Source organism: Agrobacterium sp. 22-221-1 (genome assembly GCF_053522445.1).
The window spans coordinates 399576-456354 of record NZ_JBNWCL010000002.1 but is presented as its reverse complement, the minus strand read 5'-3'; the positions used below and the strand labels follow the sequence as shown (position 1 = coordinate 456354).

Sequence of the window (56779 nt, the reverse complement as noted above, 5' to 3'; positions counted from 1 at the left end):
TCGCGACCTATGCGACGGATGCAAAAACGGTGGTCGGTGCAGATCCCGATTATGCGCTTGCGGTGGCCGACAGCCTCGGCTTGGAACTGGAACTGGTGGCGGTTGCCTGGGCGGACTGGCCGCTGGGGCTCGCCTCCGGCAAATACGATGCGGTGATCTCGAATGTGGGCGTTACCGAGCAGCGCAAGGAGAAGTTCGATTTCTCCACCTATCGTCAGGGCCTGCACGGATTTTTCGTCAAGGCAGACAGCGGCATAACCGCCATCCGCGAGCCGAAGGACGCGGCCGGTCTGAGGATCATCGTCGGCGCCGGCACCAATCAGGAGCGTATTCTGCTGAAATGGAGTGACGAAAACGTCGCCGCCGGATTGAAGCCGATCGAGCTGCAATATTACGATGATGAAGCGACCCGGCTTGTGGCGCTTTCAGCGGGGCGGGCGGATGTGATCGTCCAGCCGCATGCGCAGCTGGTCTTCATCGCCGCGCGCGACAAGACCATCAAGCGTGTCGGGACCCTTTCCGCCGGCTGGCCGGAGCGTTCCGATGTCGCCATCACCACCCGCAAAGGGTCGGGACTGGCCGATGCGCTGACGCTTGCCACCAACGACCTGATCAAGAGCGGCGCTTACGCGAAGATTCTGGATCGCTGGCAGCTATCGGAAGAAGCCCTGCCGGAATCGCGGACCAACCCGCCCGGCCTGCCGAAAAGCTGACCGTTCGAACACATGCGGCGGACTGCAATACCCGCAGGCTCAGGCCTTGCGGGTATTGTTTTGTCCGTCAATTCTGTGCGGGAAGGGCGCGAAAGAGCTTTCGCAATTCACCGACGAAGGGTTTGAAGAAACGCGAGAGCGGCCGGGCCGTGTTGGTGGAAACGGCGACATTCATCGTGACTTCAGGCATGAACGGGCGCACTGTCACCCCCTCGAAACTGTTCCAGCGCACCAGGCCATCGACAAGGGCGATGCCGATGCCGCCGCGTACCAGCGGTACCGCGCCGACCGATGAGGTGACCTGCACCGAGACATCCCGCATAAGCCCGTCGCGTTCGAAGACCTCGTTCAGCTGCGGGCCGATCTCGTCCGCATGGTTGCCATAGGAAATCAGCGGCCTGCCAGCGAGGTCGCGGGGCGTTACCGTCATCATTTCGGCAAGAGCATCATCGTGCCGCATCACCGCCACGACCGGTACTGAGGCGAGAATTTCGCTGCGCACCGTCGGCGCCTGAATAGTGGAGAGCGTTACCGCAAAATCGATGTCGCCCAGCAGCAATTGTTCGGCGATCTCTTTTTTGGGCAAGGCGTTGAGGTGGATTTTGACGGTCGGATGCGCCTGCCGGAATGCCAGCAGCGCCTCGGGCAGCACGGAATAGGTAACCGGCAGGCTGGCCCCGATGCGCAGAAGGCCAAGCTTGCGCTCGCCGATGGTGCGCGTCAGTTTTTTCAGAACCTCAAGTTCGCGAAAAACCCGGTCGGCATCCTCATAGATCAGATGCGCTTCCATCGTCGGCACCAGCCGCCCGCCGATGCGCTCGAACAGCTTGTAACCCAGTTGGCTTTCCAGATGGTGCAGCACCTTGCTGACGCCGGGCTGGGAAACGGCAAGCGAATTGGCGGCCGCCGTCACGGAGCCATCGCGCATGATGGCGCGGAAAATTTCAAGCTGTCGGGCGTTCATGGAAACCTCCGGCGTCATCTCTTCCATAACCCAAGGTTCTGTTCAAGCGACCATTTGCGATTGGCGGCAAACCTTCTGCCGTGGAAATCTGTGAGGGTGCAGGAGAGGTGCCTGCGAAGGTTTCGGGAAAGGAAACGCGGATGCCGGCCAGATTCAGGCGCATTGCCGAAGAGCGACGCGCGGCTTGCGCTGTCCTGATCGACGGCATGCCGGTCGAGGCGCTGGAGGGAGACACAGTGCTGACGGCGCTGATGCTCTCGCGCGGCTTTGCCCGTTTGTCCGAGTTCGCCGATGGCGAGCGGGCGGGGTTCTGTCTGATGGGCGCCTGTCAGGATTGCTGGGTCTGGACCGGTGAAGGCGAGCGGCTGCGCGCCTGTTCCACCGCCGTACTCCCGGGCATGGATATCAGAACCGAGGTTCCGGAGGGGTTATGGCAGATTTGCGCGTCGTGATCGTGGGTGCCGGCCCCGCCGGTACGCGTGCCGCCGAGACGCTGGTGCGGGCGGGGCTCCGCCCCGTCGTCATCGATGAGGGAGATCGCAGCGGCGGCCAGATCTATCGCCGCCAGCCGCAAAATTTCCGGCGTTCCTATGCGGCCCTTTATGGCACGGAAGCGGATAAGGCGAAGGCTCTGCACGAAGCATTCGACGGGCTTTCAGACCATATCGATTACCGCCCGCAGACCCTGGCATGGGCAATCCGCGACAATCGCATTCATATTCAGCGCGCCGAGACATCCGAAGCTCTCAATTTCGACGCCCTTATCATCGCATCGGGTGCGACCGACCGCATCATGCCTTTGCCGGGCTGGACGAGGCCGGGATGTTTTTCGCTTGGCGCTGCGCAGATATCCCTGAAAGCGCAAGCCTGTGCGATAGGTCGGCGGGTGGTTTTTATGGGTACCGGGCCGCTGCTTTATCTCGTGGCCTATCAATATATGAGGGCAAGTGCGGCACCCGTGGCGGTGCTGGATACAACGCCGTTTTCCACGCAGATCAAGGGGCTGCCTGGGATGATGGCGCGACCGTCGCAGCTCCTCAAGGGCATGCGGCTCGTTGGGGCGCTGTTGGCCGGCGGGGTAAGGATCGAGCGAGGCATTGTGCCGTTAGAGATTCTCGGTGACGCTGAGAACGGCGTGACCGGTATCCGCTACCGGGATGAGTCCGGTGAGGAAAAACGCCTCGCCTGCGATGCGGTCGGTATGGGCTATCATCTACGGGCGGAAAGCCAGCTTGCCGATCTTGCCGGTTGTCGCTTCTCCTTTCATCCGCCGATCCGGCAATGGTTGCCGGATGTGGACGATATGGGGCGCAGTTCGGTGCCGAATGTCTATCTGGCGGGCGATGGCGTGCGTATTCTCGGTGCAGATGGTGCGGAAGCCTCCGGTCGGCTCGCCGCCTTCGCGCTCCTTGAGGATCAAGGCTTGAAGCCATCCCGCGCGGAGATCGGCCGCTGCCGGAAACAATTGAGAGCTGCGAGGCGTTTTGCGCAGGGAATGGCCCGGGCCTTCCCCTGGCCGCACCAGTTGGCGCAGGCGCTTGCCGACGACACGATCATCTGCCGCTGTGAGGTGGTAACGGCGGGCGAGTTACGCGCAAGCGTGACCGGCAAGGGTGCAACGGAAGTCAATCGCTCGAAAGCTTTCTCGCGGGTCGGCATGGGCCGGTGCCAGGGGCGGTTCTGCGGGCAGGCAGGGCAGGAGATTGTCGCCGCCGCCTCTGGTCTGCCGGTGGAATCGGCGGGACGGTTGCGCGGGCAGGCGCCGGTAAAACCGTTGCCGCTGGCGATTGCGAGGGGAGACGATGATGCGTAACGCGCTTGCGGAGGCGGATGTCATTATTGTCGGCGGCGGCATTGTCGGAACCGCCACGGCGTTTTTCCTGCGGCAACGGGGCGTCAGCGTCATTCTGCTGGAGCGTTTCCTCGTCGGTCAGCAGGCGAGCGGCACCAATTTCGGCAATGTCCGCCGTCAGGGCCGTTACCTCGGGCAGCTTCCGCTCGCCAACAGATCGCGGGATATCTGGAGCCGTATCCCGCAACTGACCGGTGCGGATGTGGAATTCATGCCCGTCGGCCATATCCGGTTTCTCTGGGCGGAAGAACAGATCGCCACGGTCGAGAAATACCGCGACGATGCCACGCAATATGGTCTGGAATTGCATATCCTCCCGTGCGAGGTCATCCGGCAGAAATTTCCCTTCATCGGACCGGAAGCGGTTGCCGGATCATGGTCGCCGCATGACGGTCACGCCAATCCGCGCCTCGTCGCGCCCGCCTTCGCCCGTGCGGCGCAGCGGGACGGTGCAACGATCGTGGAAAATTGCGAGGTTCTGGCCATCGAAAAGGCCGGTGAGGATTTCCGGGTGACGACGGAGGAAGGGGATTATCGCGCGCCCGCGGTGCTGGTCGCCAGCGGCGCATGGGGCGGCGGGTTTGCCGGCGCTTTGGGGGAGGCGGTGCCGCTGGAGGTTGCCGGCCCGCAAATGGGCGTGACGGAACCCTTGCCATGGTTCATTCACCCGGTCGTTGGCGTCTCCACCAAAATTCCCGGCGAAGTGATCTATATGCGGCAAATCCCGCGCGGAAACGTCATTTTCGGCGGCGTGAAACGATGCGCCGCCGCGCTGGACGAACACCGGGCGAAATACGATCCCGCCGGGCTCGATGCCCAGCTGCGTCAGCTTCTGCGGTTGGCACCCGCCTTGCGCCATGCCCGGCTGATCCGCACCTGGTCCGGCGTGGAGGGCTATATGGCCGACGATCTGCCGGTCATGGGAGACAGTGCCGCAACCTCCGGCCTTTATTACGCTTTCGGCTTCAGCGGCCACGGTTTCCAGATCGGCCCGGGTGTCGGCGACGTGATGGCGGAGCTGATAGCGACCGGAAAGACCACGACGCCGATTGCGGATTTTCACATCGGCCGTTTCCGTCGCGGTGGGCCTGCCGCATCCCATTAAGGGAGGGTCAGAAATCCGCGACCTTGCCCCAGGACGAATTCAGGAAACGACTGGGGTGATAGGGGGCGGCATCGACGATCGGGTTCGAGCCCGTCACGATATCGGCGATCAGATGGCCGGCGCCCGGCCCTATGCCGAAACCGTGGCCGCTGAAACCGGCGGCGAGGATGAAGCCGGGCAATTCGCTGGTTTCGCCAATGGCGGGAACGCCATCGGGCGTGCTGTCGATGAAACCGGCCCAGGCGGCGGAAATCTGCGTTTTGCCGAGGGCGGGCAGAAGCTCCAGCGCCCTTCTATGGGTCTCGCGAATGGCGGCGGCATTGGGTTTCGGGTCGAGGATACGAACCCGTTCCATCGGTGTCGGCGCATCGAGCCGCCAGCGTTTCAGCGTCTCGTGGCCGCCGCGAATGCCTTCCAGCCCGCCCGGCCGCAGGCTTCGCCAGCGCTTGAGGAACATCGGGATGAATTCACGGGCAAACCGCATCTGCTGTGCCGTCGGGTCGATGCGTCCCAACCCGCTGATGGCGAGCGTGTAACCGCCGTCTTTTCTCTTCGTTGCCGAAACGGCGGCGGTGTGCAGCGCATCCGGCAGCCCCTCCGCACCCGGTGTGACGGAGAGGATGGAAGAGCGGACGGAGGCCTGCGGGAAACGAATGCCGAGCTGCCGGCAAAAAGACGACGCCCAGGCCCCACCGGACATGATGGCGGTTTTGGTGCGGATCGTGCCTTTTTCGGTGACGACGGCACTGACCCGGCCGCCTTCCGTCTCAAGCCCGCGTGCGGCGCAATTCTGATGCACCGTGCCGCCCAGCTTGATGATGGCGCGCGCCACTGCGGGCGCCGCCATAGAGGGGTCGGCCGTGCCGTCGGTCGGCGAAAATACGCCGCCCTTCCAGCGCTTTCCCGTGGATCGGCCGCGTTCGCTCGCCTCATCGGCGCTCAGCATATGGGTCGTCACCCCTGCGGTAATGGCAAAGTCGCGCCAGCGCGCCCAGCCGGCAAGTTCGGCCTCATTGTCGCTCAGGTAAAACAGCCCGCAGCGGCGAAAACCCGTGTCCTCGCCGCTCTCTGCGCCAAACTCTTCCCAGAGAGCCAGGCTCTTGGTGGAAATCGGCAATTCGCGGGCGTCGCGGTTCTGCTGGCGGCACCAGCCCCAGTTGCGGCTGGATTGCTCCGCCCCGATCAGGCCTTTCTCGACCAGCGCCACTTTCAGGCCGCGCCGGGCGAGATAATAGGCGGCGAAGACACCGACGATGCCGCCGCCGATAATGACGGCGTCTGCGGATGTGGGCAGTTCCGGCGATGTCGTGATCTGTTGCAGCGGGGCGGGCATGGTCGGACTCCTTGTATTCGTCCTAATTTACCTCAGCCGGCGTGTAAACGCTGCCAGACTGGGCCTGTTGCCGGAATCTCCTGCTGTTGGGCGACGCCTCTGCAACTCTTTATGCTGCATCAAAAAAATATCCCCACGTCGACAGGGCTCGCCCATGTGGTAAGATTTCCTTTGCCGCGCCAGAATTTTATGCCGCGTGTTCAAAAAACAAAAAAGGGGTTCCGCACGTGATGAAACTTGACCGGATCGATATCAAGATCCTCTACGAATTGCAGAAAAACGGTCGCATCACCAATGTCGAGCTGGCGGAGCTTGTCAATCTGTCGCCAAGCCCCTGCCTGATGCGGGTGAAGAAGCTGCAGGCGGAAGGTTATATCGAGGGTTATTCGGCGCAGATCAACATCAACAAGCTCGGTCAGACGCTGACGGTGTTTACGGAAATCACGCTCAAGAACCATCGCCAGATCGATTTCGCCCGCTTCCTCGGCGTTGTCGAAAAGATCGACCAGGTGGTGGAATGCCACCTCGTTTCGGGCGGTTACGATTACCTGCTGAAATTCGTCACCTCTGGCATCGTCGAATACCAGTCGATCATGGAGCGGCTGACCGATATGGACGTGGGCATCGACAAATATTTCAGCTTCGTGGTGCTGAAATCGCCGATCATCAAATCGCATATGCCGCTGACCAGCCTGTTTCCGCTGTGAGGTGGAGGGGTGCCTCAAGCGTCCGCAGAACCGATGGATTTGGGAGGGCGTTGCATTCACCTTCCGTCACCCCGGACTTGATCCGGGGTCCAGCGCGATCAAGTCTTTGATCGCATGAGACTCATTTCACGACGCAGATGCGTCGTGGCTGGATGCCGGATCTAGTCCGGCATGACGGAGGAGAGGTTCTCATACCTGTTTGGCATTCGTCCAGCTCACCTTTTCGAAAACGCCCGCACCAGTTCCGCATCCTGCTGGAGATTGTCGAGCCATGTCGGGTCGAGTTTCGGCACGGAGGAGAACAGCAGTTTCGAATAGGGGTGGGAGGGCGATTTGATCGCTTCGGTTTCCAGATGCTCCACCTTCTGCCCGCCATACATCACGACAATCTCGTCGCAGATGGTTTCCACCACCGAAAGATCGTGGCTGATGAAGATGTAGGAGAGGTTCAACTCCCGCTGCAGTTCTCCGAGAAGATCGATGATCGCGGCCGCGACCACGGTATCGAGCGCCGAGGTGATTTCATCGCAGATGATGAGCGACGGTTCGGCGGCAAGTGCGCGGGCGAAATTGACGCGTTGTTTCTGCCCGCCGGAAAGGCCGGAAGGGTGGCGGTGACGCACCGAGCGCGGCAGCTTCACCATATCGAGAAGCTCATCGATCCGGGCGTCGCGCGCCTTGCCTTTCATGCCGTGATAGAAGGTCAGCGGCCGGCCGAGAATATCCTCGATGGGTTTCGACGGGTTGAGTGCGGTATCGGCATATTGGAACACGATCTGCATCCGGCGTAGCTGGTCGCCGGTTCGACGCCGTGCATCCGCATCCAGTTCCCGGCCTTCGAAGATGACATGGCCGCCGGCCGCCGGCAGAATGCCGGCGATGGCGCGCGCTAGCGTCGATTTTCCGCAACCGGATTCGCCGATGATGCCGAGATTACGACCGGGATAGACCGAAAGGCTGACACTATCCACCGCGCGCACCAGCGGCATTTTGTCTTCGCCCTTCGTTCCGTAACCGGCGATCAGCTTTTCGATATCCAGAAGCGGCGTTGCCTGCTCCTGTTTGGCGGGTGTGATGACACGCGCCTTGTCATGAAAGGCCGTCAGCAGTTCCTTCGTGTAGGGATGCTGGGCATTTTCGAGGATATCCGTGGTCGTGCCGGCTTCCTGAACCTCGCCGCCTTTCAGCACAACGATCCGGTCGGCGATCTGGGCGACGACGGCGAGATCATGCGAAACATAAACGCCGCCTATGCCGTTCTTGCGCATTGCCGATTTGAAGGCGCGCAGCACCTCGATCTGGGTCGTGACGTCGAGCGCGGTGGTCGGCTCGTCGAAGATCACCAGCTTCGGGTTGCCGATCAGCGCCATTGCGGCGGAGAGGCGCTGAAGCTGGCCGCCGGACACCTGATGCGGGTAACGCTCGCCGATGGTCTCGGGATTGGGCAGCGACAGCGCCTTGAAAAGTTCCACCGCCCGTGTGCGTGCTTCCTGCGGCGGCATCAGATGGTGGATGCGGGTGACTTCGATGACCTGATCGATGATCTTTTGCGCCGGGTTGAAGGCGGCGGCGGCGCTTTGCGGCACATAGGCCACTTTCGTACCGCGAACTTTGGCGCGTTCGGCCTCGGAAAGCTGCACCATGTCCTGGCCCGCCACCTTGACGCTGCCGCCGGAAATGCGGCAGCCCGGCCGGGCATAGCCCATCAGGGTCAGCGCGATGGTGGTCTTGCCGGAACCGCTTTCGCCGATCAGCGCGACGATCTCGCCATCGGCGATGTCGATGTCTACGCCTTTGATGATGTCGATACGGCGGCCGGAATCGGTGGTAGCCTCGACTTTCAGTCCACGGATTTCAACGAGATTGCTCATTATTCGCTCCTGTCGCGGATTTTCTGCGGCAGATTGTCGATCAGCAGGTTGACGCTGATCGTCAGGCTGGCAATGGCCAGCGACGGGAAGATGACGGCGGGGGCTGCAAACGGCAGGCCGCCGATGTTTTCACGCACCAGCGCGCCCCAGTCCGCATTCGGCGGCTGCAGGCCGAGGCCGAGGAAGGAGAGGCCCGACAGAAGCAGCACGATGAACACGAAGCGCACGCCAAGATCGGCCAGTACGGGCCGAACGATGTTCGGCAGGATTTCAGAGCCGATGAGGTAGAACAGGCTTTCGCCGCGCACCCGGGCGACGGTGACGAAATCCATGGTGTTGACATTGACGGCGAGCGCTCGGGCGAAACGATAGGCGCCCGGCGTATAGATGACCGAGAGCGTGATGATCAGCACCGGAATGGAAGAGCCGACGGCGGCGACGACCACGAGGCCGAAAAGCTTGCTCGGAATGGAATTCACCGCATCGAGAAACCGGCTGAGCGCCGCATCGAACCAGCCGCCGATGACGGCGGCGCACATGCCGAGCACGACGCCGGAGGTGCAGGCAATGGTGACGGCGGCGAGCGATATGCCGACCGTGAAACGCGCGCCCATGAGAATGCGGGAAAACACGTCGCGACCGAGATAATCGGAACCGAGCCAGAGATCGGAGGTCATCGGCCCGAAATAATCGAGATCGACGATTTCACCGACCGGATGCGGAATGAGATAGGGCGCGAAGATTGCGACCATGGCCCAGAAAAAAATGACGAGAAAGCCGAAAACGCCGACTGCGTTGATCTTGTAACCCAAACGCGAGGTCCCCGAAGTTGTTTTGATATTGTCGGCCATCAGCGCAGCCTCGGATTGGACATGATGGCGATGATATCCGCCGTCGTGATGAGGAGGAGATAACCGACGCAGAAGATCATCGCGCAGCTCTGGATCAGCGGCAGGTCGCGGGTTGCGACGCCATCGACCATCAGCTTGGCGATGCCGGGATAATTGAAGATCGTCTCGACGATGATGACGCCGCCGACGAGATAGGAAAGCGAAAGGGCCACCGCATTGACGATGGGGCCGAGCGCATTGGGAAGCGCATGGCGAAGCACGATGCGCATGCGCGGCGCGCCCTTCAATAGCGCCATTTCCACATAGGGCGTATCGAGCGTCTCGATGACGGCGGCGCGGCTCATGCGGATCATCTGTGCGGAAACGACGAAGGTCAGCGTGATGACCGGCATGGCATAGACCCGCAGCACATCGAAAAGCGTGTGAACTTCGCTGACCAGCGACAGCGCCGGAAGCCATTTCAGATAGACGGCGAAAAGCAGCACGGCGAGTGTGGCGATCATGAATTCCGGCACCGAGATGACGCCGATGGTCAGCACGGTGACGGCCCGGTCATAAAGCGTTCCGCGCAACATGGCGGAGCTGATGCCGAGGGTGAGCGCCAGCGGCACGGCGATGATGGTGGTAATGCCGGCAAGCTTCATGGAGTTGACGAAGCGCGGACCGATAAGATCGGCAATCGCCATGTTGTTGGCGTAGGACGTGCCGAGTTCGCCCTGCAGCAGGCCGAGAAGCCAGCGGACGAAACGCAGGAGGGCGGGGTCGTCGAGATGCATGGCTGTGCGCAGGCCGGCCACGGCCTCCGGCGTCGCCGCCTGGCCAAGAAGAATCGTCGCCGTGTCGCCGGGCAGCAGGCTGGTAGCGGAAAAGACGATAAACGACACGATAAGCAGCGTCGTCAGCATGACGACCAGCCGCCTGGCGATAAGGGATAATATCCGGCTGTTCATTCACATGCTCCTGCGACGTGCCTGATTGTGGAGGCTTTCCGCAACGACGGAAAGGCTGCCGGGCGCATTTTCGCGCCCGGCTCCATGGTCTATCAGGCTTCGAGCCAGACGTATTCCGCAAAGGCATAACCCATCATGCCGCCGAGCGGATTGGCTTCCAGCCCCTTCAGCTTGGAGGTGATGGCGTCGACGTTCGAAATATAGGCGGGAATGATAGTGCCGGCTTCGTCGGCGATCATCGTTTCCAGTTCGAAGTAGATCTGCTTGCGCTTGTCCATATCGAGCATGCCGCGTGCTTCGAGCATCAGCTTGTCGAATTTCGGCGACTTGTACTGGCTTTCGTTCCACGGTGCGTCGGAAGCGTAGAGCAGGGAGAAAAGGATGTCCGGTGTCGGGCGCGGGTTGATGTTGCCGAAATGGACCGGCGCCTTCAGCCAGTAATTGCTCCAGTAGCCGTCCGAAGGCACGCGCTGCACATCCAGCTTGACGCCGATTTCGGCGGCGGAAGCCTGGATAATCATCGCCATGTCGACGGAAGAGCTTGCCGCATCCGATGCGATGACCGGAATGGACTGGCCGATGAGGCCGGCTTTTTCAAAGTGGAATTTCGCCTTGTCCGGATCGAAGGCTTTCGGCTTCAGCTCCGGATTGTGGTAGGGGTTCATCGGCGGAACCGGCTGGTCGTTGCCGACTTCACCCAGACCGCGCAGCGCCGCCTTGACGATCTGCTCGCGATTGACGATCGACTTCATGCCGGCGATGAAATCGGCATTGTTGCCCGGCGCCTGGTCGAGACGCATGTTGAGGTTGGTGTAGTTTCCGGATGTCGTCTTGGAAAGAACGACACCGTCCTGCTTGTCGAGCAGGCGCAGCGCACGCGGGTTGATGGAGGCCGCGAGCTGGATGTCGCCGGAAAGAAGCGCGTTCACGCGGGCATTGTCGTCCGAGATCGCGAAGAACTCGAAGCTGTCCACATGCGGCCCGCCCGATTTCCAGTAATTGGTGTTCTTGGCCATGATCGAGCGCACACCCGGCTCGAATTTTTCGATCTTGAAGGCGCCCGTGCCGTTGCCCTTGGAAAAATCGGTCGTGCCGTCGGCGACGATCATGAAATGGTGCATGGCAAGGATCGTCGGCAGGTCGGCATTGGCGCTGGCCAGCGTGATTTCGACGGTGCTCTTGTCGACAGCCTTGAAGCCGGTCATCTGGGCGGCGATCTTGGCGACCTTGGAGCCGACGGCCGGATCGAGATGGCGCTTCAGCGAATAGACCACGTCATCGGCGGTCAGCGACTTGCCGTCATGGAAGGTGACGCCGGAACGCAGCTTCACCGTCCAGGTCTTGGCGTCCTTGGATTCGATCGACTCGGCCAGCTCCATCTGTGGCGTGCCCGAAGCATCGAGGAAGCTCAGGCGGTTATAGAGCGCGCAGCAACGGACGTAGTCCGTCGACAGCGAAGCCTTCGCCGGATCGAGCGTATCGGCGGTGGAGGAGGACCAGCCGGCAGCTTTCAGCGTGCCGCCGGATACTGGCGTTGCGGCCACGGCGCCAGAGGCGCGGCCGAGGATGGCCGAACCGGCGGAAAGGGCGACGCCACCCGCCAGCAGCATGTGAAGCAGCTCACGCCGCGTTGCGCCGCGCCGGATCGCCTGTTCAACGGCGGCATCGTCGGAGCGGGTCCAGTTTGTAATCCTGTCACTCATGGTCTTCCCCTTTTGTATGATTTGTTGAAATGCGTCTGAAGAAATTTCCGGCATGCCGCATCCCAGTTCGCGGCACGCCATTGGCGGGGCGGCTCAGCCGCCCGTCTGTTTCACTGCTTCGGCAAGGCCGGCCATGGAGGTGAAGTGGTAGTCCGGCTCGGTAAAGTTTTCCGGCTCGATCGTACCGCCATATCCTTTCTGGGCGTGGCGACGCTCGATCCAGCAATTGGTCATGCCCAGTTTCCGGGAAATGCCGATATCGTGGTACTGGCTTTGCGCGACGTGCAGAATGTCGTCCTTCGATGCGCCTTCGCTTTCCACAAAGGCAAAGACCTTTTCGAAGAAGGCGGGATCGGGTTTTTCGGTGCCGGTGTCATCCGCCGTGAAAGCGGCATGAAAGGGATTGCCGAGTTCCTTCGAGAAATATTCGAAGGCCCAGCGCTGGGCGTTGGTCATGGCGATGAGGCGATGCGTCTTGGCAAGCTCGGCCATGGCGGCGCGGCTGTCTTCAAAGCCTTTCCAGCTTTTTGCCGCATCGCGCAGGCGTTCACCGAATGCGCGTTCCGCCGGCAGGCCGAGTTCGGGAGCGATGATCAGGTATACGCGGACGAGGTCATCCGGAAACAGGTCGGTCGCGTCGGAATAACGGGCCGCGCGGTAAAGCGCGAGCGCCTTTTCACCATCGACCTCCACGCCGTTTTCCGCGCCGATTGCGGCCAGCGTCGATTTCAGGCCGCCTTCGAAATCGATGAGGGTCCCCACCACGTCGAAGCTCATATATTTGAAGTCGCTCAGTTTTTTGGGCAATGTCGGTCTCCGCTTTGCCGCCTTAAGCCTCTTGGGGAGCCTGCGGCAGATTATTCTGTTCCCGGACGGGATCCTTGCCCCGTTCCCATTTGCGATTACGCCCTTTTTTATGGCGTTTAGTGCCGTTTGCATTAATAGTTTGGCACTTTCGGCACGCCGGATTCGCCGAAATGGATCGGCTCTTCGGCAGAATATTGCGAATATGCGGTGCATTGCGACATTTCGAGAGGGTGCCGCAACGCCACCCGGCTATCGCCTCAGGCCATGGCGGCCCGTACAGCGGGGTCTTCGAGCGTCTGGTCGAGGGTCTTCAGCGTCCGCTCGATGATGGCGTCGATCTCGCTGTCGGTGCAGCAGAGCGGCGGCGCGTAACCCAGAATACCGTTCGCAAAGGCGCGCACGATCAGGCCGTTTTCCCAGGCGCGGTCGAAAACCTTGCGTGCGGGGGCCGCAGCGGCCGGCAGCGGGGTCTTTTTGTCCTTGTCGGTCACGAGTTCGACGGCGGCGAGCATGCCGCGTCCGCGGACATCACCGACCAGCGGATGGCTTCTCAGGCTCTCAAGCCCCGCCATCAGCCTTTGACCGGCGCGGCGGCCGTTTTCCAGCAGCCCGCCCTCGTAAAGTTTCAGCACTTCGAGGCCGACGGCGGCGCTGACGGGATGGGCGGAATAGGTGTAGCCATGCCCGATTGCGGCCTCGCCTGCGAAGTCGGCTATTGTATCATAGACGTGGTCCGCCATGAAGACGGCGCCCATCGGCACGTAGCCCGAGGTGAGGCCCTTGGCGGTGGTGATGAAGTCCGGCACGATATCTTCGTCGGCACAGGCAAACAGCGGCCCCGTGCGGCCAAAGCCGGTGATGACCTCGTCGGCGACGAAAAGGATGCCATAGGACCGGCAGAGGTCGCGCATGGCCTTGATCCAGCCGGGAGGCGGCACGAGAACCCCGCCGGAACCCTGGATCGGCTCCGCATAGAAGGCGGCGACGCGGTCTGGACCGATCGTCTCGATCTTGTCCTTCAGGATTTGCAGGGAGGATGCGATGATAGCGGCCGGGTCGCTTCCCACCGGGTTACGGTAGGCGTAGTGCGACGGGATTTTGTGCTGCCAGTCGTAGGGCACGCCGAAACCGGCATGGAAAGCGGGCAGGGCGGTGAGGCCCGAACCGGCGGTGGTGGAGCCGTGATAACCCTGTTCGATGGAGATGAACTGGTCGCGCTGCGGCTGGCCCTTGGCATGCCAGTAATAGCGGATGAACCGAATGGTGCTGTCCACCGCATCGGAACCGCCAAGCGTGAAATAGACGTGGTTGAGATCGCCCGGCGCGCGGTCGGCAAGTTCCGAGGCCAGCCGGATGGCCGGTTCGCTGCCAATGTCGAAATAGGCCGTCGCATAGGGCAATTCCCGCATCTGCTTTGCCGCCGCCTCGACGATGCTGTCATGGCCGTAACCGGCATTGACGCACCACAGGCCGGCAAAACCGTCGATGAGCTGATGGCCGGTAATATCGGTGACGGTGGCGCCGCGTGCCGATTGCAGCACCCGCACGCCCAGCTTCTCATGGCCGCGGAAGGAGGAGACAGGGTGCACCAGATGGGCGCGATCCAGTTCGATCAGTGAATTGCTTAACATGGGGTCTCTCCGGATTCAGCCCAGCGCCTGGCTGGTCAATGCGAATGTTTTCAGTTTTTTGTCAGCGGGGATTTCGGTTTTCGACCGGCGCATGGCGATGCCGCCGCCGACATGGCCAAGACCGCGTTCGGCAAGCCAGGGGGCAAGGCCCGTATCGGTTGTGGTGTCCACACGAAGGAATGCGCCGGGACGTTCAGAAAACACGAATGCGATCAGATTTTTCGCGATTTCAGCATTTTCCGCGACGACCGGGCCGATGACTTCGCCACGCCCGAAGGCGCGAAGTGCTGCAAAGCCCTTGATGACCCCTTGGTCCTGCACGAGTGCGAAACGCGCCCTGTCGGCAAGTACTGCAAAGAGGGCAGTACGATCCGCACCGAAAGCCTGCGCATCGAGCGCGGCGAGTTCGGCCGGATCAATGGTTTCCGCCCAGGTGACACCTTCCGGCCTGTCGGTCGTGGCCGGAATGCCCTGATGCTGGAGCACTTCGCCGCAGGCGGCGAAGCCCAGTTTTTCATAAAGGGGCAGACCGTCGGCCGTGGCTACAAGACGGCACTCGCGATTTTCTGCTGCGTCCATTGCCGCGCCCATCAGCTGGCGTCCTAGGCCGCGGCCGCGCATGCTCTCGTCCACGATCACCATATTGACGGTGGCGCAGGTGTCTCCGAGAATCGTCGCCATGGCGGTTCCGACGACACGCCCGTTTTCCAGGGCGACGAAACCCTTGCTCAGGGAAAGGACCAGCGCCCAGTCTTCTTTCCGGTGCGGCCAGCCGGCCTGGCGGGAAAGTTCAACAGCCGCGTCGAGGTGGTCCGGTTGAAACGTTTGGATATCGATCAGGCTCGCCTGCATGCCGGAACTCCGTTTTTCTGCTTATTCATTGATAGACCGATGCCGAAAGAAGATTGTCCCGACAAATGGGAAGGTTCGATATGTTTCGCTGTTGCTTTTATCCGCCGCCGCATCTTATGCCGCATCTTGTCCGCACCCGGCCGTAAACCGGGGACCGGCGGCGGCTTCCGGTTTGCCTCGACGCAACTCTCTGCCAAACTGGCGGCTGCATACGCAACAATCTGCTTCCGCGAATGGCAATTGCGGTGCGTCGACCGGGCAAAGGCTTTCTATGATCAATTCATTCCGGCACGGCCGATCCCCAAGCAAGGATGACGACGACATGACCATCTTCCGCCCGAAATACATCTCCTTCGATTGCTACGGCACGCTGATCAATTTCCAGATGGCAGAGGCCGCCCGCGATCTTTATGGCGATCGTCTCGATGAAGCGCAGATGCAGCAGTTCATCAAGAATTTTGCGGCCTATCGTCTGGATGAGATCATGGGCGACTGGAAGCCCTATGCCCAGGTGGTTCACAATTCGCTTTCGCGCAGCTGCAAGCGCAATGGCGTGGCCTTCAAGGATGAAGATGCCACCTTCGTTTACGAGCGCGTTCCGACCTGGGGCCCGCATGCCGATGTTCCGGCCGGCCTTGCCAAGGTTGCGAAGGAAATTCCCCTCGTCATCCTGTCCAACGCCATGAATTCGCAGATCATGTCGAATGTCGAAAAGCTCGGTGCGCCCTTCCACGCTGTCTATACGGCTGAGCAGGCGCAGGCCTACAAGCCGCGCTTCAAGGCTTTCGAATATATGTTCGACATGCTGGGCTGCGGTCCGGAAGACATGCTGCATGTTTCCTCCTCGTTCCGTTACGACCTGATGTCGGCCCATGATCTCGGCATCAAGAACAAGGTCTGGGTCAATCGTGGTCACGAGCCCGCAAATCCCTATTACGGTTATGTCGAAATCGCCGATATTTCCGGCCTGGCAGGCGTGGTTGGGTTGTAAGGAAAGGTCGGGACCATGAAGTTCGTCTCCTATTGGCACGATACCGCGCCGCAATTTTCAGGTGCCGCGCAAGGTCCCGTCGAAGGTCATTACGATGTCGCCGTCATCGGTGGAGGTTTCACCGGTCTCGGTGCCGCGCGCCAGCTGGCCAAGGCCGGCGCGCGGGTGGTCGTTCTTGAAGGGGAGCGGGTCGGCTGGGGCGCCTCCGGCCGCAATGGCGGACATCTCAACAATGGTCTTGCCCATTCCTATCTCTCCGCCAAGGCCGAGCTTGGCAAGGAGCGCGCGATCGCCCTCTACAGGGCGCTCGATTCCTCCATCGATACGCTGGAGGGCCTGATCGCTGAGGAAGGCATCGATTGCAACTTCCGCCGCTCGGGCAAGCTGAAGCTCGCCTCCAAACCGCAGCATTTCGAAGGTCTGGCGAAGAATTTCGAGGCGCTGCATGCCGAGGTCGATCCCGACACGGCGCTTCTTTCCGCGGCCGATCTCAAGGCGGAGATCGGCTCGCCCTTTTATGGCGCCATGCTCTCGAAGAAGAGCGCGATGATGCATATGGGCCGCTATGTGGCCGGCCTTGCCGAAGCCGCCAGCCGTCATGGCGCGGTGATTTTCGAAAATGCGGCGGTGACGAAGCACATCCAGAACGGCAGGACCCATGAACTGGAAACCTCGCGCGGCAAGGTGACGGCCGACAATGTTCTGGTGGCGACCGGCGCTTACACGCCGTCCGGCTTCGGTTATTTCCGTCGCCGCATCATCGCCGTCGGCAGTTTCATCATCGCCACGCGGCCGCTGACGGATGCGGAGGTTCAGGCTTCGGTTCCGGGCAACCGCACCTATGTCAACTCCATGAATATCGGCAATTATTTCCGGCTCGCGCCGGATAACCGGCTGATCTTCGGCGGCCGTGCACGCTTTTCCGCCACGTCGGACCAGCGTTCGGACGCCAAAAGCGGTGCGATCCTGACGGAAAGCCTGCATCGCATCTTCCCGCAGCTTTCGCATGTGCCGATCGATTATTGCTGGGGCGGTCTGGTGGATATGACCAAGGATCGTTATCCGCGCGCTGGTTTCCATGACGGCGTCTGGTACGCCATGGGCTATTCCGGCCACGGTGCGCAGCTTTCCACCCATCTCGGCATGATCATGGCCGACGCCATTCTCGGACGGCCGGACAACAACCCGCTGAAGGGACTGGAATGGCCGGCGGTGCCGGGTCATTTCGGCAAGCCGTGGTTCCTGCCGCTGGTGGGCTTCTATTACAAGATGCTGGACAAGATTCAGTAGAAGTCGGGGGCGACGCTGAGAGGCCGCTTCCACACTCGACGTCATCCTCGGGCTTGACCCGAGGATCCACGGCCGCGCGAAGAATGGATCCTCGGGTCAAGCCCGAGGATGACGGAGGAGAGGGGCATCTCCATATCCCAGCGGCCTCCAGGCCGCTTTTTTATTGCCTCCACACAAAAAGAAGGGCCGCAGAGCGGCCCTTTAGGCGGGGAGAAGGAAGCGGGCTCAGGAAAGCCCGCCAATATGAAACGTCTTGATCTCCAGATATTCCTCGATGCCGACCTGTGCGCCCTCACGGCCGAGGCCGGATTGTTTGACGCCGCCGAAGGGGGCGACTTCGGTGGAGATCGCACCGGTGTTGAGGCCGACCATGCCGAATTCCAGCGCCTCGCCCACGCGCCATGCGCGTTTCAGGCTTTCGGTATAGAAATAGGCGGCGAGGCCGAAGGGCGTGCCGTTGGCGATGGCGATGGCTTCTTCTTCCGTCTCGAAACGGAAGAGCGGTGCCACCGGTCCGAAGGTTTCTTCGCTTGCCAGCCGCATCCCGGTCGTGGCGCCGGTCAGCACCACGGGGGCGGTATATTGCGGACCTTCCGGCAGATCATGCGGCCTGGTGATGATCTTCGCGCCCTTGGAGACTGCGTCATCGATATGGGCGCGGATCTTGGCGATGGCCGGCTCGTTGATCATCGGGCCGATGGAAACGCCTGCCTCGGTTCCGGGTCCGACCCGCATGGCGTCGACGCGATCCGCCAGTTTTTTCGCAAAGGCGTCATAAACGCTCGACTGCACGAGAATGCGGTTGGCGCAAACGCAGGTCTGGCCGCCATTGCGGAATTTCGAAACCAGAGCGCCTTCGATGGCGAGATCGAGATCGGCATCGTCGAACACGATGAAGGGCGCATTGCCGCCCAGTTCCAGCGACAGGCGCTTGACGCTGTCGGCAGCGCCGCGCATCAAAAGCGAACCGACACGGGTGGAGCCGGTGAAAGAAATTTTCCGAACCGTCTCGTTGGCCATGATTTCATTGCCGATTTCCGTCGGCATGCCGGTGACGATGTTGATGACGCCGGCGGGAATGCCGGCCCGTTCGGCGAGCACGCCGAGCGCCAGCGCCGAATAGGGCGTGAATTCCGAAGGCTTGATGACCACAGTGCAGCCGGCGGCAAGTGCTGGCGCGACCTTGCGGGTGATCATGGCGTTCGGAAAGTTCCAGGGCGTGATGATGCCGCAGACGCCGACTGCTTCTTTCAGCACCACGATACGCCGATCCGGCGTCGGTGAAGGAATGGTGCTGCCGCCGATACGACGAGCCTCTTCCGCGAACCATTTGACGAAGGACGCGCCGTAGCGAATTTCGCCCTTCGCTTCATCGAGAGGCTTGCCCTGTTCGGTGGTCAGGATCAGGCCGAGATCGTCGACATTGTCGATCATCAGCGCGAACCATTTTTCCAGAAGCGCTGCGCGCTCCGCGTGGGTTTTCTTTTTCCACGGCCCGAAGGCGGCGTTGGCGGCTTCGATGGCCGCGCGGGTTTCCGCGCCGCCCATATCCGGCACGGTGCCGATGACCGCCTGCGTCGCCGGGTCGATCACGTCGACCGCCTTGCCCGATGCCGCCGCCTTCCACGCCCCGCCGATCAAGCCCGTCTGGCGAAAGAGTTCCTTGTCCTTCAAGCCCTGCATCATAATTCTCCGAAATCAGTCGAGCGCCGCAAGAACTGCGGCGGTGATGGCGTCTGTCTTGTCCTTGCCCGGCACCGTGCCGATACCCCGGCCGGTCGCCGTTTCCAGCGCCGTCATGATACGCACGGCCGCGTCTTTTTCACCGAGATGCTCGAGCATCATCGCGCCGGACCAGATGGCGGCGATGGGGTTGGCGATGCCGAGATGGGCGATATCCGGGGCCGAACCGTGCACCGGCTCGAACATCGAAGGCGCGCTGCGGTCAGGATTGATATTGGCGGAGGCGGCAAAACCGAGGCCGCCCTGAATGGCTGCGCCGAGATCGGTCAGAATATCGCCGAAGAGGTTGGAGGCGACGACGACATCGAGGCTTTCCGGGGCCATAACCATGCGGGCCGCCATGGCGTCGATGTGATAGCTGGAAACCTCGACGTCGGGATATTCGGCTGCGAGCTTGTGGGTCACCTCGTCCCAGAACACCATCGAATATTTCTGGGCATTGGACTTGGTGATGGAGGCGAGCTTGCCGCGACGCTTCTGCGCCTGTTCGAAGCCGAAGCGCAGGATGCGCTCCACACCCTTGCGGGTGAAGATCGAGGTTTCGACGGCAACTTCGTCATCGGTGCCCTGATGCACGCGGCCACCGGCGCCGGAATATTCACCCTCCGTGTTTTCACGGATGCAGAGAATGTCGAAGCCATCGGCCTTCAAAGGTCCCTGCACGCCGGGCAGAAGCCGGTGCGGGCGGATATTGGCATATTGCACGAAGGCCTTGCGGATCGGCAGCAGCAGGCCGTGCAGCGAGACGGAGTCCGGCACTTCCGCCGGCCAGCCGACTGCACCGAGCAGAATGGCGTCGAAGCCGCGCAGTGTTTCGATACCGTCCTTGGGCATCATCGCGCCGGTTTCCTTGTAGAAGGCGCAGGACCAGGGGAATTCCGTTCCTTCAAGCGCAAAACCGGAGCTTTCAGCGGCGGCGTTGAGCACCTGCCATGCGGCGTCCGTCACGCTTTTGCCGATGCCGTCTCCGGGAATGAGTGCGATGCGATGCGTTTTCAAGACATTTCCCCTGTTACAGTCCGATAAGGACGCTTTTGCTCTTGCGGTTGGCGAGATAGGCCTCGCGTCCAAGATCCTTGCCGATGCCGGAGCGTTTGTAACCGCCGGTCGGCAATATGTGGTCGCGTGAGCGGCCATAACGGTTGACCCAGATCGTGCCCGCCTGGATGGCGCGCGACAGGCGCATGACGCGCGAGACGTCACGGCTGAAAAGACCCGCCGCCAGACCGTAGGTCGGATGGTCGGAAAGCGCCAGAGCCTCTTCTTCCGTGCGGAAGGTCTGCAGCGTCAGCACCGGCCCGAAGATTTCCTCGGTGACGGCAGGGGAGGTCTGGTCGACATTGGCGATCAGCGTCGGCTGATAGAAATAGCCGGGACCGTCCATGATCGCGCCGCCCGTCAGGCATTCGCCGCCATGGGCGACCGCCGCCTGCACGATGCCGTCGATGCGCTTGCGCTGCACCTCGGAGATGATCGGCGAATATTGCGTCGTCTCGTCCCAGGTCGGGCCGGGCTTCACTGCCTTCATGCGGGCGATGATGGCAGTGGAAAGGGCATCCGCCGCACTTTCCTCGACGATGATGCGCGAGCCCGCCACACAGGCCTGCCCGGCATTGGAGAGGATATTGCTGGCGATGGCCGCTGCCGCCTTCTCGATATCGGCATCGGCGAAGACGATTTGCGGACTCTTGCCGCCGAGTTCCAGCGTCATGGGCTTGATGCCGGTGCGGGCAATGTTGGCCATGATGGCGGCGCCCGCGGCGGTGGAGCCGGTGAAGCTGACCTTCGAAATTTCGGGATGGCCGGTGATGGCATTGCCGGTCACGGGCCCGTCGCCCAGCACGATGTTGATGAGACCTGCCGGCAATCCGGCCTTGATCGCCAGCTGCGCCATGAAGATGCTGGAGAAGGGCGTCATTTCCGATGGTTTCAACACCACGGCGTTGCCTGCCGCGAGCGCCGGGCCGAGCTTCCAGCCGGCCATGGAGACGGGGAAATTCCACGGCGTGATGGCGCCGACGACGCCATAGGGTTCGGTCATGATCATGCCGAGGCTTGCATCGTCGGTCGGCACCAGATCGCCGCCTTCCTTGTCGGCAAACTCGGCGAAGAAGCGGATCTGTTCGGCGGTGACGGCGATATCGCCGGCGATCAGCTGGCCTACCGGCCGCGTCGAAGAGAGAGCCTCGATTTTCGCCAGCGTCTCGGCTTCCTGTTCGATCAGGTCGGCCCAGCGCTGCAAGACCTTTGTGCGCTCGCGCGGGCGTACGCCGCCCCAGTTGCTGCTCTTCAACGCGGCCTTGGCAGTCTGCACAGCCTCATCGACCAGCGCCGCATCCGCCTTGGGGCAGCCGGCATATTCGATGCCGTCCGAAGGGCGGTGCATGTCGATGCCGTTTGCCGCCGGAACCAGCCGGTCGCCGATGAAGTGGCCGATCGGCAGGGATAAGCTGTCTGGATCGAAGCTGAGCGTCATGTGGAATCCTCTTTGGATATGCCCCAACGCTAATCCCTGATGGCAAGCAGCATCGACCGACTGCGGCGCGGGCGGTGAATGAAAATCCTGTTTTGCCACCGGCAGACAGCGCAATCTTCGGCGGCCGGTATATGCCGCAGGTCAAACGCCGTAGCGGGCGCTTATCCGGTCGAAAATCCCCGCCATCCGCTCGCTAAGGGGGCGGGGATCATCGCCCTCGTTTTCGACCGCTTCAAACACCCGGTGTTTCAGGAAGAAGCGCCATCCCACGGGCGATTTTTGCAGGAATTGTGTCAGAAGATCATAACGTTCCGGGGTCCAGACCGCCTCGAAGGCGAGCCGCTCCGGTCCGTAGCTGATGATATCGTCCGTCTTCCGGCGCGGCGCGGCGCGCAGGGCAGCCGTCGCCTCCTCATCGATCTCGTCACCGATGAGCGCCACCCCATAGTGTCTTGCAGCATTTTCTGCCGAGACCGCACCACGCCGCACATCGCGCAGCACGGCCTGCGGCGGGCGCGTGAAGGGGTCGCCGTAACCGCCGGCTCCCGGCCCTATGACACGAATGACATCGCCCGGACCGCAATGAACGATATCGGTATTGCCGAGCGAGATTTCGCCCTCGGTATCGGGATTGCGGAGGAAGCGGGAAATCAGCCCCGGACCTGCGCCATTGACACCCCAGCTCGCCATCACCGAACGGTTGCGGTTGCGGGCTGTGACCACCGTTTCCGGTGACGATATTTCAAACTCCATGACAGCCGAAAGCCCGCCGCGAAAACGGCCCGCCCCGCCGGTGTCGCGTTGCAGCCCATAACGGCGGAAAAGGATTGGTACTTCCGCTTCGCTGATTTCAATCGGCGTGTTGCGCAGAAAACCGGTGGCGCCGCCCGCGCCGTCGCTGCCGTCGCAGAAGGGCGTGCCGCCGCCGCCGCCGCCAACCGGGCCTATGGAGGCCATGACCGGGCGGCCGTTCCTGTCGCTGGTCTTGATGTTCATGATCGCGTTTCCGCCGGGTGAGGCGGCGGGAATAAGCTCCGGCAGCGCCTTTGCAAAAGCGCCGATGGTGACGATCTGGGTCATGGCGCAGGTCAGCGAACGCATGCCGACGGCGGCCGGGCGCTGGCAATTGACGATCGTGCCTTCCGGCAGCACGGCCCGCGCCGGGCGTAGCGTGCCGGCATTCAGGAGCAGGCTGTTATCGAGCGTATAAAGCACATAGGTCAGGCCGACCATGACGAGTGAATGCCGCTCGCGGCCGCCGGTCGGCATGTTCAGCGACGAGCCGAGCTGCGGGTCGCTGCCGGTGTAATCGAGGATGGCTTCGCCGCCGCGGATTTTCAGCGTCAGCGCCACGCGGCATGGCCGGCCGCCGACGGAATCCTCATCGGCATAATCGGCAAAGAAATAGTCGCCATCGGGCACCCGGGTGAGGATTTGCCGGGTCTGCTCTTCCGCATAGTCGAAAATCTGGCGCACACCGTCCAGAAAATCGTCAAAGCCGAAGCGGGCGATGATCTCCTGCATCTTGCGTTCGCCGATATTGACGGAGGCGATCTGGGCGTGGAGGTCGCCGATATTCTGTTCCGGCATGCGGACATTGGCCTTCATCATGTCGATGATGAAGGGATCGAGCCTGCCTTTGCGAACGAGCTTGACCGGCGGAATGCGCAGGCCTTCCTGCTCGATTTCGGAAAGCGAGCGGGACAATGAGGCGGGAACCGCGCCGCCGACATCGGTATTGTGGATGTGCCCGACCACGAAACAGGCAATTTTGCCCTCATGGAAGACCGGTTTCCAGATGTGGATATCTGGAGAGTGAGTGGCGACGAAACCGCTATAGGGATCGTTGGTGATGCAGATATCGCCCTCTTCATACTCATCGAACATGGAAAGCAGCGGCGCGTAATCGATGCCGCTATACCAGGGCGCGCCGAATTGCCGGGGATTGGCGAAGGCCAGCCCCTCACGCGTCACCACCTGACAGGAAAAATCCTCGGTTTCCTTGACGAAGGCGGAATGGGCGGTGCGCATCAGCGTAAAGGCCATGGCATCGGCGGCGGCCGAGCAGAAATTGGCGAGCACCTTGAGATTGCGGCGATCGATGGTCATGGGTCAAAACTCCCGCTTGGTAATGACGAGATTGCCGAAACGGTCCACATGGACCGTAAAGCCGGGCGGCACCACGGTGGTGGTATCGTCCTGAATGACGATGGCGGGGCCGTCGAAATCGTGACCGCTCGCCAGATCGTCGCGGTGATAGATCGCCATGTCGTGTTCCATGCCGCCAAACCAGCCTTTCGTGTGAAAGCGCGGCGTTGCGGGGCTAGTGGCCGCGCCTGTCTCGCGAAGCGGCGGCTTCGGTGTTTTCCCGGAGACGACAAGCCTGAGATTGACCATCTGCACCGCCGCCCGTTCATCGGAATGACCGTAGAGGCGGGCATGTTCCTCATGGAAAGCCCTGTTGATCGCGCCGGCGTCGCCGCTGCCCAGCCATTCCGGCTGGAGCGTGGTCTCGATTTCGTAGGATTGGCCGCGATAGCGCATGTCGGCGGAAAGCCGCATCTCGCAATCGCCGTTAAAACCCTGTTCCTTCAGCCAGTTGCGGCCGGTTTCCTGCATTTCGGCGAGAAGGGGGGCGAGATCGGAGACCTCCCCGTCGTTCACATCGCAATAGGTGGTGCGGATGAAATCGTTCTTCAGATCGGCAATCAGGCCGCCGAGCGCGGAAACGACGCCCGGGGTGGGCGGCACCACCACACCTTTCATGTCCAGTTCGCGGGCGAGGAAGCAGGCGAGCATCGCGCCGGCGCCGCCGAAAGCGAAGAGGTGAAATTCGCGCGGGTCGATGGCGAAACGGGAGGTGAGGGCGTTCACCTCCGCATACATGCCGGAGACGGCGATATCGACGATGTTGCCGGCGAGCGCCTCGACGGAAAGGCCGAGCTTTTCGGCGAGCGGCGAGAGCGCGGCGCGCGACGCGGCGTGATCGACGGTCACCGCGCCATAACCGAGCGGCATATGGCCGATGAGATTGGCGGCCGCCATGGCGTCCGTGATCGTCGGGCGGTCGCCGCCACGTCCGTAACAGGCGGGTCCCGGCGTCGAGCCGGCACTTTCAGGCCCGACCTGCAACAGGCCGAGGCTGTCGACCCATGCGACCGAGCCGCCGCCCTGGCCGACGGAGCTGACCGAAACGGAGGGGACATGAATCTGGAAATCGCCGATCAGCTCGCCGACCCCATATTGGGCCTCGCCATCAAGGATAACGGCCACATCGGCACTGGTGCCGCCGATGTCGAGGCTCATCACCCGCTCAAAGCCGCTGGCCTTTGCCAGATAGCCCGCGCCGATGACGCCGGAAGCGGTGCCCGAGAGGATCATCTGCACACATTCCCGCCGCGCCTGATCGATGCCCATGACACCGCCATTGGTCTTGGTGATGAGCAGCGGGCAGGCAATGCCTTGCCCGCGCAGCACCGTTTCGAAACGGTCGAGGTAATGTGCGACGCGCGGCTGGACATAACCGCTGATGACGGCGGTGACGGTGCGCTCATACTCGCGGATGATCGGCCATGTCTCGGCAGAAGAGACCACCGGCAATTGCGGCGCGATGCGTTCGATCATTGCCTTCACGGCAAGTTCGTTTTCGGGGTTGCGGTAGGAATGCAGGAAGGCGAGCACGATACCGTCGCAACCGGTGGCAAGTGCGCCGGCGACAGCCTGTGCCACATTCTCTTCGTTCGGGGCGAGCTTTACCTCGCCGGTCGCCAGCATGCGCTCGGCTATGCCGAAAACCCGTTCACGCGGGATGAGCGGTTCCGGCCGCACGGAATAGAGATTGTGGATCTGCGGAATTTTAAGGCGTGCAACGCCCAGCACGTCCTCGAAATTTTCGGTGGTGAACAGCGCGACGTTCTGGCCGTTGCGCTGGATCACGGTGTTGACGCCGACGGTGGTTCCATGGGTGAAGTAGGAGACGTCCTTAGCTTCGATGCCGTCGCGCTTTTTCAGCGTATCGAGCGCGAGAAGGATTTCTTCTCCGGGCGCGTCGGGGCGGGAAAACACCTTCAGGGTGGAAAGCGAGCCGGTCCCATCGTCGAACACGGCAAAATCCGTAAACGACCCGCCAACATCGACGCCAATGCGATATCCCATCTCTTCCGTCTCCTTTTCCAGTGCGGACGATGCTGTCATCGGGACCGGAAAAGGGCCAAGCATTTATGGGGTAAGGGTCATAGCCCCAGGTTATGAGAATGGCCGGGGTGGCCCATAGGGAGGATTGTTCAACCCTCGCCGGGTTTCGGCACCGTCATGTAATATTCGGGATGCGGCGCTGCGCGATAGCCGGCCTTTTCGTAAACGGCATGGGCGTCGCGGGTCGCCAGCATCCAGCTCGATACCGTCGAAAGCTCCGGGTGTTTGCGTATCTCGGTGGCGATCCAGGACGCAAGGCCGCGACCGCGATGATCCTCCACCGTGAAGACATCGCGCAAATAGCCGAAGACGGCGTAGTCCGTCACCAGACGGGCGAAGGCGGCCATGGAGCCGTCAGGGGCGTAAACGCCGACGGGCAGCGAATGCGAAAGCGCCCGCTTCAGCCGGTCGGCGGTCATTCCCTGCGCCCAGTAGGAATCGCGGGCGAGAAAACCATGGACCAGATCGAAATCCACCCGTGCCGGATCGGTGCTCAGCACATAGCCGTCGCGGGTGATTTCGAAAATGGCCGGTTCCCAGTTCATCCGTTCACCGTAACATAGATCTTGCGGACGGTTTCAATGGTTTTCCATACCCCGACGAAGCCAGGCTTCATGACGAAGCTGTCGCCAGCCGTATAACGCAGCGGTTCGCCGCCTTCCGGCGTGATTTCGATGACGCCTTCGAGAATATGGCAGAATTCGAAGGTCTCGCCCTTGATCGAACGGCTTTCGCCCGGCGTCGCTTCCCAGATGCCGGTGTGGACGGTGCCGTTGCGGGCTTCGTCCAGCGGCCAGGTCTTGAAGGACGGATCGCCGGAAATGAGACGTTCCGGCAGGGCCTTGGAGGCTTTCGGTTCGAAGGCGGGGTGCGTGTCGATGGTCTTGAGAAGCGGCATGGGTGTCCTTTCCTGGAACGGGATGATCAATATCCGCGATTGCGGTCGACGAGGCCGAGCGGCTCGAGGCCGGACTGGTATCGTTTGATGTTCTCGACAACGGTGCGTGCTGCCGAATGCGGCTGGGTGACGCTGGCGATGTGCGGCGTCAGGAGAATTTTAGGATGCGTCCAGAAGGCATGGTCTTCCGGAAGCGGTTCCGGATCGGTGACGTCGATCACAGCGCCCGAAAGCCTGCCGCTGTCCAGCGCATCGATGAGGGCGTCGTGGTCGAGCTGTTTGCCACGCCCGGCGTGAACCAACCCCGCACCCTCGGGAAGCATCCCCAGGCGTTCGCCATTCAGAAGTCCCGTCGTTTCGTCGGTCAGCGGCAGAAGGCAAACGAGAATATCGCTGGTCGAAAGGATCGTGGACAATCCGGCTTCGCCATGATGGCAGGTCACGCCATCGATCTCGCGCGGTGAACGGCTCCAGCCGGAAAGCGGAAAACCGAAGGGTTTCAGCCGTTCCAGCGCCGCAACGCCCAGCATGCCGAGGCCGAGAACGCCCACCCGGCACTCTTCCGCCTGACGCTGCGGCAGGGCCTTCCAGAGTTGCTGGCGCTGCTGTTTCAAATAGACCGGCAGGTTGCGGTGAAGCGCCAGCACGCCGAGGCTCACATATTCCTGCATCATGCGGATGATGCCTTCATCCACCATGCGCACGACTTTTACATGCGCAGGGACGGTGTCGATGTGAAATTGATCGACGCCCGCACCGATGGAAAACAGGATTTCGAGATTGCGGTAGCGGCCGATATCATCAGGCACGGTCCAGGTGATGAGGTATCGAACCGCATTCGGATCGACGCTTTCGGCATTCATCGAAAAGGGCAGTTCCGGCAGCTCGCGGGCCAGAGCCTGCCGGAAAATCTCGCCGCGCTTCGCGTCGGAATTGAAGAAGAAAGTCATCTGAAATCCGTGGTTCCGAAGGTTTAAACCGTGCAGCGGTTCGCCAGTGTTTCCAGCATTGACTGGCAGGCCGACAGTTCGCCGGCCGTTATGAATTCGTCCGGTTTGTGGGCGCGGCCGATATCGCCCGGGCCGCAGATGATGGCGTCGATGCCGGCCGCCTGAAAAAGCCCGGCCTCCGTGCCATAGCTGACGGCGGCGATGCAGGGCGCGTCGGTCAATTCTTCCAGAAGCTTCACGAGCGGCGCATCGGCGGCAAGGGACAGCGCCGGATAATCGCTCATCGGCGTCCATTCTATGTCGATGCCCCTGGCGGCGAGCGCTTCGACGCCGTCGCGCACCGGCTGGAGCAGGGCGACCGGCGACACGCCAGCAATCGCCCGCGCCTCCAGTTCGATGGCGCAGAGATCGGGGATGATATTGATCGCCTGTCCGCCTTTCGCCGTGCCGATCTGCAGGGAGGAATAGGGCGGTTCGAACGTCGCTTCGAAAGGCCCCTCGGTGAGAGCCTGTGCGGTCTCGACCGCCTTTGCCATGATGCCGGTCATCAGATGAATGGCGTTCACGCCCTGATCCGGCCGCGAGGAATGGCCGGAGCGACCGCGAATGGTGATGCGTGCGGCGGCCTTGCCCTTGTGGGCGCGCACGGCGCGCAGATTGCTCGGTTCGCCGATGATCGCACCCGCCGGTTTTGCGCATAGCTCCGGCAATCGGGCGATGAGATGGGGAACGCCGCGGCAGCCCGCCTCCTCGTCATAGGAAAAGGCGATGTGAACGGGCCGCTTCAGCGCCATGCGTGAAAATGCCGGTACTGCGGCGAGAACCGTGGCCAGAAACCCTTTCATGTCGGTGGTTCCGCGTCCGTAGAGGCGCTCGCCTTCGGTTCTCAGCGTGAAGGGATCGGAGGACCATTCCGGCTCACCGGCAGGCACCACATCCATATGGCCGGACAGGATGTATCCGCTGGCATCGGTCGGGCCGAAGCTGGCAAAGAGATTGGCGCGGTCGCCCTCCGGGCCGGCAAGCAGCGATACTTTCGCGCCGTGGCTTTCCAGATAATCGGCGATCCATCCGGCGATGTCGCCATTGGCGGTTCCGACCACCGACGGGAAGCCGACAAGACGCTCCAGAATGTCGATTGCGTTCATGGCTGTCTCCGTCGCTTCAACGCCGAAAAGCTTAGAGCGGCCTGCGGCGTTTATCTGCTGAAATACGGGTGATTTCAGTAGATTGTTGTGTCCTTCCAGCGCTTTCGGAAAATTCCTGCTGACGAGGCTGGTTATCTTCGGATGTCGTGAGCTGGGCTACCGGGATCAAGGTTCCGCGCCGGAGGGAATGAGAGCCGTTTGTCATGGAGCTGCTCAAAGTCGATAGTTTCGAGTTGCGGACAGTGGATATCGCCGATGTGGAGGCCGATCATCTACATGCTTTGTCCATGGCTGTAGGATGGCGATATCACGCGAACGAATGGTGTTTCCTACGGCAGTGCGGCGTTGGCCTTGCCGCGCTTGACGAAATCGATCGCGTTGTCGCAACGGCAATGCTGTTTCCCTATGATGAGGGTTTCGCGACGGTCGGCATGGTCATCGTTTCTCCCCGTTTGCAGGGGCAGGGCGTCGCACCATGGCTGGTGGGCCAGCTCACTGCGGGTTACCCTGACGCCGCCCTGCGGTTGAACGCCACGGAAGTCTCGCGACGGCTTTTCGCACGGCTGGGTTTTGCCGGAGATACGGAAAAAGTACATCTCCTGCGCGGCAAGGCGCGCTGCCCTGCCGAGATGCCGACGCTTGGAAGAAAACAGAGAATCGAGCCGCTGTCCGAGGATCATTTGTCCGCCGTGGCGGATCTGGATCGGGCGGCTTTCGGCGTTTCGCGCCGGGGCGTCCTGCACCGCCTTCTCCGGGAAAATACGGGTTACGGCCTGTTCGAGGCCGATCGTCTTGCCGCCTTTGCATTGCGGCGTGCGGCGGGACGGGGCCATATTGTCGGTCCGGTCGTTGCCGGTGACGAGGCGGATGCGATTGCGCTGGTGAGGCGACATTTTTCCGATCTCGACGATCAGCTTGTCCGTCTCGATGCCGTGCGGGATAGCGGTCTTCTGACCGAGTTCCTGGCGCAATCCGGGCTGGTGGTGATCGAAACGCTCACCGCCATGTCGAAAGGCGCGCCGCAACCGGCAGGCTCCGGCTCCGCAAAGATTTTCGCCCTGGCGGGCCCGTCTTTGTGCTGAGGTGCGGCACTATCGCAATTGACGCCCCGCCTCTTGCCCCTTATGTGAGAAAGCGACGGTTCCTGCAGCCGAAAGGCGAAGGGATTAATAGGGAACATGGTGCGGGCGGTCTTTTTCGCCCAATGCCGTGGCTGCCCCCGCAACTGTAAGCGGATTGTCGTTCATCCCCGTGACGCTTCAAGGCGTCATGCCACTGTATTCTCCGGAATGCGGGAAGGCAGATGAGTGACGCAAATCCGTGAGCCAGGAGACCTGCCGTCGAAATATAAACCATCGTTACGGGCGGGGAAGCCCGGAGGAGGAGATTGTAATGTTATTTCATAACATTTCGTTTGCGTCCTATTGCCGTTCTCCGTACAAGACGTCCCGCTGTTGCTGCGCGTTCTGACGCCTGCTGCTCTGGAATAAGATTTACTTTCGACTGGAGAACACATGTTTCATTCTAGACGCCTGCCGGTCCATGCCGGCTTTCTGGCCGCTGCGCTTGCGGTTTTGCCTGTCGCCGCCGCCAATGCTGCCGAAACCACCTATCCCCTGACGATCAACAGCTGCGGTCAGGAGATCACCTTCAAGCAGGCACCCGCCCGCACCGTGTCCGTCGGCCAGAGCACAACCGAGGTTCTTTACCTCCTCGGCCTCGCCGACAAGGTGGTCGGCACGGCGCTGTGGATCGGTCCGGTTCTGAAGGGCTACGAAGAGGCCAATGCCAGGGTCGAGCGTCTGGCTGACAATGATCCGAGCTTCGAGGCGGTCATCGGCAAGAAGCCGGACCTCGTGACGACGCAGTTCCAGTGGCAGATCGGCCCGGAAGGCGTTGTCGGAACACCGGCGCAATTCGCCGAGCTCGGGGTTCCCGTTTATACCTCGCCCGCCGATTGCATGGGCAAGGACAATTCCGGCGGCGGCGACGGCGTGCGCAACACCGTCTTCACCATGGATCTGATCTACCAGGAAATCCGCGATCTCGCCAAAATCTTCAACGTGCAGGATCGCGGTGAAGAGGTCGTTGCCGACCTGAAGAAGCGTGAAGAAGCCGCCCGCGCCAAGATCGCCTCGGCAAATGGCAAGCTTTCTGCCGTCTTCTGGTTCTCCAGCGCCGAGCTGGATATCGATCCCTATGTGGCTGGCCGCAATGGCGCTCCCGGCTACATCATGTCCGCGCTGGGGTTGAAGAACGTCATCGAAAGCGATGAAGAATGGCCGACCGTCGGCTGGGAAACCATCGCCAAGGCAAATCCCTCCATCATCGTTGCCGGCAAGATGGATCGCCGCCGTTTCCCCGCCGATGATGTCGCCGTCAAGCTGAAGTTCCTCGCCACCGATCCCGTGGCCAGCATCATGCCCGCCGTCAAGGAAGGTCATGTGTTCGAGATGGATGCGCAGGCGATGAACCCGACCATTCGCACCATTGAAGGCATCGAAACGCTGGCCGAGGCGATTTCGGCTGCCGGCCTCGCCAAGTGAACGGTCTTTCCATCCATCTCGGCAGGGTAGGGCTGGCTTTTGCCGCGCTCGCCCTGCTGCTCGTCGCGCTGATGGCCGGGGCGGCCATCGGCGAGACCGCCATTCCTTTCGACGTCGTGGCGAAAACAATCGCCAACCGCGTCTTCCATGCGGACTATCCGCTGGAACCGCTGGATGAGGGCATTGTCTGGAGTTACCGCCTCAGCCGCGCCGTCGTCGCCGCCTGTTGCGGCGCTTCTTTGGCGCTGGCCGGGGCGGTGCTGCAATCGCTTTTGCGCAATCCGCTTGCCGATCCTTATATTCTCGGCATTTCCGCCGGCGCCTCCACCGGTGCCGTCGCTGTCGCGCTGCTTGGCTTCGGAGCGGGGTTCCTGACGATGCCGGCCGGGGCGCTCATCGGTGCCTTCGTTGCGTTTTCGCTGGTCAGTCTTCTGGCGGTGCGGGCGGGACACGGCAACAGCGCCATCATTCTGGCGGGGGTGGCCGGGTCGCAGTTGTTTAATGCCATGACCTCTTTCATCGTCACCAAATCCGCTAATGCCGAACAGGCGCGCGGCATCATGTTCTGGCTGCTGGGCAACCTCTCGGGCGTGCGCTGGCCGGATGTCTGGCTGGCGCTGCCGGTCAGCCTTGCGGGACTTGCGGTGTGTCTCTGGTATGCCCGGGCGCTCGATGCCTTCGCCTTCGGCGGTCAGGCGGCTGCCTCGCTTGGTATTCCGGTGCGTTGGGTCTATGCGGTGCTGATCTCCGTTTCGGCGATCATGACGGCTGCGATGGTGTCGCTGGTCGGCTCCATTGGCTTCGTGGGCCTCGTCATTCCGCATGCCGCGCGCATCTTCGTCGGCGTTCGCCACGGTATATTGCTGCCGGTGACGGCACTGACCGGCGCGGTTTTCATGATCGTCGCGGATATTCTCTCGCGCATCGTCATTCCGGGGCAGGTGCTGCCCATCGGCGTCATCACCGCGCTCGTCGGCGCTCCCGCCTTTGCCTTCATCCTCGGGCAGAAGAGGGGGCGTTCATGAAGTTATCTGCCCACGACCTGCATTTCCACGCCGGCAATATCGACATTGTGCGCGGCGTTTCACTCGATGTCGGTTCCGGTGAGTTTCTTGGCATCATTGGACCGAACGGTTCCGGCAAAAGCACGCTGCTCTCCATGCTGGCAGGCATTCGCAAGCCGCGCCGGGGGCACGTTACGCTCGGGGGTGAGCCGCTTGCCTCATTGGGACGGCGAGACCTTGCCCGCCGGCTCGCCTTCGTGGAGCAGCAGGCCGAAACCACCGAACGCATCACCGCACGACAGGCGGTGGAGCTTGGACGCACGCCCTATCTCGGGCCGCTTTCCGCCTGGTCGCAGCAGGATGACGTCATTGTTGATGCAGCACTTGCCAATGTCGACATGGCCGACAAGGCGGAGCGCAACTGGCACCATCTTTCGGGCGGCGAACGCCAGCGCTTGCATATCGCCCGCGCATTGACGCAGGAGCCGCATATCCTGCTTCTGGACGAGCCGACCAATCACCTCGACATAGGCCACCAGATCGGCCTGCTCGATCTGGTGCGCCGGCAGGGCCTGACCGTTGTGGCGGCGCTGCACGATCTCAATCACGCCGCCATGTTCTGTGATCGCGTCGCCATCCTGCACCGCGGCGAGATGATCGCGGTCGGTCCGCCGCGAGAGGTTCTGACACCGGCGAGAATAGCCGCCGTCTTCGGGGTGGAATGCGTCGTCACCACGGATGAGGGCGGCTTTTCCCATATTCGTTTTCTGCCGGCCCATGGGCGGGCCGAGCCTGCAAGGAAAGTACTGGCACGATGATGACATTGACGACGCTTGCAAACGCCGCTGCAAGGACCAGCCTGTTTTGGGCCGCTGCCGTCATTGCCGTGGCGGTCACGGGCTTTCCGCTTCAGGCTTCAGCCGAGACCTTCGAGGTGAAAATGCTGAACCGGGGCGAAAAAGGCCCGATGGTATTCGAACCCGATTTTCTCGAAATAGCGCCCGGCGACCGCGTGCGCTTTGTGCCCACCCACAAGAGCCACAATGCCGCGACCATCGATGGCATGATCCCGGAAGGTGTCGAAGGTTTCAAAAGCCGGATCAATGACGAATTCGAGACCGGCTTTGAAAAGCCGGGCTTTTACGGCATCAAATGCTCGCCGCATTACGGCATGGGCATGGTCATGCTGATCAAGGTCGGCGAGGCGACCCTGCCGCAGAGCTACCGGACGGTGGACGTGCCGGGTCGCGCCAAACCGCGATTGGACGATCTTTTCGAGCAGGCGGAAAAATGAGGCTGCACTGAGCTCTCATCCGTCATGCCGGACTTGATCCGGCATCCAGCCGCGGCGCGTCTGCGCCGTGGGGAGAGTCTTTTGCGATCAATGACTTGATCGCACTGGACTCCGGATCTAGTCCGGGGTGACGGAGTAGTCTCCCGGCTTCACCGCGCACACGGCATAACGATGCTGCAGCCCGCGCAGAATGCCTTTCAGCAGGCTGAAATTTTTCGCCTGGGCGCGGTGAATGGCCTGAAGCTCCTGATCGATTGCGACAGGTTCGAAGCCGGTCGCACGCAACAGCGCCGCGACATCGCCGGCCCTTGCGCCCTTCGAAAAATAAACGCGGGAAAGAATGCTGTTGAATGTGTTTTCCGGGTCCACCGGCTTGTGCGGCTGGTCCGCTTTGACGAGGCCGAGACTTTCGAGACCGGCCGCCAGTTTCTTCACCAGTTTTTCGCGCCAGCCGGTATTCACGAAATCGCCGTCGACGATCAGAAGCCGTCCGCCCGGTTTCAGAACGCGGAACCATTCGGCAAAGCTTGCCTGCGGGTCCACCAGCGTCCAGACCAGATGACGGGTGATGATGACATCGGCGCTTTCATCCGGTTCCATCGTGTTTTCGGCATCGCCAACGAAAAAGCGGATGCTGCGGCCACGGCTTTTCGCTTTTTCACGGGCAAGCGCCAGCATGGTTTCCGACCAGTCCATGCCGGTGACCTGAAAACCGAGATCGTCCATCAGGTGCGAGATGACGCCGGTGCCGCTGGCAAGATCGAGCGCCCTGCGGCCCTCTCCGCGGCCGAGATGTTTCAGGATAAGCGCGTGCCAGGCCTCGCGCTCGTCTTCGGAGAAAATTTCATGTCCGGGGGAAAGGTCGAAAGTCGCGGCGCGGCCGGACCAATAGGATTTGATTTCGTCTCTCAGACTGTCGTTTTTGCCATATTGGATTGTGTCGATCATCGGTCTTCAACTCATGTACCGGTCAGTTAAGAATGGCTCTAAAACATAAATGTTGACTAGTATAGTCAGAAAATAATACAGCCGCGCCAGTCAACACTGGAGAGCAATATCCGATGCGCATCTCAGCCAAATCTGCGGCACTTGCCCTTGGCCTTCTCGTATCCGCCGCATGGCCGGCATTCGCCGAAAAGGTCACCGTCAAGGATGTGACGGGCCGCGATGTCGAGGTGAATGTGCCGGTATCGCACGTCATCCTCGGTGAAGGTCGCCAGATTTATTTCCTGGCTGCGCTCGACAAGGAAAACCCTTTCCAGCACGTGGTTGGCTGGCGCGACGATCTGACGAAAGCCGACCCGGAAACCTATGCGGCCTATCTCGCAAAGTATCCGGAAATCGCCAAGCTGCCGACTTTCGGCGGCATGAAGGACGGCACTTTCGACATAGAGCAGGCTGTCGCCCTGAAGCCTGACGTGATCCTGATGAATATCGACGCCAAGACGGCGACCGAAGAAGCGGGCTATATCGAAAAGCTCGCCAAGGTCGGCATTCCGCTGGTTTACGTCGATTTCCGTGAAAAGCCGATGGAAAATACCGAGCCGAGCATGCGCCTCATGGGGCAGCTGACGGGCAAGGAAAAGATCGCCGAGGACTTCATCAAGTTCCGCGCCGACTCCATCGCCAAGGTTACCGATACGCTCGAAAAGGCCAATCCGAAGAAGCCCGTCGTGTTCATGGAGCGCGCCGGCGGTTACTCCGACGATTGCTGCATGTCCTTCGGCAACGAGAACTTCGGCAAGATGGTGGAGCTTGCCGGCGGCGTCAACATGGCCAAGGACATCATTCCCGGCACTTTCGGCACCGTCAATCCGGAACAGATCATTGCCTCCAACCCGGAGCAGATCATCATCACCGGCGGCAACTGGAACGGTTATGTTCCGGGCGGCAACTGGGTCGGCGTCGGTTATGGCGCGGATCTGAAAGAAGCCCATCGCAAGCTTGAAAACCTGACCAAGCGCCCGGCTTTCACAGGCGTGCAGGCGGTGAAGGACGGTAATGTCCACGCCATCTGGCATCAGTTCTACAACAACCCCTATCAGTTCGTGGCCGTTCAGGAAATCGCCAAGTGGCTGCATCCGGACCTCTTCAAGGACCTCGACCCGGAGGCGACCTTCAAGGAACTGCATGCCCGCTTCCTGCCGCTCGACTACAAGCCCGGCTACTTCGTTTCGCTGAAGGACGCCAGGTAATAAAGGGACGGTGAAGGGGAGCGCCGTCCAACCGATGGATAACGCCGCAGCCATGCGGCTTTATCGCTTTGTTTTGGAACTCAATGAGGACTTCTCATGCGGCTCAACGCTCTCAGGCATCTTGCGGTGCTGGCTTTCTCCCTTCTCGCCGTGCCGGTTCTGGCTGCCGAGATTACCGATGTCACCGGTCGCAAAGTCGAACTGGACCTGCCGGCCAGACGCGTCATCGTCGGTGAGGCGCGCCAGGTGCATGTCATTGCCGCGCTCAAGGGCGACAAGACCTTCGACACCATTGTCGGCTGGCGTGACGATCTTCTCAAGAAGGACCCCGACAGCTACGCCGCCTATGTCGAGCGTTTTCCGCAGATCGAGAAACTGCCGCGCTTCGGTTATGTGCCGCAGGGCGATTTCAGCCTGGAAACGGCCATCACCCTTTCGCCCGATGTGATCACCCTCAATCTGGAAGCGGAGAAATCCGCCAAGGAGAGCGGTTTCGAAGAAAAGGCCGCTGCCGCAGGCATCAAGATCATCTATCTCGATTTCCGCATCGATCCTGAAAAGAACAGCGAAGCCTCGGTCGAAATTCTCGGCAAACTCTTCGGCGCCGAAGAGCGGGCGAAGGAATTCATCGCCTATCGCCGCGCCGAAATCGCCCGCGTGACCGACCGGCTCGCCAGCGTCAAGGGCCTGAAGCGCCCGAACGTCTTCATTGAACGCGCGCCCGGCATTTCCGGCGAAAACAATTGCTGCCGCACTTTCGGACCCGTCAATTTCGGCGCGATGGTCGATCTCGCCGGCGGCCACAACATTGCCGACGGCATCATCAAGACGACCTTCGGCGATCTCAATCCCGAACAGCTCGTCGTTGCCGATCCGGACCACGTCATCGTCACCGGTTCCAATTGGGCTGCCGAATCCGACATCAACCAGTTCGTTCCGGTCGGACGCGGGGCGGATATGGCTCTCTCGCGTGAGCGACTGGCCAACCTTATGAAGCGCACGCCGTTTCCGGAACTGAAGGCCGTGAAGCAAGGCAATGTCCATGCCGTCTGGCACCAGTTCTATGGCGCGCCCTACGAATTCTTCCCGATCCAGCAATTCGCCAAGTGGTTCCATCCCGATCTCTTCGCCGATCTCGATCCGGAAAAGAATTTTGAGGAGTTTCACCGCAAATTCCTCCCCGTCACCTACAAGCCGGGCTATTTCGCCTCGCTCGAAAAAGGTTTGAACCAATGAGTTCGCTGAATGAAAGCGCGGTTGGCATCAGTGGGCGCGATCAATATCGCGCCCTTGCCGCGCGCAGGATAATCATCCTCTTCGGGCTTTTTATCGCGCTGTGTTTCAGCATGGCCGCCGACATGGCGCTCGGTCCGGCGCGCTATACGCTCTCCGAGGTTCTGGCGACGATTGCCGATCCGGCCGCCGTCGGAAACCAGCTTCGGGTGGTGATCTGGGATATTCGCATGCCGATCGCGCTGATGGCGGTGACCGTCGGAGCGTCGCTTTCGGTTGCGGGGGCGCAGATGCAGACCATCCTGTCGAACCCGCTCGCCAGCCCCTTCACGCTCGGCATTTCGGCGGCGGCAAGTTTCGGTGCGGCGCTGGCGCTGGTTGGCGGCGTGGCGATCTTTCCGGGCGCGGTGCATTACATGGTGCCGATCAACGCCTTCATCATGGCCATGGTAGCGGCTCTGTTCATCCATTTCGCCTCGACGCTTCGCGGGGTGACGGTCGAAACCATCGTGCTGCTCGGCATTGCACTGGTGTTCACCTTCAATGCGGCGCTGTCGCTGCTCGAATATCTCGCTTCCGAACAGGCGCTTGCCGCCGTGGTTTTCTGGACCATGGGCAGCCTGACGAAGGCGACCTGGGACAAGGTCTATATCACCGCCGCCATCCTCCTCGTCACCGTGCCGCTGTTCATGCGCAATGCCTGGGCGCTGACGGCGCTGAGGCTCGGCGACGACAAGGCGGCCAGCATGGGCATCAATGTCCGGCGGCTGCGGTTGACGACCATGCTGACGGTCAGCCTGCTGGCGGCCATTCCGGTTTCTTTTGTCGGCACAATCGGTTTCGTCGGGCTGGTCGGTCCGCACATCGCCCGCATGGTGGTGGGTGAGGACCAGCGGTTCTTCCTGCCCGGCTCGGTGATCTGCGGTGCGCTGCTTCTGTCGGCAACCTCGGTCATCAGCAAGATTCTCATTCCCGGCGCTATTCTGCCTATCGGCGTCATCACGGCGCTCGTCGGCGTTCCGTTCTTCTTCGCGCTTATTTTCGGCAACAGGAGGCGCGCATGGTAGCGCTCGCACTGAAAGATGTCGGCGCCGCCTATGGGCGCATCACGGTTCTCTCCAAGGTCGGCATCGATACTCTGGAAAGCGGCAGTGTGACGGCGGTGATCGGCCCGAACGCCGCCGGCAAGTCCACGCTTTTCAAGCGCATCGCCAGCCTGATTTCCGGCCCCGGACTGGTCGAGCTCTCCGATACGGCTCGCGGCAACCGCGCCATCTGCTACATGCCGCAGGATACCGGCGCCAATGCCGTTCTGACCGTTTACGAATCCGTGCTTCTTTCCGCCAAGCAGGGCGGCGGCTGGCGGGTCCATGACGATGAGCTGTTCGAGATCGACGCCATTCTCAAGGCGCTGAAAATCCATGACCTTGCTTTCCGCGGGCTTGGCGAATTGTCGGGCGGTCAGCGGCAGCTTGTTTCGCTGGCGCAGGCGCTGGCGCGCAAGCCGGAAGTGCTGCTGATGGACGAGCCGACCTCCGCGCTCGATCTTCACCGGCAGATCGAGGTTCTGGGTTTCGTCACCGATCTGGCGCAGAAGACCGGCATGATCGTGCTGATCGCCCTGCATGACCTCAACCATGCGCTTCGTTATTGCGCCAATACGATGGTTATCGCGCGTGGTGAAATGGTGGTGAGCGGTAGCACGGAGGCGGTTATAACCCCGGAGATGCTGCGCGATATCTATCGCATCGATGCCCGTATCGAGCCCTGCTCGCAGGGCAGACCGATGGTCATTGTCGACGGGGCCATCTGACAGGTCAAGACCCGGCCGCGCTTGCTGCCGGGTCCGCTCGATGTGGCCTGCACAAATTCTTGATGATAATAGTCATGAAATATCTGTTCGATCCACGGTTTGGATGCTAGAGCTTTGAGCGGCAGAACTGCGCGGCCATTCGGGGGCGGCAGGTTTCGTCGATCCTTGAAATTTCTCTCGGTTGAGACATGGGCATACGGGAAGATGACAAGCGTTATAACGCTTACGTCGCGCATAGGGTCGACCTGATCAAATACGCCACCCTCATTCTGGGGTCGCGGGCGGATGCGGAGGACGTGGTTCAGGAAGCATTCCTGAAATTCGTTCCCGAGGCCTCCGGCAATCCTTCCAACCTCAAATCCTATCTGTTTCGCATCGTTCGCAATCTTGCGCTCGACAATCGCCGGCGCAGCCGCCAGGACCTTCGGGAACGGCCGGACGATACGCCTTTCTGGGGTGTGCCGCAGGACAATGGTACGCCGGAGGAGCATGCCCTTTTCTGCGACGAAGTCCGGCAGATGCGGACTATTTTGGCCGGCCTGCCGGTTCAGGCAAGGGTGGCATTGGAAATGCACAGATTCGGTGGTTACAATATGGAAGAGATTGCGCGTCACCTTGGCGTGTCCGTAGCCAGCGCACATCGTCTGATCAAGGGCAGCATTGCCGCGATTACCAAAGAAATGAAGTAAAATAGTCCTGATTGTCCCGCCTGTGAAAAAAATCTCTTCCTCAAACGTCTTTATAGCAATGCAGAAGACGACGCTTCTCCTCCGCCCCGCAAAGGAACTGGCCCGGTTCAATGACCATTGATCCAGAGAAAAAAATTGAATTGCCGGCCGGTAAGGCGGAGGAGGCGGCCGACTGGCTGCTGCGCTTGCAGTCTGGCTCGGCGGAACCGCGGCTGAAGGCGGAATTCGAGCAATGGCTGGCGGCAGCGCCGGCAAACCGTCTCGCCTGGGAACGAACATGCAAGACGTGGCGCAATCTCGGCTTGGTGGAGCCGGAATTCAAGAACCTCTGGGAAGATGCGCCGCATCTGCCCGGCAAGACCGTGACAAAGCCGCAGCGGCGGCGCTGGTCCGTGCGGCACTATGCCGGCGCGGCCGTGGCGGCTGCGTCCCTCTGTCTTGCGGTGCTGTTCGTTCCGGCATTTTTCGTTCGCCTGGAGGCGGACTATCAGACCACCACTGCCGAAAGCCGCACGATCACCCTCGAAGATGGCAGCAAAGTGCAGCTTGCCGCCGCGAGTGCGCTTTCAACGAATTTCACGAATGGCCGCCGCAATGTGACGGTGCTAAAGGGGGAAGCCTTTTTCGACGTCGTGCCGGACAAAGCGCGTCCCTTCGTCGTGGAGGCAAAAAACGTGACCGTTCAGGTGTTGGGCACGGCTTTCGACGTCGACCTGACGGATGGCGTAACCCAGGTGGCGCTGGCGCACGGTTCCGTGGAGGCGTCTTTCCGCAATGCACCGCCAACGCGGCTGGTGCCGGGCGAGATGCTGATTGTCGACGCTTCCGGCGCGATCCGCAAAGAGACTGTTTCCGTCGAGGATATTGGCGGCTGGCGCAATGGCGAACTCTATGTAGTCGATGCGACGATAGGCTCGGTCGTGGAGCAGATCCAGCGCTACCACCCGGCATGGCTGACGATGGCCGACAAGCGGCTTGCCGAGCAGAGGGTGACAGGGTTTTACGATCTGCGCGACCCGGATCGCGCGCTGGAAGCCCTGGTGGAACCCTACAAGGGCAAGGTGCATGCGATTGGCGGCAGCGCCCGCATCATCACCCGCTTCTGAAACATTCCGAAACAAAAAATCATATTTATTTTCAGTAATTTATAAAATTTCTTCCGAAAGCCTGAAAAAAATCGACGAGGCAATCGTCTTTTTGTTGAGTAATCCGGTCAAGATATATCCGGAGCGAAAGACAGGAAGACAAAAGCAATATGCGCCTCCAGACATGCAAGACCGGTTCAGGGGAAAAAGCAGCAAAGCAGGCTCGCAGGGCCGTGCTGCTGGCGACAACGGCGGTCGCCGTTTCATTCGCGACGCCCGTTCTGGCCCAGACCGGAGCTGACACCGCCAATTCCCAGCGTCCAGGCGGCGAGCAGGGGGCGACGCGGCCGTTCAACATTCCCGCCCAGTCGCTGTCATCGGTCGTGGGTGCTTTCGGGCGGCAATCCGGCCTTCAGGTCACGCTTGCCACGCCCGCGGCCGGAAATGTGCGCACCAATGCCGTCACCGGCAGTTTCACGGTGCGGGAGGCGCTGTCACGGTTGCTGGCGGGAACGGGCGTCAATTTCCGTATCGCCGGCAATGGCAGAACCGTCGTCATCGGCACGGGGCAATCGACCGTCGATCTTTCCGCGGCGGAGGGTACGACGGTTCTGGAAACCATTACCCTGACCGGCAAGACCGGGCGCAACTCCATTGCCGGTTCCGGTTATCAGGGGACACCCGACTGGGTTTATGAAACGCCCGCCAGCGTCAGCGTGGTCGGCCGTGAGGCGATCCAGTCGGCGGGCGTGCGCAACACGCGCGATGTTTTCAACCGAGTTTCCGGTGTTTATGCTGGTGAGGGCAATGGCAGCTTCCCAACCGTTTCGCCGAATGTGCGCGGTTTGCAGGAAAGCGGCCGCGTGGTCGTCTCCATCGACGGGGCGCGGCAGAATGCGCAGCGTGGTGCGGCCTTCGGCGGCGCCACGAGCTACACCGCAAGCGCCGGGCAGGGTTATGTGGATGTCGCTTTCATCCGTGCCGTCGAGATCGAGAAAATAACCAATGCGCGCTCAGGCAATGCCGGCTCTCTGGGCGGCAAGGTCGAGTTCCGAACCGTCAGCGCCGACGATCTCATCGCCGAGGGTGAAAACAAGGGCGGGGAAGCGAATATTTCCCGCGGCACCAATGGTTATGATTTTCAGGGCTCGGTTCTTGGCGCCGTTCGCTCGCCGGATGGCCCCCTTTCCTTCGTCGCCGGCTACAGCCGCACGATCATGGATGAATACAAGGTCGGCACAAAAGGCGAGGCCCGCAGCACCGCGCTGACAATGAAGGACTTGCTCGGCCGCGACGGCTGGTCGACCTTTTTCAAGGGCGAAGGCGACTTCGGCGACGTGAAGGCTTCGCTTTCCTGGATGCATCAGGAGAATGACTTCGTTCAGGGCGCATCTGAGTTGATCGACCGGGAAAGCGTGCGAAACGACAGCGTCGTCGCGAAGCTTGACTGGGACCCGGAGAGCGAATTCATCGACTTCAAGTCGTCGCTGTGGCTGAACGATAATATGACGCATGAACTGCGTGCGGCGCGCAAATATGCGGTGGAGACGAACCTCGACATGGGTCTGCGCAGCTTCGGGGGCAGCCTGGAAAATACCAGCCGCTTTGACACGGTGGCGGGTGCGCTCAGTCTGAACTATGGGGCCGAAGCTTTCCGGGACATTGCCACATCCGTCGCGACAAGCGCCAAAATCGCGGAAAATCCCTCCTTCGCCAGCAGCTACACGTCATTCAGCCCTGCCGGGCGACGCGATGTCGCCAGCCTGTTCCTGAATGGTGAGCTTGAGCCGGCCGATTGGATCACGCTGAGTGGCGGCGTGCGTTACGACTGGTCGCGTCTCAAGGGATCGGCGACCTATTATAGCGTTCGCGATTACACGGTGACCACGACCGTACCCTGCGATGCGATCCGCAATCACTATACGGCTCTCGATTATTTCAATCAGGTCTTCGCCCCGGCCAACCCGAGCTGGGCGGCGCGTTATGCCCTCTATCTTGCGCGTGTCTGGCCCACGACCTCGGCCAACTGCATGCCGGGCACCGGTACAACCACGAATACGCCGGTCACCGAATATCCCTCGCATGAAGTCGATATCGATCGCACCTACAGCGCCTGGCTGCCCTCCGCCACCATCGAGCTGAAACCCGTCGACTGGTTCCGCCCCTATGTGAGCTATTCCCAGAGCCTGCGTCCGCCGACAATTCTCGAGGCATTTTTCGCCGGTGCGCGTCCGGGCGATAGCCCCGGATACGAATACGCTCCGAACCAGGCCCTGCGTGCCGAAAAGGCGACGACCTATGAAATCGGCGCGAATATGAGCTTCGACGGCGTGCTGCTGGACGACGATTCCATTCGCATCAAAATGGCTGCCTTTCGTCGCGAGGTGAAGGACTATATCGCGCTCGGTTATCTCGTTACGGATCAGGTTCTCGACCGCACCTATACCAGCTTCGTCAATCTGGACGGCACGACCTATATGCGCGGGCTTGAGTTCGAGGGCAATTACGATGCCCGCAGTTTCTGGATCGGCGGCTCGGCAACATTTCTGAAAACAGAATGGCCTGAAAAGACACAGGTTTTTTCCAACGGTACGACCACCACAACCGGTGAAATCGTTGCCTGGCCGGGCGACGTCGCGCCCAAGGTGAAGCTGACGCTCGATGGCGGCATGCGTTTCTTCGATGAAAAATTCTCGCTGGGCGCAAGGCTCAACCACGTTACGCCGACGCAGTCGCGCACGCTGGATACGGAAGGCAATCTGCGCGAGGTGACCGATCCCTACACGACGGTGGATCTCTACGGTTCCTATGCCTTCAACGACAAGGCCACGCTTCGCTTCGCCGTCAACAACCTGACGGACCGCAAATACATCCCGGCAGCAAGCGCCTACACGGCGCCGGGCCGCACCTTTATCGCGACGATGAACGTGAAGTTCTGAACCGTGGAAGAAATTCTCCGGGCTGGGTTGCAGCCCGTCCCGGAGATGAAACGCCTTCGCCACAGGACGAAGGTATCGATATTGGCCAGTAAAGGAGTACACCTATGGCTACCACAATTCAACTGACGCAGTCTTCCTCCGATCTGATCGGCTACCTCAACGGTTGGACGAGCGGTTTCGGTTCGACCTATGGTGCGTTCTACGACGCTCAGACCAGCTCTCTCGCCACCACCACCATCGATCCGAACACGACCTATGAGGCGTGGGGCGATGGCAGCACCGGCGGCAAGGGCATCGTCATGAGCGGCGCTCTGCAGTACTCCCAGGGCAACCTGACGGGTTCGGTCGACAGCATCGTTCTGGGCACCGGCTACAGCCAGTCCACCAGCGGCATCGCCGTCAGCCAGCAGGAACTGCTGATCGATCCCGACAGCGCCTATTCGCTCGCCGGTGCTCGCGATCTTCTCGATCTTGCCGTCTACCAGCTTGCCCGCTTCGGTTCGTTGGCCGGCTTCTATGATTACTTTGCCGCCACCGGCACGGTGATCGAGGATACGACGGCCTCCAATACCCTGACCGGTTTTGCCGGCGCAGACACCTTCGTATTCTCTGGCGGCAACGATGTCGTACAGGCCGGCCCGACCGGAACCTACGGCTATCAGGACGGCACGGATACGCTCGATGTCTCCGCCTGGGGCGCAACTTCGGTGGACGATTTGTTGTGGTATAATGATAACGGAAATGCCGTTATCCTTTCTGCCACAGACACGTCCGTCTCCGTCACACTGAATGGCGTCGATGCAAATGTGCTCGACGCATCGGACTTCATTTTCGCCAGCGCATCGGCGCTTGCCGCGTAAAGGAAAATCAGGCTGTGGGCTTTCAAAACCACCAGCAGACACCGCCGCAGTCCCTCACTGCGGCGGTTGTTTCGCCCCTTAAAAGCACGTTTCTAGGCGTTGCGCTCGTCAGCGGCGTGGTCAATATACTCGCGCTCACGTCGCCGCTCTTCATGCTGCAGGTTTATGACCGGGTTCTGGCAAGCGGCAGCCTGCCGACGCTGGTCGGGCTCGCCCTTCTCGCGCTTGGCCTTTACGGCTTCCAGTGCCTGCTCGATATCATCCGCGCCCGCGTTCTGATCCGCATCGGTGAAGATTTCGACATGCGTTATTCCGGCAGGGTGCATGATGCGGTGGTGCGCCTGCCGCTCGTCAACCGCATGCCGGGCGACGGTCTTCAGCCGCTGCGCGATCTCGACAATGTGCGCGGTTTTCTCTCCGGCACCGGGCCGACGGCCTTTTTCGATCTGCCGTGGATGCCGCTTTATCTCGGCATATGTTTTCTGTTTCATTTCTGGATCGGCGTGACGGCGCTTGCCGGCGCGATATTGCTTGTCTCCCTGACGATCCTCACCAACATCTTCTCGCAGAAGCCGATCCGCGACACCATGGTCGAGAATATGGCCCGCAACCGGCAACTGGAGGCCTCGCGCCGCAATGCCGAAGTCGTGCAGGCCATGGGGCTTGGCGGCCGGCTCGGAAAACGCTGGCAAAATTCCAACGAGGCCTATCTTGCCGCCAACCGCAAGGCCGGAGATGTGGCCGGCGGTCTCGGCAATATCGCGAAGTCTTTGCGGGTCGTGCTGCAATCGGCCATTCTGGCGGTCGGCGCTTGGCTGGTCCTCAATCAGGAGGCCTCCGGCGGCGTGATGATCGCCAGTTCGATCATGATGGGCCGGGCGCTCGCGCCCGTCGATCTCGCCATTTCCAACTGGAAGTCCTTCGTGGCTGCCCGGCAGAGCTGGGCGCGGCTGAGGGAGCTTTTTGCACAGATGCCGGCCAATGCCGCCGCCATGGCCCTGCCGAAGCCTGAAAAGGAACTGCGGGTCGAAAACGTCACCATCGTCCCGCCGGGGGAAAGAAAACCGACCGTCACCGGGCTTGGCTTCATCGTGACCGCCGGAAACGCGCTCGGCGTCATCGGCCCCTCCGGCTCGGGCAAATCCACGCTCGCGCGCATTCTCACCGGCGCGTGGATGCCGGCGGCCGGCAAGGTGCGGCTGGACGGTGCAAGTTTCGAGCAGTGGGACCGTGAGGCGCTGGGTCGCCATATCGGCTATCTGCCGCAGGGCGTGGAGCTGTTCGATGGCACGATCGGTGAAAATATCTCCCGTTTCGAGGATAATCCCGATCCTGACGCCATCATCGCGGCGGCCAGGGCTGCGGGTGCGCATGAACTGATCCTGCGTTTCGAAAAGGGTTATGACAGCGATATCGGCGAGGCGGGTTCGGCGCTTTCCGCCGGGCAGCGCCAGCGCATCGGCCTTGCCCGCGCGCTATACCGCGATCCCTTCATCGTGGTGCTGGACGAACCCAACGCCAATCTCGATGCGGAAGGCGAATCCGCCGTGGTTAAGGCGATTGCCTCGGTGAAGGCGCGGGGCGGTATTGCCGTCGTCGTCGCCCACCGGCCGAGCGCCATCGGTGCTGTCGATTTCATTCTGATGATGGAAGAGGGGCGGATGAAGGCCTTCGGCCCGCGTGACGAGGTTCTGTCGAAGGTACTGCGCGTTCCGCAAGCGCAGGCGGTAAAGGGATTTACCGCATCCGCCCAGACGATCTCGCCGCTGCGCGTCGTCGCCAATACCCAACCTCAGGCGTTGGTGCTGGAAGACGTCCGTGAAGAGAACAGCCAGGAAGGAGATGCGGATGTCAAACATTGATCAGCGCAGCCATGTGTCCCGCTCCATCCGCAAACATCTTGTTGCCGGCCTTGCTGCGGGTGTGGCGCTGCTGGCCGGCGTCGGCGGATGGGCTGCGACGACCAATCTTGCCGGCGCGGTTGTCGCCTCCGGCCATCTGGTGGTGGATTCCTACAGCAAGAAGGTGCAGCACCCAAGCGGTGGTGTCGTCGGTGAAATTCTGGTGAATGAGGGCGACAGGGTAAAGGCCGGCGACGTGGTCATGCGCCTTGATGCGACCCAGACCCGCGCCAATCTCGCCATCGTGACCAAGCGTCTGGATGAGCTGAATGCGCGCATGGCAAGGCTGGAGGCCGAGCGCGACGATCTGCCGGAACTCATTTTTCCGCAGGCGCTGATGGCGCGAAAAGACGATGCCGATGTCGCCTCCGCCATGCGCAGCGAGACCAAGCTGTTCGAATTCCGCAAATCCTATCGCGAAGGGCGCAAAGCACAGCTTTCCGAGCGCATCACCCAGTTCGAACATGAGATCGAAGGGCTGAAGGCGCAGGAAGTCGCCTATGATAACGGCCTTGCCGTGCTGGAGGCTGAAATCACCTCGCAGAAATCCCTGCGCGAACAGGGTATCGTTTCGGTGCAGAGGCTGAACAGCCTGCAGACACAGGCTGCGACATTCGGCGGCGAGCGCGGCGAAAAAATCGCCTATCAGGCGCAGACGGCAGGGCGCATCACCGAGACCAGGCTGCAAATCCTGCAGATCGACCAGGAATTGCGCACCGAGGTCGGGCGGGAGCTGCGGGAGATACAGGCGCAGATGGGCGAATTCGTCGAGCGCAAGGTTGCCGCCGAAGACGAGCTTAAGCGCATCGATATCGTCGCGCCGCAATCCGGCATGGTGCATGAAATGGCCGTGCATACGGTGGGTGGCGTGGTGACGCCTGCAGATCCGATCATGCTCATCGTGCCTGACGGAGACGAGCTGGCGCTGGAGGTGCAGATCGTGCCGAAGGATATCGATCAGCTTCGGGTGGGGCAAAAGGCCATGCTGCGCATGACCGCCTTCAACCAGCGCGTCACGCCGGAACTGGAAGGCCATGTCAGCCGCATCGCGGCGGATATCACCACCGATCAGCGCAGCGGCCTCTCCTATTATCTGGCGCGGATTTCCGTGCCGGTTTCCGAGCGGCAGAAGCTGAATAATGCGCCGCTGGTGCCGGGCATGCCGGCCGAGGCGTTCATTCAGACAAGCGAAAGGACGGCGCTGTCCTATATCGCCAAGCCGCTGACCGACCAGATCAGCCGCGCTTTCCGGGAAGAGTAGGAATCTGGGCCCGGTTTCCGGGCTCTATCCACCTTCGCCAAAACGGAAGGCGGCAAAGCCCTTCGTCTTTGTCGGGATCGCCCAGACGCCGCCCGAAAATGGTGCTTTCGCCAGCCGGTCTTCGGACATGTTGTGTCGGTGTGACGTCAGGAAAAGGAGGCTGAAATCAGGTCCTCCGAAGCACGGCATGGTGGGGTGCGGCACAGGGGTCGCAATCACATCCGCATGCTTGCCATCAGGTGTGAAAACGTTCAACAGGCCGGCGGAAACGCCCGCGCTGTAATAGGTGCCGCTGCTGTCGAGACAGCCGCCATCGGGTCTTCCCGTCTCTTCCGTCATCCGGGCCACCAGCACGCCCTCATCGAATGTGCCGGTCCTGCTGTCGAATTTTCGCCGGCGTATCCATTTCTGGACGGAATCGCTCTGCCACATGATGGAGCCGTCCGGGGAAAAGGCGAGGCCGTTCGGGCATGTCAGGCCGGTCTGCATGCGCTCGGCGCTTTTTTCGGTGATCCGCCAAAGTTCACCATGGGGCTCCATGTCCGTGAGTGGCACATTATGCATGGTTCCCACCCAGAAGGCGCCGTCGGGGCCGATCCGTCCGTCATTCAGCCGGCAGGGAATGCCGTCCGGTGACGGGAGGGAGTGGAGAAGGCGTGTTTCGCCGCTCTCCGGATTGAGGATGACGATATCCATGCCGCAGGCGACGATGAGATCGCCGTTCCGACAGAGACCGAGACTCGAGACCGTATGGGGAAACGCCCATTCGCGATAAAGTCCGGGCTCGAGCGCTGCGGACCGCACCGTCCTGCCGAGTATATCGCACCAGAAAAGCACCTGTCGCCGCTCATCCCAGACAGGGGATTCCGCAAGCGTGCTCATCGTGTCGCACAGAAGTTTCGCCTGCGACATGGCAAGCGCTTTTTCGGGATTTGCCGTATTCATGATGCTCGAACCGTTGAAGATGATGGCACGGAATTATTCGAAATAGTCCTGATGGTTCTCGAAAACCTGCGAAAGAATGCCGAGGACGCGTCTCAGGTGCTTGCGCAAACCATCGGTCGCACGGGCTTCGTCCCCGGCCTTGATCGCATCGTAAACCGCTTCATGTTCGGAGAGCAGCCGCGCCATATGCGCCTCGTCGGTGATGGCGAGCGCGCGCAGGCGGTCCAGCCCCGCCTTCTCGCGGATCAACAGCGTCTCCAGCCTCTCAAGCCCCGTCGCGGCGGCAAGCGCGCTGTGGAACTGGTCGTCATGCACGCGAAAAGCCTTTCTGTCTCCGCGGTGCATGGCTGCGCGCTGGCCGGTGAGGGCGTGTTCGATCTCCTGCTCGGCCTCCGCCGTTATGCCGATCTGGCACAGCCTGCAAACCGCAGCGACCTCCAGCGCCTCGCGGATGAACTGCGCGCTGCGAATGTGCTTTTCCGATAATCTGGAGACATAGGTGCCGCGGCTGGGCAGGGTGACGATCAGGCCGTCATCCCGCAGGCGGCTCAGTGCTTCGCGCACTGGCGTTCGACTGGAATTGAACAATTGGCCGATTTCGTTTTCCGAAACCGCCTGGCCGGGAAAAAGCTCCCGGGAAAGGATGGCCGATTTCAGCGCGGAATAGATCTGGTCCACGACCGGACGATTAAGGTCCAGTCGCTCCATTGTCGGCACGGTGCCACCTGTTACGGGAATTTTCGGCATATACCCTCCAGCGTTTTCATAACCGGTATACCGGAACACAAGTCTGTTGACAACCGGCATACCGGTATGCAAATGATTGCGCATGGGAAGGAGGCTCCCGAAATGCAAAATATCAAGACCTGCGTCATCGTTGGCGCTGGAATGGTGGCGAAGACGCATGTGCTCGCCTGTGCGGCAAGTCCGGAAAAAATTCGCCTGAAGGGTTTAGTCGATGGCGGCTCCGGCCGCGCCAGCGCGCTGGCCGCCGAAGCATCGAAACATACCGGATATGAGGTCGTCGTTTATTCCTCGGTCGAGGAAGCCGCACGCGATGCGGATGTCGATTTCGCCATCGTCGCAACGCCGCCGAATGCCCGCGTCGATATCGTCGGGCAGCTCGCAAAGGCGGGCAAACACATTCTGATGGAAAAGCCCGTCGCCCGTAACACGCAGGAGGCCGGCGGCCTTGTCGCCCTCTGTCGTGACGCCGGCGTCACGCTCGGCATCATCTTCCAGCACCGCATGCGGGCTGCATCGCAAAAAGCCCGTGAGCTTGTGGACGGCGGGACGCTCGGAGCGCTCGGTCTCTGCGAAATTTCCGTGCCGTGGTGGCGCGCGCAATCCTATTATGATGAACCCGGCCGCGGCACACTCGCACGCGACGGCGGCGGTGTTCTGATCTCCCAGGCAATCCACACCATCGATCTGGCGCTGAGCCTTGCCGGGCCGGTCTCGCGCGTTCAGGCCATGGCGGCGACGACGCGTTTTCATCGCATGGAAACCGAAGATTACGTCGCGGCCGGCCTGCGCTTCAAGAATGGCGCTGTCGGCTCGCTGGTGGCAAGCACCGCAAGTTTCCCCGGTGCTCCGGAATCGATTGTCCTGCATTTCGACAATGCCAGCCTGCGGCTCGCCTCGGGCCTCCTGCATGTCGACTGGCGCGATGGCCGGCAGGAGACCTTTGGCGGCGCGGCATCCGGCACGGGTGGCGGCGCCGACCCCATGGCTTTTACGCATGAATGGCATCAGGGCGTTTTCGAAGATTTCGCAGACGCCATCTCCTCAGGGCGCCCCCCGGTCGTCACCGGTGAAGCGGCTCTTTTGTCTCACAGATTGATCGACGCGATCATCAACTCGGCCGACACCGGCAAGGAAGTGGAACTGCAGGATGACTAAAGCAATCAAGTTCGTCGCTCTCGGCATAGAGCACCGGCACATTTTCGGCATGGCCCAGAACATGCTGGATGCCGGCGCGGAATTCGCCGGCTGGTGGACCGAAGGCGAGCCAGACGTGGTGGAAGGCTTCGTCAAGCGCTTCCCGGATGTGCCGCGCGCGGCCTCCAAGGAAGCTCTGCTGGCCGAGGGCAGCATCGATCTCGTGCTGATCGCCGATATTCCCTCCAAGCGCGCCGATCTCGCCATCGCCGCCATGGAAGCCGGCAAGGATGTCATGTCCGACAAGCCGGGCTGCACCACCTTCGAACAGCTCGATCGCCTTCGCCAGACTGTGGCGAAGACCAAGCGCATCTGGACCGTCGATTTCTCCGAGCGTTTTGAAGTTCCGAGCGTGACCAAGGCCGCTGAACTCGTTGCGCAGGGTGCGATTGGCCGTGTAATCCAGACCGTCGGCCTCGGCCCGCATCGTCTGAACCGCCAGATCCGTCCGAAGTGGTTCTTCGAGCGTGAAGCTTACGGCGGCATCATCACCGATATCGCCAGCCACCAGATCGACCAGTTCATGTTCTTCACCGGCTCGACCGAAGTGGAGATCGTAGCCGCCACCGTTGCCAACTATGCCAACCCGCGCGATCCGGGCCTGCAGGATTTCGGCGAAGTGGTGCTGCGCGGCGACAAGGGTCACGGCTATATCCGCGTCGACTGGTACACGCCCGATGCGCTGCCGACTTGGGGAGATGGCCGCCTGACGATCCTCGGCACCGAGGGCTACATCGAGCTGCGTAAATATGTCGATGTCGGCAACAAGGAAGGCACCGACCGTCTCATTCTCGTGAATGGCGACCGCTGCGAATATATCGACGCCTCCGGTGCCGGCCTGCCCTATTTCGGCCGCCTGTGCGACGACATCCGCAACCGCACCGAAACGGCGATGACGCAGGAGCATGTGTTCAAGGTATGCGACCTGTCGCTGCAGGCGCAGGCCAAGGCCGAAGGAGCAAAGGCATGATCGGCGTCGCAATCGTTGGTGCCGGCATCGGCGCCCTGCATCTGAAGGGTTATCAGGCGTTGCCGGAGCGCTTCTCCGTCAAGGCTATCTGCGACCTCGATCTGGAGCGCGCGCGCTCCGTGGCGGGCGAGGATACGTCCATTCGCCTGACGACCGATCTCGATGAGATTCTGGCCGATGAGAGCATCCAGCTCATCGACGTCTGCCTGCCGCCGCACCTGCATTTCCCCGTGACGCTGAAGGCGCATGCGGCGGGCAAGGATGTGGTCTGCGAAAAGCCGCTCGTCCGCTCGCTTGAAGAGGCAAATGCGCTGATCGATTCCGTCAAGAAGACCGGCCGTGGCGTGTTTCCCGTCTTCCAGTACCGTTTCGGACATGCGATGCGGCAGCTTCGCGCGCTCATCGATGCCGGCCTTGCGGGCAAGGCCTTTGTCGCGAGTTCGGAAGTTCACTGGAACCGTGGCGCCAGCTATTACGACATTCCGTGGCGCGGTACGTGGAAGGGCGAATGCGGCGGCGCGATCCTCGGCCATGCCATTCATGCCCATGATCTTCTCTGCCACGTTCTCGGCCCGGTCGACGAAGTGTTCGCCATGGCCGATACGCGCGTCAACACGATCGAAACCGAAGACTGCGCGGCGCTCAGCTTCCGCATGAAAAGCGGTGCGCTGGCGACCAGCTCGGTGACGCTCGGTGCCGCCGAAGATACGTCCCGACTCCGCTTCTGCTTCGAAGGCTTCACCGCCGAGAGCGGCACGCTGCCTTATCGCCCGGCCGAAGACGCATGGCGTTTCATCGCCCGTGCACCGACCACGCAGGACCAGATCGACGCCGTTCTGGCGACGGTCGCCGATGGCGAAAACGGCTTTGCCGGTTTTGTCGAAGCCATTGCCGACGCGATGGAAGGACGCGGCGGTAAGGAAGTGACTGTGAACGATGGCTTGCAGTCCATCGAACTCGTCACCGCCATCTACCGCTCGGTGCGAGAAGGAAAGCCGGTCCGCCTGTCCGACGCCGCAGAAGGCGAATGGGTCAAGGGCTGGGCTCCGCGCGCATCCGCCAACGCATAATCATCTAAGGGAGGAAAAGAGATGATCGGTAAATACAGCATGGCATTGGCGCTCGCCATTGGCGCGGCGTCCTTTGCAGGCGCCGCCCAGGCGGCTGAGGAAGTGCGCTTCACCTGCGCTTATGACGGTAACGGCTGCGAAATTCTGAAAGATATTCTCGCGCGTTACGAAAAGCAGCATCCGGACGTGAAGATCGTCACTGACGTCGTGCCCTACAAGGCGCTGCTGGAAGGCCTGCCCGTTCAGCTCGCCGGCGGCAGCGGCCCTGATTTCGCAACCGTGACCGACCTTGGTGGTCTGAACCGCTATTATCTCGATCTCACGCCCTATGTGGACGCGAAATACTGGGAAGACAATTTCTCCAACGTGCTGAAATGGTATCGCAGCGGCCCTGACGACAAGGGCATCTACGGCATGCATACCCAGCTCACCATCACCGGCGCCTTCATCAACCGCACCCTGTTCGATCAGGCCAATGTCGCCGTACCCGGCAAGGATGCGACGCTGGATGACTGGGCGAAGGCTGCCAATGCCGTCGCCAAGGCAACCGGCACGCCTTACCCGATGGCCATCGACCGTTCCGGCCACCGCATTGCCGGTCCGGCCATTTCCTATGGCGCGAAGATTTTCGATGGTGATGGTAAGCCCATTCTCGTCGATGAAGGCTTCACGACTTTCGTGAAGAAATTCGTGGAGTGGAACAAGGACGGCACCATGGCGCGCGACGTCTGGGCCGGCCAGGGCGGCAATACCTATCGCGATGCCGCGCAGGAATTCATCAACGGCCAGCTCGTCTATTATTACTCGGGCAGCTGGCAGACCGCGCGTTTCGACAGCCAGGTCGGCGATGCGTTCGACTGGGAAGTCGTGCCGCAGCCCTGCGGCGGCGCTGCCTGCACCGGCATGCCGGGCGGTACCGGCGTTGTCGGCTTCAAGCAGACCAAGAACCCGAAGATCGTTGCCGACATCCTGAATTTCCTCGCTCAGGACGAGAATTATCTCGACTTCACCGTGCGCACCCGCAACGTTCCGGCCCACAAGGCCGTGGCTGACAAGGGCGTGACCTATACGGGTGCGACGCCTGCGACGCAGAAGGCCATGAACGCCTGGCTGGACCAGATCCCCGGCCTCAGCCCGATTGCCTACACCTATCAGGGTTACAAGAACAATCGCGCCATGTTCAACATCTCCGTCCAGCGCATCACGCAGGCCATCGTCGGTGAAAGCACCGTCGATGAGGCGATGGCCCGCGCGAAGACGGACCTCGAGGAAGCGTTGAAACAGGCGAAGTGATCCATCGCCTTCCGGTGCGGCGCATGCCGCGCCGCGCCGGATCGAAGGAGGACCCTCATGTATAAATTTCTTGCGCCCGTCATGGGCATCGTCGAACTGCCCTTTGCCTTCCTGCAGAAGGTTTTAGGCCACCGGCGGATCGCCTGGGTGTTTCTTACACCCAACCTGATCCTGTTTGCGGTCTTCGCCTTTCTGCCGATCGTGCTGAACATGGCCTATTCCGTGACCGGCAGCGAACACATATTGCTTTCCGAACGCCCTTCGGTGGGCGGTGAAAACTTTTCGGTCCTTCTTTCCTGTCAGAACTACCTCGACCCCAATTCCTGTCAGCGCGACCTGTTCTGGCGCTCGGTCTGGAACACGGTTTTCTTCGTCGTACTGCAGGTGGGTTTCATGGTCGGCTTCTCGCTAATCACGGCCATCGTGCTCAATCGCGATATCCGGGCGCGCGGGTTCTTCCGTGCCGTCTTCTTCTTCCCCGTGCTGCTGTCGCCCGTGGTTGTGGCCTTGATCTGGAAGTGGATTCTCCAGCGTTTCGGCGTTCTCAACGCAGCGATGGAGGGTCTGGGCCTCGGTTCGGTCGACTGGTTGCTCGAAGCCAATCTTGCCTTCGGCTGGTCGGTCTTCCTGTCGGTCTGGGCGCATATGGGCTTTTACACGCTCATTCTTCTGGCCGGGCTCCAGGCGATCCCGCGCGATGTCTATGAGGCGGCGCAGCTCGACAAGGCGAGCCCTTGGCGCATCTTCCGGCGCATCACGCTGCCGCTGCTTGCGCCTACCATGCTCGTCGTTCTCGTCCTGTCGCTCATCAAGGGCGTGCAGACCTTCGATGAAGTCTTTGCCTTCACGGGCGGCGGCCCGGGCTCGGCGACCACCTTCATCATTCAGTTCATCTATCAGACCGGCTTTGCCGGGACGCCCCGCAATTTCGGCCTTGCGGCTGCCGCTTCACTGCTGCTCGCCGTGGTGCTCGTGGTGCTGACCGCCCTGCAATTCCGGGCAAACAGGAGCAAGGTCGATGGCTAGGATTGGCGCATTTCTGACCCGTACGCGCGGCCGAAACGGCAAGCTGCACTGGACCGACTGGCTGTCTTACGCTTATCTCGGCGTGGCGGTGCTGATGATGTTCGGTCCCGTCGTCTGGCTCGTGCTCTCTTCGTTCAAGACGGAAGCCGATCTCCAGCGCTTTCCGCCACGTCTTCTGCCCTATACGCAGGAAACCGTGGTGGTGGATGGGCAGGCAGCGCCGCTGCCGGCCTATGTCGACAAGGACGGCCGCAAGTTCGGCATGGTCCGCCGCATCGGTCTCGTGGCCCAGGTGGTTGACCCGGCCAAGCCAACCGAAGTCCTGAAGATGCCGTTCAACGAACTGAAACCGGCTGAAAAGGTGGCGCTGGCGACTGAAAACTACACCGAGCTTTTCCAGCGCTTCAATTTCCCGCTCTATTTCTGGAACTCGACCTTCATCACGGTGACGTCCACCATCATTATGCTGATCGTCAATTCCATGGCCGCCTTCGCGCTCTCGAAATACCAGTTCAAGGGCAGGGGCGTGGTGCTTGCGCTGGTTGTCGGCACGCTGATGATCCCACAGACCGTCGTGCTGGTGCCGCTGTTTCTCATCACCAGCCAGCTGGGCATGATCAACAGTCTCTGGGGCGTCATCATTCCCGGCGCTGCGACACCCACAGGCGTCTTCCTGCTGCGGCAATATATGCTGACGATCCCGGATGAAATCCTCGATGCCGCCCGCATGGACAAGGCGAGCGAGTGGAAAATCTACTGGCGCATCATCCTGCCGCTTTCGGCTCCGGCGCTTGCCGTTCTTGCGATCCTTGCGATCATGTGGCGCTGGAACGACTTCCTCTGGCCGCTGATCGTGCTGACCCGCAACGACAACTTCACCCTGCAGCTGGCGCTCAACTCCTTCCAGGGGGAGATGACGACGGAATGGAGCAATCTTCTGGCCATGACGGTGCTGACACTCGCCCCGATCGCGCTGGTCTTCATGTTCCTGCAAAAATACATCGCCACCGGCATTGCATCGACGGGCGGCAAATAATCCTCAGGGAGGAAACACGACAATGGCAAGTATAGAGCTTCGTCAGGTCAAAAAGACATATGGTGCCCTCGATGTGATCAAGGGTGTCGATCTCGATATCAAACACGGCGAATTCTGTGTTTTCGTCGGTCCTTCCGGCTGCGGCAAGTCGACCCTGCTGCGCATGATCTCCGGTCTCGAGGAGTTGAGCGGCGGCGATATCGTCATCGGCGGTGATGTGGTCAACACGGTGCCGGCCGCAGATCGCGGCCTTGCCATGGTGTTCCAGTCCTATGCCCTTTATCCGCATATGACGGTGCGTGAAAACCTGTCCTTCGGGCTTGAGAACATCGGCACCTCCAAAAAGGACATTGCCGAGAAGATCTCCCAGGTTTCCAAGATGCTACAGATCGACCAGCTTCTCGAGCGTCGTCCGAAGGACCTGTCGGGCGGTCAGCGCCAGCGCGTCGCCATCGGCCGCGCGGTGGTGCGTGAGCCGCGCGTGTTCCTTTTCGATGAGCCGCTTTCCAACCTCGATGCGGAACTGCGCGTCGACATGCGCGGTGAGATTTCCAGCCTGCACCGGCGTCTCGGCAACACCATGATCTATGTGACGCACGATCAGGTGGAAGCCATGACCATGGCCGACAAGATCGCCGTTCTGCGCGCC

Annotated in this window: 51 protein-coding genes and 1 riboswitch (2 of these 52 only partly in view); of the genes, 30 read left to right on the top strand and 21 right to left on the bottom strand. The window is 61.3% G+C overall.

The annotated features are described in order from the left end of the window. Nucleotides 1-713, top strand: the 3' portion of a protein-coding gene (locus ACQZ5N_RS05535) for an ABC transporter substrate-binding protein (protein WP_448732344.1). It extends 223 nt beyond the left edge of the window; 713 of the gene's 936 nt are visible here — the last part of the coding sequence; its start codon lies off the left edge, out of view; the stop codon is at nt 711-713. 67 nt (nt 714-780) lie between these two features. Here ACQZ5N_RS05535 and ACQZ5N_RS05530 read toward each other — a convergent pair whose 3' ends face one another. Further along, nucleotides 781-1704, bottom strand: a complete 924-nt coding sequence (locus ACQZ5N_RS05530) for a LysR family transcriptional regulator (RefSeq protein WP_174036883.1) — start codon at nt 1702-1704, stop codon at nt 781-783. 113 nt (nt 1705-1817) lie between these two features. On the opposite strand from ACQZ5N_RS05530, the gene ACQZ5N_RS05525 reads away from it, so the two are divergent. From ACQZ5N_RS05525 to ACQZ5N_RS05515, 3 genes are read left to right on the top strand one after another with little or no spacing between them, the layout of a single operon-like run. Continuing rightward, nucleotides 1818-2129, top strand: a complete 312-nt coding sequence (locus ACQZ5N_RS05525) for a (2Fe-2S)-binding protein (RefSeq protein WP_448732343.1) — start codon at nt 1818-1820, stop codon at nt 2127-2129. Next, complete coding sequence (locus tag ACQZ5N_RS05520; RefSeq protein ID WP_448732342.1) at nt 2108-3490, top strand: FAD-dependent oxidoreductase; 1383 nt, start codon at nt 2108-2110, stop codon at nt 3488-3490. Before ACQZ5N_RS05525 ends, ACQZ5N_RS05520 begins: the two co-directional genes overlap by 22 nt. Next, the gene (locus tag ACQZ5N_RS05515; protein ID WP_448732341.1) at nt 3483-4634 is read left to right on the top strand and encodes an NAD(P)/FAD-dependent oxidoreductase; all 1152 of its coding nucleotides are present in this window, start codon (nt 3483-3485) and stop codon (nt 4632-4634) included. The genes ACQZ5N_RS05520 and ACQZ5N_RS05515 overlap by 8 nt, the downstream gene beginning before the upstream one ends. 7 nt (nt 4635-4641) lie before the next feature. On the opposite strand, the gene ACQZ5N_RS05510 is transcribed toward ACQZ5N_RS05515, so the two are convergent. Continuing rightward, nucleotides 4642-5967, bottom strand: coding sequence for an NAD(P)/FAD-dependent oxidoreductase (locus ACQZ5N_RS05510; protein ID WP_078053492.1), 1326 nt, complete (start codon nt 5965-5967; stop codon nt 4642-4644). A 230-nt stretch (nt 5968-6197) separates the two neighbouring features. Between ACQZ5N_RS05510 and ACQZ5N_RS05505 the strand changes: the two genes are divergently transcribed. Then, entirely contained in the window at nt 6198-6674 is a 477-nt protein-coding gene (locus ACQZ5N_RS05505; protein ID WP_003506856.1) for an Lrp/AsnC family transcriptional regulator, read from the top strand. A 215-nt stretch (nt 6675-6889) separates the two neighbouring features. On the opposite strand, the gene ACQZ5N_RS05500 is transcribed toward ACQZ5N_RS05505, so the two are convergent. The 7 genes from ACQZ5N_RS05500 to ACQZ5N_RS05470 form a co-directional block, all read right to left on the bottom strand. Beyond that, a complete protein-coding gene (locus ACQZ5N_RS05500) occupies nt 6890-8545 on the bottom strand; it encodes an ABC transporter ATP-binding protein (RefSeq protein ID WP_448732340.1) in 1656 nt (551 codons plus the stop codon). Next, nucleotides 8545-9396, bottom strand: coding sequence for an ABC transporter permease (locus ACQZ5N_RS05495; protein ID WP_059753371.1), 852 nt, complete (start codon nt 9394-9396; stop codon nt 8545-8547). The genes ACQZ5N_RS05500 and ACQZ5N_RS05495 overlap by 1 nt, the downstream gene beginning before the upstream one ends. Then, entirely contained in the window at nt 9396-10346 is a 951-nt protein-coding gene (locus ACQZ5N_RS05490) for an ABC transporter permease (protein ID WP_003524664.1), read from the bottom strand. The genes ACQZ5N_RS05495 and ACQZ5N_RS05490 overlap by 1 nt, the downstream gene beginning before the upstream one ends. 92 nt (nt 10347-10438) lie before the next feature. Then, nucleotides 10439-12049, bottom strand: a complete 1611-nt coding sequence (locus ACQZ5N_RS05485) for an ABC transporter substrate-binding protein (RefSeq protein WP_448732339.1) — start codon at nt 12047-12049, stop codon at nt 10439-10441. Between the two features lie 93 nt (nt 12050-12142). Further along, a complete protein-coding gene (locus tag ACQZ5N_RS05480) occupies nt 12143-12856 on the bottom strand; it encodes an HAD-IA family hydrolase (protein ID WP_003524662.1) in 714 nt (237 codons plus the stop codon). Between the two features lie 257 nt (nt 12857-13113). Continuing rightward, entirely contained in the window at nt 13114-14487 is a 1374-nt protein-coding gene (locus ACQZ5N_RS05475) for an aminotransferase class III-fold pyridoxal phosphate-dependent enzyme (protein ID WP_448732338.1), read from the bottom strand. A 15-nt stretch (nt 14488-14502) separates the two neighbouring features. After that, on the bottom strand, nt 14503-15339 hold the full coding sequence (locus tag ACQZ5N_RS05470; protein ID WP_448732337.1) for a GNAT family N-acetyltransferase: 837 nt from the start codon (nt 15337-15339) through the stop codon (nt 14503-14505). Here ACQZ5N_RS05470 and ACQZ5N_RS05465 point away from each other — a divergent pair. The 3 genes from ACQZ5N_RS05465 to ACQZ5N_RS05455 are packed head-to-tail and all read left to right on the top strand — an operon-like array spanning nt 15304 to nt 17620. Beyond that, nucleotides 15304-15654: a hypothetical protein gene (locus ACQZ5N_RS05465; RefSeq protein ID WP_137004789.1), complete on the top strand. Its 351-nt coding sequence runs from the start codon at nt 15304-15306 to the stop codon at nt 15652-15654. The genes ACQZ5N_RS05470 and ACQZ5N_RS05465 overlap by 36 nt on opposite strands. A gap of 7 nt (nt 15655-15661) precedes the next feature. After that, nucleotides 15662-16330 carry a haloacid dehalogenase type II gene (locus tag ACQZ5N_RS05460; RefSeq protein ID WP_035221404.1) on the top strand — a complete coding sequence of 223 codons (669 nt, stop codon included), beginning with the start codon at nt 15662-15664 and terminating at the stop codon, nt 16328-16330. A gap of 15 nt (nt 16331-16345) precedes the next feature. Continuing rightward, nucleotides 16346-17620 (top strand): NAD(P)/FAD-dependent oxidoreductase, encoded by a 1275-nt coding sequence (locus ACQZ5N_RS05455; RefSeq protein WP_448732336.1) that lies wholly within the window; start codon nt 16346-16348, stop codon nt 17618-17620. A 225-nt stretch (nt 17621-17845) separates the two neighbouring features. On the opposite strand, the gene ACQZ5N_RS05450 is transcribed toward ACQZ5N_RS05455, so the two are convergent. The 9 genes from ACQZ5N_RS05450 to argE all read right to left on the bottom strand — a co-directional run bounded on the left by ACQZ5N_RS05450 (nt 17846) and on the right by argE (nt 29029). Continuing rightward, nucleotides 17846-19303 (bottom strand): NAD-dependent succinate-semialdehyde dehydrogenase, encoded by a 1458-nt coding sequence (locus tag ACQZ5N_RS05450; protein ID WP_448732335.1) that lies wholly within the window; start codon nt 19301-19303, stop codon nt 17846-17848. 15 nt (nt 19304-19318) lie between these two features. Continuing rightward, nucleotides 19319-20362 carry a tartrate dehydrogenase gene (locus ACQZ5N_RS05445; protein WP_448732334.1) on the bottom strand — a complete coding sequence of 348 codons (1044 nt, stop codon included), beginning with the start codon at nt 20360-20362 and terminating at the stop codon, nt 19319-19321. Between the two features lie 13 nt (nt 20363-20375). After that, nucleotides 20376-21839 carry an aldehyde dehydrogenase family protein gene (locus tag ACQZ5N_RS05440; protein WP_448732333.1) on the bottom strand — a complete coding sequence of 488 codons (1464 nt, stop codon included), beginning with the start codon at nt 21837-21839 and terminating at the stop codon, nt 20376-20378. 141 nt (nt 21840-21980) lie between these two features. Then, nucleotides 21981-23948 carry a hydantoinase B/oxoprolinase family protein gene (locus ACQZ5N_RS05435; protein ID WP_448732332.1) on the bottom strand — a complete coding sequence of 656 codons (1968 nt, stop codon included), beginning with the start codon at nt 23946-23948 and terminating at the stop codon, nt 21981-21983. A gap of 3 nt (nt 23949-23951) precedes the next feature. Continuing rightward, entirely contained in the window at nt 23952-25994 is a 2043-nt protein-coding gene (locus ACQZ5N_RS05430) for a hydantoinase/oxoprolinase family protein (protein WP_448732331.1), read from the bottom strand. A 128-nt stretch (nt 25995-26122) separates the two neighbouring features. Next, on the bottom strand, nt 26123-26578 hold the full coding sequence (locus tag ACQZ5N_RS05425; protein ID WP_448732330.1) for a GNAT family N-acetyltransferase: 456 nt from the start codon (nt 26576-26578) through the stop codon (nt 26123-26125). Next, nucleotides 26575-26931, bottom strand: coding sequence for a cupin domain-containing protein (locus tag ACQZ5N_RS05420; RefSeq protein WP_035264219.1), 357 nt, complete (start codon nt 26929-26931; stop codon nt 26575-26577). The genes ACQZ5N_RS05425 and ACQZ5N_RS05420 overlap by 4 nt, the downstream gene beginning before the upstream one ends. 26 nt (nt 26932-26957) lie before the next feature. Further along, the gene (locus ACQZ5N_RS05415; protein WP_448732329.1) at nt 26958-27881 is read right to left on the bottom strand and encodes a 2-hydroxyacid dehydrogenase; all 924 of its coding nucleotides are present in this window, start codon (nt 27879-27881) and stop codon (nt 26958-26960) included. Between the two features lie 23 nt (nt 27882-27904). Beyond that, nucleotides 27905-29029, bottom strand: a complete 1125-nt coding sequence (gene argE, locus ACQZ5N_RS05410; RefSeq protein ID WP_448732328.1) for an acetylornithine deacetylase — start codon at nt 29027-29029, stop codon at nt 27905-27907. A 203-nt stretch (nt 29030-29232) separates the two neighbouring features. On the opposite strand from argE, the gene ACQZ5N_RS05405 reads away from it, so the two are divergent. The 5 genes from ACQZ5N_RS05405 to ACQZ5N_RS05385 all read left to right on the top strand — a co-directional run bounded on the left by ACQZ5N_RS05405 (nt 29233) and on the right by ACQZ5N_RS05385 (nt 33873). Continuing rightward, a complete protein-coding gene (locus ACQZ5N_RS05405) occupies nt 29233-30111 on the top strand; it encodes a GNAT family N-acetyltransferase (RefSeq protein WP_448732327.1) in 879 nt (292 codons plus the stop codon). 39 nt (nt 30112-30150) lie between these two features. Beyond that, nucleotides 30151-30385, top strand: a riboswitch (cobalamin riboswitch). Between the two features lie 158 nt (nt 30386-30543). Further along, the gene (locus ACQZ5N_RS05400; RefSeq protein ID WP_174057820.1) at nt 30544-31575 is read left to right on the top strand and encodes an ABC transporter substrate-binding protein; all 1032 of its coding nucleotides are present in this window, start codon (nt 30544-30546) and stop codon (nt 31573-31575) included. Further along, nucleotides 31572-32600 carry a FecCD family ABC transporter permease gene (locus ACQZ5N_RS05395; protein WP_448732326.1) on the top strand — a complete coding sequence of 343 codons (1029 nt, stop codon included), beginning with the start codon at nt 31572-31574 and terminating at the stop codon, nt 32598-32600. Before ACQZ5N_RS05400 ends, ACQZ5N_RS05395 begins: the two co-directional genes overlap by 4 nt. Continuing rightward, a complete protein-coding gene (locus tag ACQZ5N_RS05390) occupies nt 32597-33397 on the top strand; it encodes an ABC transporter ATP-binding protein (RefSeq protein WP_448732325.1) in 801 nt (266 codons plus the stop codon). Before ACQZ5N_RS05395 ends, ACQZ5N_RS05390 begins: the two co-directional genes overlap by 4 nt. After that, a complete protein-coding gene (locus tag ACQZ5N_RS05385; protein WP_448732324.1) occupies nt 33394-33873 on the top strand; it encodes a pseudoazurin in 480 nt (159 codons plus the stop codon). Before ACQZ5N_RS05390 ends, ACQZ5N_RS05385 begins: the two co-directional genes overlap by 4 nt. Nucleotides 33874-33990: 117 nt before the next feature. Here ACQZ5N_RS05385 and ACQZ5N_RS05380 read toward each other — a convergent pair whose 3' ends face one another. After that, complete coding sequence (locus ACQZ5N_RS05380) at nt 33991-34821, bottom strand: class I SAM-dependent methyltransferase (protein WP_448732323.1); 831 nt, start codon at nt 34819-34821, stop codon at nt 33991-33993. Between the two features lie 113 nt (nt 34822-34934). Between ACQZ5N_RS05380 and ACQZ5N_RS05375 the strand changes: the two genes are divergently transcribed. The 10 genes from ACQZ5N_RS05375 (at nt 34935) to ACQZ5N_RS05330 (ending at nt 47849) form a co-directional block, all read left to right on the top strand. Then, complete coding sequence (locus tag ACQZ5N_RS05375; RefSeq protein WP_035262089.1) at nt 34935-36068, top strand: ABC transporter substrate-binding protein; 1134 nt, start codon at nt 34935-34937, stop codon at nt 36066-36068. A gap of 96 nt (nt 36069-36164) precedes the next feature. Beyond that, nucleotides 36165-37304 carry an ABC transporter substrate-binding protein gene (locus tag ACQZ5N_RS05370; protein ID WP_448732322.1) on the top strand — a complete coding sequence of 380 codons (1140 nt, stop codon included), beginning with the start codon at nt 36165-36167 and terminating at the stop codon, nt 37302-37304. After that, entirely contained in the window at nt 37301-38368 is a 1068-nt protein-coding gene (locus ACQZ5N_RS05365) for a FecCD family ABC transporter permease (protein ID WP_020813248.1), read from the top strand. Before ACQZ5N_RS05370 ends, ACQZ5N_RS05365 begins: the two co-directional genes overlap by 4 nt. Beyond that, a complete protein-coding gene (locus ACQZ5N_RS05360; RefSeq protein WP_003524635.1) occupies nt 38362-39114 on the top strand; it encodes an ABC transporter ATP-binding protein in 753 nt (250 codons plus the stop codon). Before ACQZ5N_RS05365 ends, ACQZ5N_RS05360 begins: the two co-directional genes overlap by 7 nt. 188 nt (nt 39115-39302) lie before the next feature. Beyond that, complete coding sequence (locus tag ACQZ5N_RS05355) at nt 39303-39803, top strand: RNA polymerase sigma factor (protein WP_003524633.1); 501 nt, start codon at nt 39303-39305, stop codon at nt 39801-39803. Nucleotides 39804-39913: 110 nt separating this feature from the next. Then, on the top strand, nt 39914-40909 hold the full coding sequence (locus tag ACQZ5N_RS05350) for a FecR family protein (protein ID WP_448732321.1): 996 nt from the start codon (nt 39914-39916) through the stop codon (nt 40907-40909). 149 nt (nt 40910-41058) lie between these two features. After that, complete coding sequence (locus ACQZ5N_RS05345; protein ID WP_448732320.1) at nt 41059-43827, top strand: TonB-dependent hemoglobin/transferrin/lactoferrin family receptor; 2769 nt, start codon at nt 41059-41061, stop codon at nt 43825-43827. Nucleotides 43828-43931: 104 nt separating this feature from the next. Beyond that, entirely contained in the window at nt 43932-44687 is a 756-nt protein-coding gene (locus tag ACQZ5N_RS05340) for a hypothetical protein (RefSeq protein ID WP_448732319.1), read from the top strand. A gap of 14 nt (nt 44688-44701) precedes the next feature. Continuing rightward, nucleotides 44702-46549 (top strand): type I secretion system permease/ATPase, encoded by a 1848-nt coding sequence (locus ACQZ5N_RS05335; RefSeq protein WP_448732318.1) that lies wholly within the window; start codon nt 44702-44704, stop codon nt 46547-46549. Further along, on the top strand, nt 46536-47849 hold the full coding sequence (locus tag ACQZ5N_RS05330; RefSeq protein ID WP_448732317.1) for an HlyD family type I secretion periplasmic adaptor subunit: 1314 nt from the start codon (nt 46536-46538) through the stop codon (nt 47847-47849). Before ACQZ5N_RS05335 ends, ACQZ5N_RS05330 begins: the two co-directional genes overlap by 14 nt. Before the next feature lie 24 nt (nt 47850-47873). Here the strand turns inward: ACQZ5N_RS05330 and ACQZ5N_RS05325 are convergent, their stop codons facing one another. Both ACQZ5N_RS05325 and ACQZ5N_RS05320 read right to left on the bottom strand, forming a co-directional pair. Beyond that, nucleotides 47874-48794 carry an SMP-30/gluconolactonase/LRE family protein gene (locus ACQZ5N_RS05325; protein WP_448732316.1) on the bottom strand — a complete coding sequence of 307 codons (921 nt, stop codon included), beginning with the start codon at nt 48792-48794 and terminating at the stop codon, nt 47874-47876. A gap of 33 nt (nt 48795-48827) precedes the next feature. Then, on the bottom strand, nt 48828-49541 hold the full coding sequence (locus ACQZ5N_RS05320) for a GntR family transcriptional regulator (RefSeq protein WP_035240481.1): 714 nt from the start codon (nt 49539-49541) through the stop codon (nt 48828-48830). Nucleotides 49542-49643: 102 nt separating this feature from the next. Between ACQZ5N_RS05320 and ACQZ5N_RS05315 the strand changes: the two genes are divergently transcribed. The 7 genes in view from ACQZ5N_RS05315 to ACQZ5N_RS05285 are tightly spaced (at most 57 nt apart) and all read left to right on the top strand, a layout consistent with a single transcriptional unit that may run on beyond the window. Continuing rightward, nucleotides 49644-50696 carry a Gfo/Idh/MocA family protein gene (locus ACQZ5N_RS05315; RefSeq protein WP_448732315.1) on the top strand — a complete coding sequence of 351 codons (1053 nt, stop codon included), beginning with the start codon at nt 49644-49646 and terminating at the stop codon, nt 50694-50696. After that, a complete protein-coding gene (locus ACQZ5N_RS05310; protein ID WP_448732314.1) occupies nt 50689-51705 on the top strand; it encodes a Gfo/Idh/MocA family protein in 1017 nt (338 codons plus the stop codon). The genes ACQZ5N_RS05315 and ACQZ5N_RS05310 overlap by 8 nt, the downstream gene beginning before the upstream one ends. Further along, nucleotides 51702-52775 carry a Gfo/Idh/MocA family protein gene (locus ACQZ5N_RS05305; RefSeq protein WP_448732313.1) on the top strand — a complete coding sequence of 358 codons (1074 nt, stop codon included), beginning with the start codon at nt 51702-51704 and terminating at the stop codon, nt 52773-52775. Before ACQZ5N_RS05310 ends, ACQZ5N_RS05305 begins: the two co-directional genes overlap by 4 nt. A 21-nt stretch (nt 52776-52796) precedes the next feature. Then, nucleotides 52797-54068, top strand: a complete 1272-nt coding sequence (locus tag ACQZ5N_RS05300; protein ID WP_448732312.1) for an ABC transporter substrate-binding protein — start codon at nt 52797-52799, stop codon at nt 54066-54068. A 57-nt stretch (nt 54069-54125) separates the two neighbouring features. Next, nucleotides 54126-55094, top strand: a complete 969-nt coding sequence (locus ACQZ5N_RS05295) for a carbohydrate ABC transporter permease (protein WP_003524617.1) — start codon at nt 54126-54128, stop codon at nt 55092-55094. Beyond that, nucleotides 55087-56130 carry a carbohydrate ABC transporter permease gene (locus ACQZ5N_RS05290; RefSeq protein WP_003524615.1) on the top strand — a complete coding sequence of 348 codons (1044 nt, stop codon included), beginning with the start codon at nt 55087-55089 and terminating at the stop codon, nt 56128-56130. The genes ACQZ5N_RS05295 and ACQZ5N_RS05290 overlap by 8 nt, the downstream gene beginning before the upstream one ends. 22 nt (nt 56131-56152) lie before the next feature. Next, nucleotides 56153-56779, top strand: the 5' portion of a protein-coding gene (locus ACQZ5N_RS05285) for an ABC transporter ATP-binding protein (RefSeq protein ID WP_448732311.1). It continues 453 nt past the right edge of the window; only the first 627 of its 1080 coding nucleotides appear in the window; its start codon is at nt 56153-56155; its stop codon lies beyond the right edge, outside the window.

What these genes read in the sequence shown, in the direction of transcription:
- ACQZ5N_RS05455 (WP_448732336.1), top strand. Translation starts at nt 16,346, where the DNA reads ATGAAGTTCGTCTCCTATTGGCACGATACCGCGCCGCAATTTTCAGGT.
- ACQZ5N_RS05525 (WP_448732343.1), top strand. Translation starts at nt 1,818, where the DNA reads ATGCCGGCCAGATTCAGGCGCATTGCCGAAGAGCGACGCGCGGCTTGC.
- ACQZ5N_RS05400 (WP_174057820.1), top strand. Translation starts at nt 30,544, where the DNA reads ATGTTTCATTCTAGACGCCTGCCGGTCCATGCCGGCTTTCTGGCCGCT.
- ACQZ5N_RS05435 (WP_448732332.1), bottom strand. Translation starts at nt 23,948, where the DNA reads ATGACCATCGATCGCCGCAATCTCAAGGTGCTCGCCAATTTCTGCTCG.
- ACQZ5N_RS05365 (WP_020813248.1), top strand. Translation starts at nt 37,301, where the DNA reads ATGAGTTCGCTGAATGAAAGCGCGGTTGGCATCAGTGGGCGCGATCAA.
- ACQZ5N_RS05500 (WP_448732340.1), bottom strand. Translation starts at nt 8,545, where the DNA reads ATGAGCAATCTCGTTGAAATCCGTGGACTGAAAGTCGAGGCTACCACC.
- ACQZ5N_RS05320 (WP_035240481.1), bottom strand. Translation starts at nt 49,541, where the DNA reads ATGCCGAAAATTCCCGTAACAGGTGGCACCGTGCCGACAATGGAGCGA.
- ACQZ5N_RS05355 (WP_003524633.1), top strand. Translation starts at nt 39,303, where the DNA reads ATGGGCATACGGGAAGATGACAAGCGTTATAACGCTTACGTCGCGCAT.
- ACQZ5N_RS05510 (WP_078053492.1), bottom strand. Translation starts at nt 5,967, where the DNA reads ATGCCCGCCCCGCTGCAACAGATCACGACATCGCCGGAACTGCCCACA.
- argE (WP_448732328.1), bottom strand. Translation starts at nt 29,029, where the DNA reads ATGAACGCAATCGACATTCTGGAGCGTCTTGTCGGCTTCCCGTCGGTG.
- ACQZ5N_RS05425 (WP_448732330.1), bottom strand. Translation starts at nt 26,578, where the DNA reads ATGAACTGGGAACCGGCCATTTTCGAAATCACCCGCGACGGCTATGTG.
- ACQZ5N_RS05295 (WP_003524617.1), top strand. Translation starts at nt 54,126, where the DNA reads ATGTATAAATTTCTTGCGCCCGTCATGGGCATCGTCGAACTGCCCTTT.
- ACQZ5N_RS05430 (WP_448732331.1), bottom strand. Translation starts at nt 25,994, where the DNA reads ATGGGATATCGCATTGGCGTCGATGTTGGCGGGTCGTTTACGGATTTT.
- ACQZ5N_RS05470 (WP_448732337.1), bottom strand. Translation starts at nt 15,339, where the DNA reads ATGCAGGCGAGCCTGATCGATATCCAAACGTTTCAACCGGACCACCTC.
- ACQZ5N_RS05460 (WP_035221404.1), top strand. Translation starts at nt 15,662, where the DNA reads ATGACCATCTTCCGCCCGAAATACATCTCCTTCGATTGCTACGGCACG.
- ACQZ5N_RS05305 (WP_448732313.1), top strand. Translation starts at nt 51,702, where the DNA reads ATGATCGGCGTCGCAATCGTTGGTGCCGGCATCGGCGCCCTGCATCTG.
- ACQZ5N_RS05340 (WP_448732319.1), top strand. Translation starts at nt 43,932, where the DNA reads ATGGCTACCACAATTCAACTGACGCAGTCTTCCTCCGATCTGATCGGC.
- ACQZ5N_RS05450 (WP_448732335.1), bottom strand. Translation starts at nt 19,303, where the DNA reads ATGCAGGGCTTGAAGGACAAGGAACTCTTTCGCCAGACGGGCTTGATC.
- ACQZ5N_RS05315 (WP_448732315.1), top strand. Translation starts at nt 49,644, where the DNA reads ATGCAAAATATCAAGACCTGCGTCATCGTTGGCGCTGGAATGGTGGCG.
- ACQZ5N_RS05485 (WP_448732339.1), bottom strand. Translation starts at nt 12,049, where the DNA reads ATGAGTGACAGGATTACAAACTGGACCCGCTCCGACGATGCCGCCGTT.
- ACQZ5N_RS05415 (WP_448732329.1), bottom strand. Translation starts at nt 27,881, where the DNA reads ATGACTTTCTTCTTCAATTCCGACGCGAAGCGCGGCGAGATTTTCCGG.
- ACQZ5N_RS05495 (WP_059753371.1), bottom strand. Translation starts at nt 9,396, where the DNA reads ATGGCCGACAATATCAAAACAACTTCGGGGACCTCGCGTTTGGGTTAC.
- ACQZ5N_RS05290 (WP_003524615.1), top strand. Translation starts at nt 55,087, where the DNA reads ATGGCTAGGATTGGCGCATTTCTGACCCGTACGCGCGGCCGAAACGGC.
- ACQZ5N_RS05300 (WP_448732312.1), top strand. Translation starts at nt 52,797, where the DNA reads ATGATCGGTAAATACAGCATGGCATTGGCGCTCGCCATTGGCGCGGCG.
- ACQZ5N_RS05420 (WP_035264219.1), bottom strand. Translation starts at nt 26,931, where the DNA reads ATGCCGCTTCTCAAGACCATCGACACGCACCCCGCCTTCGAACCGAAA.
- ACQZ5N_RS05405 (WP_448732327.1), top strand. Translation starts at nt 29,233, where the DNA reads ATGGAGCTGCTCAAAGTCGATAGTTTCGAGTTGCGGACAGTGGATATC.
- ACQZ5N_RS05520 (WP_448732342.1), top strand. Translation starts at nt 2,108, where the DNA reads ATGGCAGATTTGCGCGTCGTGATCGTGGGTGCCGGCCCCGCCGGTACG.
- ACQZ5N_RS05475 (WP_448732338.1), bottom strand. Translation starts at nt 14,487, where the DNA reads ATGTTAAGCAATTCACTGATCGAACTGGATCGCGCCCATCTGGTGCAC.
- ACQZ5N_RS05375 (WP_035262089.1), top strand. Translation starts at nt 34,935, where the DNA reads ATGCGCATCTCAGCCAAATCTGCGGCACTTGCCCTTGGCCTTCTCGTA.
- ACQZ5N_RS05360 (WP_003524635.1), top strand. Translation starts at nt 38,362, where the DNA reads ATGGTAGCGCTCGCACTGAAAGATGTCGGCGCCGCCTATGGGCGCATC.
- ACQZ5N_RS05440 (WP_448732333.1), bottom strand. Translation starts at nt 21,839, where the DNA reads ATGACGCTCAGCTTCGATCCAGACAGCTTATCCCTGCCGATCGGCCAC.
- ACQZ5N_RS05515 (WP_448732341.1), top strand. Translation starts at nt 3,483, where the DNA reads ATGCGTAACGCGCTTGCGGAGGCGGATGTCATTATTGTCGGCGGCGGC.
- ACQZ5N_RS05310 (WP_448732314.1), top strand. Translation starts at nt 50,689, where the DNA reads ATGACTAAAGCAATCAAGTTCGTCGCTCTCGGCATAGAGCACCGGCAC.
- ACQZ5N_RS05490 (WP_003524664.1), bottom strand. Translation starts at nt 10,346, where the DNA reads ATGAACAGCCGGATATTATCCCTTATCGCCAGGCGGCTGGTCGTCATG.
- ACQZ5N_RS05390 (WP_448732325.1), top strand. Translation starts at nt 32,597, where the DNA reads ATGAAGTTATCTGCCCACGACCTGCATTTCCACGCCGGCAATATCGAC.
- ACQZ5N_RS05330 (WP_448732317.1), top strand. Translation starts at nt 46,536, where the DNA reads ATGTCAAACATTGATCAGCGCAGCCATGTGTCCCGCTCCATCCGCAAA.
- ACQZ5N_RS05530 (WP_174036883.1), bottom strand. Translation starts at nt 1,704, where the DNA reads ATGGAAGAGATGACGCCGGAGGTTTCCATGAACGCCCGACAGCTTGAA.
- ACQZ5N_RS05370 (WP_448732322.1), top strand. Translation starts at nt 36,165, where the DNA reads ATGCGGCTCAACGCTCTCAGGCATCTTGCGGTGCTGGCTTTCTCCCTT.
- ACQZ5N_RS05350 (WP_448732321.1), top strand. Translation starts at nt 39,914, where the DNA reads ATGACCATTGATCCAGAGAAAAAAATTGAATTGCCGGCCGGTAAGGCG.
- ACQZ5N_RS05380 (WP_448732323.1), bottom strand. Translation starts at nt 34,821, where the DNA reads ATGATCGACACAATCCAATATGGCAAAAACGACAGTCTGAGAGACGAA.
- ACQZ5N_RS05505 (WP_003506856.1), top strand. Translation starts at nt 6,198, where the DNA reads ATGAAACTTGACCGGATCGATATCAAGATCCTCTACGAATTGCAGAAA.
- ACQZ5N_RS05385 (WP_448732324.1), top strand. Translation starts at nt 33,394, where the DNA reads ATGATGACATTGACGACGCTTGCAAACGCCGCTGCAAGGACCAGCCTG.
- ACQZ5N_RS05345 (WP_448732320.1), top strand. Translation starts at nt 41,059, where the DNA reads ATGCGCCTCCAGACATGCAAGACCGGTTCAGGGGAAAAAGCAGCAAAG.
- ACQZ5N_RS05325 (WP_448732316.1), bottom strand. Translation starts at nt 48,794, where the DNA reads ATGAATACGGCAAATCCCGAAAAAGCGCTTGCCATGTCGCAGGCGAAA.